The sequence below is a fragment of the Pseudonocardia humida genome, from assembly GCF_023898865.1.
Lineage (GTDB): Bacteria > Actinomycetota > Actinomycetes > Mycobacteriales > Pseudonocardiaceae > Pseudonocardia > Pseudonocardia humida.
Map to the genome: position 1 here is coordinate 1 of NZ_JAGSOV010000008.1, position 57,671 is coordinate 57,671.

Annotated in this window: 47 protein-coding genes (1 of these 47 running past the window's edge); 16 read left to right on the plus strand and 31 right to left on the minus strand. The window is 73.5% G+C overall.

The window, feature by feature from the left end:
- From KDL28_RS02160 to KDL28_RS02210, 11 genes are all read right to left on the minus strand, one after another.
- Nucleotides 1–737 (minus strand): thiolase family protein (locus KDL28_RS02160; protein ID WP_252435455.1); only part of this gene is annotated, 737 nt, incomplete at its 3' end.
- A gap of 113 nt (nt 738–850) precedes the next feature.
- Nucleotides 851–2,305: an MFS transporter gene (locus tag KDL28_RS02165; protein WP_252435456.1), complete on the minus strand. Its 1,455-nt coding sequence runs from the start codon at nt 2,303–2,305 to the stop codon at nt 851–853.
- 47 nt (nt 2,306–2,352) lie between these two features.
- The gene (locus KDL28_RS02170; protein WP_252435457.1) at nt 2,353–2,853 is read right to left on the minus strand and encodes a MarR family winged helix-turn-helix transcriptional regulator; all 501 of its coding nucleotides are present in this window, start codon (nt 2,851–2,853) and stop codon (nt 2,353–2,355) included.
- Between the two features lie 55 nt (nt 2,854–2,908).
- A complete protein-coding gene (locus tag KDL28_RS02175; RefSeq protein WP_252435459.1) occupies nt 2,909–3,628 on the minus strand; it encodes an alpha/beta fold hydrolase in 720 nt (239 codons plus the stop codon).
- On the minus strand, nt 3,625–5,730 hold the full coding sequence (locus KDL28_RS02180) for a phage holin family protein (protein WP_252435460.1): 2,106 nt from the start codon (nt 5,728–5,730) through the stop codon (nt 3,625–3,627). The genes KDL28_RS02175 and KDL28_RS02180 overlap by 4 nt, the downstream gene beginning before the upstream one ends.
- Complete coding sequence (locus tag KDL28_RS02185; RefSeq protein WP_372496861.1) at nt 5,727–6,350, minus strand: DedA family protein; 624 nt, start codon at nt 6,348–6,350, stop codon at nt 5,727–5,729. The genes KDL28_RS02180 and KDL28_RS02185 overlap by 4 nt, the downstream gene beginning before the upstream one ends.
- Nucleotides 6,344–7,156 carry an MBL fold metallo-hydrolase gene (locus KDL28_RS02190; protein ID WP_252435462.1) on the minus strand — a complete coding sequence of 271 codons (813 nt, stop codon included), beginning with the start codon at nt 7,154–7,156 and terminating at the stop codon, nt 6,344–6,346. The genes KDL28_RS02185 and KDL28_RS02190 overlap by 7 nt, the downstream gene beginning before the upstream one ends.
- Before the next feature lie 48 nt (nt 7,157–7,204).
- Nucleotides 7,205–7,585, minus strand: coding sequence for a hypothetical protein (locus KDL28_RS02195; protein ID WP_252435463.1), 381 nt, complete (start codon nt 7,583–7,585; stop codon nt 7,205–7,207).
- Between the two features lie 982 nt (nt 7,586–8,567).
- Nucleotides 8,568–9,872 carry an ATP-dependent 6-phosphofructokinase gene (locus KDL28_RS02200; protein WP_252435529.1) on the minus strand — a complete coding sequence of 435 codons (1,305 nt, stop codon included), beginning with the start codon at nt 9,870–9,872 and terminating at the stop codon, nt 8,568–8,570.
- 241 nt (nt 9,873–10,113) lie between these two features.
- Nucleotides 10,114–10,320 (minus strand): hypothetical protein, encoded by a 207-nt coding sequence (locus KDL28_RS42030; RefSeq protein WP_372496862.1) that lies wholly within the window; start codon nt 10,318–10,320, stop codon nt 10,114–10,116.
- Between the two features lie 169 nt (nt 10,321–10,489).
- Nucleotides 10,490–10,885, minus strand: a complete 396-nt coding sequence (locus tag KDL28_RS02210) for a TIGR03618 family F420-dependent PPOX class oxidoreductase (protein ID WP_252435464.1) — start codon at nt 10,883–10,885, stop codon at nt 10,490–10,492.
- 111 nt (nt 10,886–10,996) lie between these two features.
- Here KDL28_RS02210 and KDL28_RS02215 point away from each other — a divergent pair, with 111 nt between their 5' ends.
- The gene (locus KDL28_RS02215; protein ID WP_308215909.1) at nt 10,997–12,397 is read left to right on the plus strand and encodes an MFS transporter; all 1,401 of its coding nucleotides are present in this window, start codon (nt 10,997–10,999) and stop codon (nt 12,395–12,397) included.
- A gap of 7 nt (nt 12,398–12,404) precedes the next feature.
- Here KDL28_RS02215 and KDL28_RS02220 read toward each other — a convergent pair whose 3' ends face one another.
- Nucleotides 12,405–12,929: a PaaI family thioesterase gene (locus KDL28_RS02220; RefSeq protein ID WP_252435466.1), complete on the minus strand. Its 525-nt coding sequence runs from the start codon at nt 12,927–12,929 to the stop codon at nt 12,405–12,407.
- A complete protein-coding gene (locus KDL28_RS02225; RefSeq protein WP_252435467.1) occupies nt 12,926–14,329 on the minus strand; it encodes a DHA2 family efflux MFS transporter permease subunit in 1,404 nt (467 codons plus the stop codon). The genes KDL28_RS02220 and KDL28_RS02225 overlap by 4 nt, the downstream gene beginning before the upstream one ends.
- Nucleotides 14,330–14,385: 56 nt before the next feature.
- On the opposite strand from KDL28_RS02225, the gene KDL28_RS02230 reads away from it, so the two are divergent.
- On the plus strand, nt 14,386–14,856 hold the full coding sequence (locus tag KDL28_RS02230; protein ID WP_252435468.1) for a winged helix-turn-helix transcriptional regulator: 471 nt from the start codon (nt 14,386–14,388) through the stop codon (nt 14,854–14,856).
- 143 nt (nt 14,857–14,999) lie between these two features.
- On the opposite strand, the gene KDL28_RS02235 is transcribed toward KDL28_RS02230, so the two are convergent.
- Nucleotides 15,000–15,707 (minus strand): bleomycin resistance protein, encoded by a 708-nt coding sequence (locus KDL28_RS02235; protein ID WP_252435470.1) that lies wholly within the window; start codon nt 15,705–15,707, stop codon nt 15,000–15,002.
- Between the two features lie 44 nt (nt 15,708–15,751).
- On the opposite strand from KDL28_RS02235, the gene KDL28_RS02240 reads away from it, so the two are divergent.
- Nucleotides 15,752–16,531 carry a TetR/AcrR family transcriptional regulator gene (locus tag KDL28_RS02240; RefSeq protein ID WP_252435471.1) on the plus strand — a complete coding sequence of 260 codons (780 nt, stop codon included), beginning with the start codon at nt 15,752–15,754 and terminating at the stop codon, nt 16,529–16,531.
- A gap of 127 nt (nt 16,532–16,658) precedes the next feature.
- On the opposite strand, the gene KDL28_RS02245 is transcribed toward KDL28_RS02240, so the two are convergent.
- On the minus strand, nt 16,659–17,030 hold the full coding sequence (locus KDL28_RS02245) for a VOC family protein (protein WP_252435472.1): 372 nt from the start codon (nt 17,028–17,030) through the stop codon (nt 16,659–16,661).
- A gap of 32 nt (nt 17,031–17,062) precedes the next feature.
- A complete protein-coding gene (locus KDL28_RS02250; RefSeq protein WP_372496863.1) occupies nt 17,063–17,920 on the minus strand; it encodes an alpha/beta fold hydrolase in 858 nt (285 codons plus the stop codon).
- A gap of 203 nt (nt 17,921–18,123) precedes the next feature.
- Here KDL28_RS02250 and KDL28_RS02255 point away from each other — a divergent pair, with 203 nt between their 5' ends.
- Nucleotides 18,124–23,790: an ATP-binding protein gene (locus tag KDL28_RS02255; protein ID WP_308215910.1), complete on the plus strand. Its 5,667-nt coding sequence runs from the start codon at nt 18,124–18,126 to the stop codon at nt 23,788–23,790.
- Nucleotides 23,791–23,851: 61 nt separating this feature from the next.
- Here KDL28_RS02255 and KDL28_RS02260 read toward each other — a convergent pair whose 3' ends face one another.
- From KDL28_RS02260 to KDL28_RS02270, 3 genes are read right to left on the minus strand one after another with little or no spacing between them, the layout of a single operon-like run.
- The gene (locus KDL28_RS02260) at nt 23,852–24,481 is read right to left on the minus strand and encodes a RodZ family helix-turn-helix domain-containing protein (protein ID WP_252435474.1); all 630 of its coding nucleotides are present in this window, start codon (nt 24,479–24,481) and stop codon (nt 23,852–23,854) included.
- On the minus strand, nt 24,478–25,482 hold the full coding sequence (locus tag KDL28_RS02265; RefSeq protein ID WP_252435475.1) for a hypothetical protein: 1,005 nt from the start codon (nt 25,480–25,482) through the stop codon (nt 24,478–24,480). The genes KDL28_RS02260 and KDL28_RS02265 overlap by 4 nt, the downstream gene beginning before the upstream one ends.
- Before the next feature lie 30 nt (nt 25,483–25,512).
- A complete protein-coding gene (locus KDL28_RS02270) occupies nt 25,513–26,037 on the minus strand; it encodes a hypothetical protein (RefSeq protein WP_252435476.1) in 525 nt (174 codons plus the stop codon).
- A gap of 257 nt (nt 26,038–26,294) precedes the next feature.
- Between KDL28_RS02270 and KDL28_RS02275 the strand changes: the two genes are divergently transcribed.
- Together KDL28_RS02275 and KDL28_RS02280 are read left to right on the plus strand one after the other, a co-directional pair.
- On the plus strand, nt 26,295–27,017 hold the full coding sequence (locus KDL28_RS02275; RefSeq protein WP_252435477.1) for a response regulator: 723 nt from the start codon (nt 26,295–26,297) through the stop codon (nt 27,015–27,017).
- Nucleotides 27,014–27,382 carry a response regulator gene (locus tag KDL28_RS02280; RefSeq protein WP_252435478.1) on the plus strand — a complete coding sequence of 123 codons (369 nt, stop codon included), beginning with the start codon at nt 27,014–27,016 and terminating at the stop codon, nt 27,380–27,382. Before KDL28_RS02275 ends, KDL28_RS02280 begins: the two co-directional genes overlap by 4 nt.
- A 3-nt stretch (nt 27,383–27,385) precedes the next feature.
- Here KDL28_RS02280 and KDL28_RS02285 read toward each other — a convergent pair whose 3' ends face one another.
- A complete protein-coding gene (locus tag KDL28_RS02285) occupies nt 27,386–28,558 on the minus strand; it encodes a GAF domain-containing sensor histidine kinase (RefSeq protein ID WP_252435480.1) in 1,173 nt (390 codons plus the stop codon).
- Nucleotides 28,559–29,055: 497 nt separating this feature from the next.
- Between KDL28_RS02285 and KDL28_RS02290 the strand changes: the two genes are divergently transcribed.
- From KDL28_RS02290 to KDL28_RS02310, 5 genes are all read left to right on the plus strand, one after another.
- Nucleotides 29,056–29,661 carry a TetR/AcrR family transcriptional regulator gene (locus tag KDL28_RS02290; protein WP_252435481.1) on the plus strand — a complete coding sequence of 202 codons (606 nt, stop codon included), beginning with the start codon at nt 29,056–29,058 and terminating at the stop codon, nt 29,659–29,661.
- Between the two features lie 157 nt (nt 29,662–29,818).
- Complete coding sequence (locus KDL28_RS02295; protein WP_308215911.1) at nt 29,819–30,139, plus strand: MmoB/DmpM family protein; 321 nt, start codon at nt 29,819–29,821, stop codon at nt 30,137–30,139.
- 386 nt (nt 30,140–30,525) lie between these two features.
- Nucleotides 30,526–31,683: a DegT/DnrJ/EryC1/StrS family aminotransferase gene (locus tag KDL28_RS02300; RefSeq protein WP_252435484.1), complete on the plus strand. Its 1,158-nt coding sequence runs from the start codon at nt 30,526–30,528 to the stop codon at nt 31,681–31,683.
- A 109-nt stretch (nt 31,684–31,792) separates the two neighbouring features.
- Nucleotides 31,793–33,037, plus strand: coding sequence for a UDP-N-acetyl-D-mannosamine dehydrogenase (gene wecC / locus KDL28_RS02305; RefSeq protein ID WP_252435485.1), 1,245 nt, complete (start codon nt 31,793–31,795; stop codon nt 33,035–33,037).
- Nucleotides 33,034–35,166 (plus strand): bi-domain-containing oxidoreductase, encoded by a 2,133-nt coding sequence (locus KDL28_RS02310; RefSeq protein ID WP_252435487.1) that lies wholly within the window; start codon nt 33,034–33,036, stop codon nt 35,164–35,166. The genes wecC and KDL28_RS02310 overlap by 4 nt, the downstream gene beginning before the upstream one ends.
- A 165-nt stretch (nt 35,167–35,331) precedes the next feature.
- Here the strand turns inward: KDL28_RS02310 and KDL28_RS02315 are convergent, their stop codons facing one another.
- The 9 genes from KDL28_RS02315 to KDL28_RS02360 all read right to left on the minus strand — a co-directional run bounded on the left by KDL28_RS02315 (nt 35,332) and on the right by KDL28_RS02360 (nt 49,747).
- The gene (locus KDL28_RS02315) at nt 35,332–36,669 is read right to left on the minus strand and encodes a hypothetical protein (RefSeq protein WP_252435488.1); all 1,338 of its coding nucleotides are present in this window, start codon (nt 36,667–36,669) and stop codon (nt 35,332–35,334) included.
- 1 nt (nt 36,670) lies between these two features.
- The gene (locus tag KDL28_RS02320) at nt 36,671–38,785 is read right to left on the minus strand and encodes an acyltransferase family protein (RefSeq protein WP_256500646.1); all 2,115 of its coding nucleotides are present in this window, start codon (nt 38,783–38,785) and stop codon (nt 36,671–36,673) included.
- Nucleotides 38,785–39,981, minus strand: a complete 1,197-nt coding sequence (locus KDL28_RS02325; protein WP_252435490.1) for a glycosyltransferase family 4 protein — start codon at nt 39,979–39,981, stop codon at nt 38,785–38,787. The genes KDL28_RS02320 and KDL28_RS02325 overlap by 1 nt, the downstream gene beginning before the upstream one ends.
- Nucleotides 39,978–41,993, minus strand: coding sequence for a heparinase II/III domain-containing protein (locus tag KDL28_RS02330; protein ID WP_252435492.1), 2,016 nt, complete (start codon nt 41,991–41,993; stop codon nt 39,978–39,980). Before KDL28_RS02330 ends, KDL28_RS02325 begins: the two co-directional genes overlap by 4 nt.
- Nucleotides 41,990–43,201, minus strand: coding sequence for a glycosyltransferase family 4 protein (locus tag KDL28_RS02335; RefSeq protein ID WP_252435494.1), 1,212 nt, complete (start codon nt 43,199–43,201; stop codon nt 41,990–41,992). The genes KDL28_RS02330 and KDL28_RS02335 overlap by 4 nt, the downstream gene beginning before the upstream one ends.
- Nucleotides 43,198–44,454 (minus strand): polysaccharide biosynthesis protein, encoded by a 1,257-nt coding sequence (locus KDL28_RS02340; RefSeq protein ID WP_252435496.1) that lies wholly within the window; start codon nt 44,452–44,454, stop codon nt 43,198–43,200. Before KDL28_RS02340 ends, KDL28_RS02335 begins: the two co-directional genes overlap by 4 nt.
- A gap of 34 nt (nt 44,455–44,488) precedes the next feature.
- On the minus strand, nt 44,489–45,874 hold the full coding sequence (locus tag KDL28_RS41055; RefSeq protein ID WP_308215912.1) for a NeuD/PglB/VioB family sugar acetyltransferase: 1,386 nt from the start codon (nt 45,872–45,874) through the stop codon (nt 44,489–44,491).
- Nucleotides 45,867–47,780 (minus strand): polysaccharide biosynthesis protein, encoded by a 1,914-nt coding sequence (locus KDL28_RS02355; RefSeq protein WP_252435497.1) that lies wholly within the window; start codon nt 47,778–47,780, stop codon nt 45,867–45,869. The genes KDL28_RS41055 and KDL28_RS02355 overlap by 8 nt, the downstream gene beginning before the upstream one ends.
- A 377-nt stretch (nt 47,781–48,157) precedes the next feature.
- Nucleotides 48,158–49,747 carry a tyrosine-protein kinase domain-containing protein gene (locus KDL28_RS02360; protein WP_308215913.1) on the minus strand — a complete coding sequence of 530 codons (1,590 nt, stop codon included), beginning with the start codon at nt 49,745–49,747 and terminating at the stop codon, nt 48,158–48,160.
- A 69-nt stretch (nt 49,748–49,816) separates the two neighbouring features.
- On the opposite strand from KDL28_RS02360, the gene KDL28_RS02370 reads away from it, so the two are divergent.
- Complete coding sequence (locus tag KDL28_RS02370; protein ID WP_252435498.1) at nt 49,817–51,007, plus strand: DUF418 domain-containing protein; 1,191 nt, start codon at nt 49,817–49,819, stop codon at nt 51,005–51,007.
- A gap of 166 nt (nt 51,008–51,173) precedes the next feature.
- Complete coding sequence (locus tag KDL28_RS02375) at nt 51,174–52,364, plus strand: DUF418 domain-containing protein (RefSeq protein ID WP_252435500.1); 1,191 nt, start codon at nt 51,174–51,176, stop codon at nt 52,362–52,364.
- Nucleotides 52,365–52,405: 41 nt separating this feature from the next.
- Here the strand turns inward: KDL28_RS02375 and KDL28_RS02380 are convergent, their stop codons facing one another.
- Together KDL28_RS02380 and KDL28_RS02385 are read right to left on the minus strand one after the other, a co-directional pair.
- On the minus strand, nt 52,406–53,035 hold the full coding sequence (locus tag KDL28_RS02380; protein ID WP_252435502.1) for an alpha/beta hydrolase: 630 nt from the start codon (nt 53,033–53,035) through the stop codon (nt 52,406–52,408).
- Nucleotides 53,032–54,015 (minus strand): ring-cleaving dioxygenase, encoded by a 984-nt coding sequence (locus KDL28_RS02385; protein WP_252435503.1) that lies wholly within the window; start codon nt 54,013–54,015, stop codon nt 53,032–53,034. The genes KDL28_RS02380 and KDL28_RS02385 overlap by 4 nt, the downstream gene beginning before the upstream one ends.
- Nucleotides 54,016–54,151: 136 nt before the next feature.
- Between KDL28_RS02385 and KDL28_RS02390 the strand changes: the two genes are divergently transcribed.
- From KDL28_RS02390 to KDL28_RS02400, 3 genes are all read left to right on the plus strand, one after another.
- The gene (locus tag KDL28_RS02390; protein WP_252435505.1) at nt 54,152–55,162 is read left to right on the plus strand and encodes a LacI family DNA-binding transcriptional regulator; all 1,011 of its coding nucleotides are present in this window, start codon (nt 54,152–54,154) and stop codon (nt 55,160–55,162) included.
- A 92-nt stretch (nt 55,163–55,254) separates the two neighbouring features.
- The gene (locus tag KDL28_RS02395) at nt 55,255–56,889 is read left to right on the plus strand and encodes a glycoside hydrolase family 13 protein (protein WP_252435506.1); all 1,635 of its coding nucleotides are present in this window, start codon (nt 55,255–55,257) and stop codon (nt 56,887–56,889) included.
- A gap of 31 nt (nt 56,890–56,920) precedes the next feature.
- On the plus strand, nt 56,921–57,671 hold the 5' portion of the coding sequence (locus tag KDL28_RS02400; protein WP_252435507.1) for an ABC transporter substrate-binding protein. Its footprint extends 623 nt past the window's final position; only the first 751 of its 1,374 coding nucleotides appear in the window; its start codon is at nt 56,921–56,923; the stop codon falls past the right edge of the window.

Sequence of the window (57,671 nt, forward strand, 5' to 3'; positions counted from 1 at the left end):
GCCGAGCCGTCGGAGATCTGCGAGGAGTTGCCCGCGGTGATCACCCCACCCTCGGGCTTGAACACCGTCTTCAGGTTCGCCAGCGTCTCCACCGAGCTACCGGGCCGGATGCCCTCGTCCTTGCTGATCACCGTGCCGTCGTCCAGCGTCACCGGGGCGATCTGGGCGTCGAAGCGGCCCTCCTGCTGCGCGGCCGCGGCCTTCTCGTGCGAGCCCACCGAGAACTCGTCGACCTGGGTGCGGGAGAAGCCCCACTGCTCGGCGATCATCTCCGCCCCGACACCCTGGTTCGGGAGCACCCCGCCGTAACGGGCCAGGAACTTGTCGCCGAAGGGGTTGGCGCCGCCCCCGCCGATCGAGGAGCCCATCGGAACCCGCGACATCGACTCCACCCCGCCCGCGACGACGACGTCGTACTGGCCGGCGATCAGCCCGGCCGCGGCGAAGTGCACCGACTGCTGCGAGGAGCCGCACTGCCGGTCGACCGTCACCCCGGTGACCGTCTCCGGCCAGCCCGCGGCCAGTGCCGCCGTGCGGGCGATGTCCATCGTCTGCTCGCCGACCTGGGACACGCAGCCCCAGATGACGTCCTCGACCAGCGCCGGGTCGACGCCCGAGCGCTCGGCCACCGAGTTCAGCACGTGCGCGGACAGGTTGACCGGGTGCACCCCGGACAGACCGCCGTTGCGCTTGCCGACCGGTGTCCGGACGGCCTCCACGATCACTGCGTCGCGCATCTCGACCCCTTCGTCGCAATTCCGGTCAGTGCTGCCTGTCTTCGCACCCCGCTTCGCAGGATAAGCGGCGACCCGGCGGCCTCCCAGCGATCCGCCTCACATCCACGACCGCGTCACGCGACGTCCGCGGACCTGCGGCCGAGCACCACCACGGTGACGGCGAGCGCGGCGGCCACCGCGGCCGCCCCGACGACGAAGGCGATCCGGTAGCCCGCCCCCAGCGCCGCCGCGGCCGGCTCCCCCGCCGCGAGGTAGCCGTCGGTCACCGCGGCGGCCACCGCGGCCAGCACCGCCGTGCCGAGGGCGCCACCGATCTGCTGGCTGGTGTTGGCCAGCCCGGAGGCCAGGCCGGCGTCGGCGGGCGTGGCGTCCGACATCATCACCGTGGTCACCGCGGGCAGCGTCAGACCGGCGCCGATCCCCAGCACGGCCAGCGAGGGCAGCACGTCGAGCGCGTAGGCGCCGACCGGTGGCCGGGCCAGCAGCAGCAGGCCCGCCACGAGCAGCAGCTCGCCGACGACGAGCACGCGGAACGGGCCGGACCACCCGATGAGCCGCCCGGAGAAGGCCAGCGAGACGACGGCGATCACCAGCGGGATGGGCAGCATGGCCAGCCCCGCGGCAGCCGGCTCGTAGCCCAGCGAGTTCTGCAGGTACTGCGCGGCGATGAACTGGAAGCCCAGCATCCCGGCCACCATCAGCAGCTGCGCGGCGTTGCCGCCGGAGACGGCCCGCGAGGCGAAGATGCCCAGGCGCACCAGGGGCTCGCGCACCCGGCGCTGCCGCAGCACGAACCCGACCAGCAGCGCGACGGCCAGCAGTCCGGTGCCGGTCCGGACGAGGGGCCCGGACGTGTCGACGATCGTCAGCACCGCCAGCACCAGGCCCCCGGTGACCAGCACGCCGCCCAGCACGTCGGGGCGGCCGGCGGCCGGGCGGGGCCCGTCGGGTGCGACGGCCCAGCGGATGAGCAGCACGGCGACCAGCCCGATCGGCACGTTGACCCAGAAGATCCACGGCCAGCCCGCGGTCTCGGTCAGCACGCCGCCGAGCAGGACGCCGATCGAGGCGCCGGCCGCGCCGACGAAGGCGTAGACCCCCATCGCCCTGGCCCGCTCGGCCGGCTCGGGGAACAGCTCCACGACCATCCCGAGGACGACGGCGGAGGCCAGCGCGGCCGCGACGCCCTGGGCGAACCGGGCGCCGATCAGCGTGGCCGGGTCGGGGGCGAGCCCGCACAGGATCGAGGCCAGCACGAACAGCACCAGGCCGGTGAGCAGCACGCGCCGGCGGCCGAGGAGGTCGCCCAGCCGGCCGGCCAGCAGCAGCAGGCCGCCCACGGGCAGCAGGTAGGCGTTGACCGTCCAGGCCAGCGCGGAGGGCGAGAAGCCCAGGTCGGCCTGGATGGCCGGCAGCGCGATGCTGACGATCGTGCCGTCCAGGATGACCATCAGCAGCCCGAGGCAGAGCGCGCTGAGCGCCACCCACCGCGAGGGGCGCCGGGGCGGGGGCGCGGCGGGCTGCTCGTCGCTCGGGATGATCGATTGCGGAGAACCGGTTTCGGACACGACGGGACCGTAACATATGGTTCCGTTCGGGACGATCCTTATCTGGACTAGACCGAGCGGGACGACCTCCGGGTCCGCCGCGCACCCGCGGGAGCCGCCTGCGGCGCCTCCAGCGGGCCACCCCGCCCCACCAGCGCGACCAGCGCGTCCAGCAGCGCCTCGCGCTGCGGCTCGGGCAGCACGCCCAGGACCTCGCCGTAGACGCCGTCGATGATCGTGCGGGCCTTCTCCACCACCGCCCGGCCCTCGTCGGTGGTCTGCACGATGCGGGCGCGGCGGTCGGTCGGGGAGGGGCGGCGACGGGCGAGGCCCGCCTTCTCCAGGTGGTCCATCGTGACGACCATGGTCGTCTTGTCCAGCAGCGCGACCTCGGCCAGCTCGCCCTGCGTGAGCTCGCCCGTCATCGCCTTGGACAGCACGCAGTACCCCCGCGGCGTGATGCCCAGCTCGGCCAGTGCCGCGTTCATCCGCGACGTCAGGACCTGGCTGCCCTTGTCGAACAGGTAGCTCAGGTCGGCGCGGATCTCGGCGTCGGTGCGGTTGTCCACAGCCCCAGGGTAGGCGGTGTTCCGCTGCGGAACGGTCCCGAAGCCGATCGTCGGGCTATCGGCCGGTTCCGCGGCCCACCAGCTCGGCCGCGGTCAGCTCCGGCGCGGTGACCATGGCGTCGTGCCCGGTGGCGAGCTCGGAGTAGCCCCAGCCCTCGCGCCGCACGATGGCGTGCGCGCTGTGCACCGCCGGGTAGGCCGGCGCCGTGCAGCACACGTAGCGCACCGGCACGCCCGCGCCCAGCGGCGCTCGCAGCCCGAACGGCTCGGTGTAGGCGCGCAGCGGCTGCGGGGTGAGCCTGCGGATCAGCCAGGCCCGGTCGGCGGGGTCGTCGACGCCGAACGCCGCCGGCTCCGGCGGCGGGTAGGACAGCCCGCCCGACGTGCGCTCGGCCAGCGCGATCCGCCCGGCCACGGCGTCGGCGGGCAGACCGGCGAAGCCGGGTTCCCCCGCGTCGACGACCACGCCGTCGAGCAGCACGACCTCGCGCAGCCGCCCGGGGACCTCCTGCGCGACCCCGAGCGCGACCAGCGCGCCGAAGCTGTGCCCGACGAGCACGACGTCGGACAGCTCCTCGCACTCCAGGACCGCGACGACGTCGCGCACCAGCGTCGCCGGCCCGACGTGGGGGGTGAGCAGGTGGGCCCGCTCCCCGAAGCCGGTCAGCGTCGGGGTGAACACCTCGTGGCCGGCCGCGCGCAGCAGCGGAGCCACCCGCCGCCAGCACCACCCGCCGTGGCAGGCGCCGTGGACCAGCACGTACGGGCTGCTCATGCCGACGAGTCCACCCGCTGCGCGGGCGCGGGCTCGGCGTGGGGTCGGGGATGTCCCAAGTGGGTCAGCCAGCCGCGCAGCACCCGGTGCAGCGCCTCGGCGCCGACGACCTGGCCGGGCGCGGGCAGCTCGGCCGGGTACAGCAGGAAGCCCCGCGACTGCGGGCCGCCCAGCCCCCCGTGCGAGCCGACGTGCGGCTCGAAGGCGGACGCCTCCTCGGTCACCGGGTCGAGCCGGCTGTTGATCACGATGTCGGGGCAGTGGGCGAAGGAGTCGGTGCGCCGGATCAGGTCGGCGGCGTGCGGGCCGTAGTCGGTCAACGGGTCCTCGCCGATCACCACGTCGGTGGCCAGCCGGCGCAACCCGTCGCGGGCCAGCACCACCGGCCCGAACTCGGCGCTGCGCACCAGCAGGAACCCGACCCCGGCGTGGTCGACCAGCGAGGGCAGCAGCTCCGGGTACTCGAGCTCGATCGTCTCCAGCTCGACGCGGCCCTCGTGCTCGGTGAACGACACCATCGACACGTGCCCGGAGTCGACCACGACGACGCCGGGCGCGACCCTGGTCACGGCGCCGTGCGTGCCCTCGACGACCGGCGGGCGACCACCGGAGCCCTCCACCCGCGCGCGCAGCCTGCGCGCGATCGGGCCCGCGGAGTCGGTGGCCTCGGCCAGCACCGCGCCCACCTGCCAGCCCTCCGCCGCCTGCCGCGAGCTGCGGCGCACCGGCGGCGGCTCGCCCCCGCACAGCCTGCCCACGACGTGCTCGATCGGCTCGCCGAACCGGTCGGCGAACGCCCAGCCCTGGGTGAGGCCGTGGTCGGAGAGCGCGACGACGTGGTAGCGGCGCGGGGCGAGCTGGGCGGCGCGCTGCAACCGGCCGAACTGCTGGTCCATCGCGCGCAGCACCGCCAGCGCGTCGAAGCGCTCGATGCCGGAGTGGTGGCCGACCTCGTCGTAGCCGAGCAGGTCGGCGTAGACGACCGCGCGCCCGGCGAGCATGTCCTCCACGATCGCCGAGATCACGATGTCGCGGACGACCACGTTCGTCGCGGCCCGCGCGAAGGGGTAGAAGCCGCCGCGGGCGACCCGCGGGCGCACGTCGGCCCGCCACTGCCGCACCGACGCCGAGACCTCGCGGACGATGTCGACCAGCGCGGCGACGAACGTGCGCACCCCGTTGCCCGGGTTGGCGAAGTAGGCGTAGTAGCCGGCGCCGAGCCCGTCGCGGCTGCGCCGCCACCGCGATCCGCGCACCACGGGCACCGCGCTCATCGTCAGGCTGACGTGCTCGGCGTCGCCGGTGAACAGGTTGCCGCGGCTGGCGCCGTTCACCGCGAGCAGGCCGCGACCGTCGGAGTGCCTGCGCTCGATCTCGGCCGCGTCGCCGGGGTGGGCGCAGGCCATCACGTGGTCGCGGTCCTTCTCGTACCAGCGGAAGCCCAGGATGTCCTCGTTGTTCCCGTGCAGGATCCCGCAGACGCTGGCCCCGGTCTGCGAGCTCCAGTCGCAGTGCCACTCGGCCAGCCGGTGGCTGCCCCCGGCGAGCCAGCGGGCGAAGGTCGGCATGTCGCCGTCGCGGACGGCGCGGCGCACCGTGTCGACGCCGAGCCCGTCGACCTGCAGGAAGATGACCCCGGGCGGCTGCTCGGCGTCGTGCTCCGCCCGCGCGCGGGCGCGGCGCCCGGCCCGCCGGAAGAACAGCTCGTCCTCGTCGAGCGCCAGCACGCTGCTGGTGACCGCCCCGACCAGCGCCATCCCGACGGCCACCACCACGCCGGTGCGCAGGTTCGCGATCTCCACCCCGGGCACCGCGAGCGAGATGGCCAGCACACCCGCGCCGAGCAGCAGATAGGACCCGACGCCCAGGGTGAACAGCGCCACCGGCAGCGCCACCCGCAGCACCAGCGGCCACACCACGGCGCTGAGCACGCCGAACAGCAGCGCGAAGACCGGCGGCTGCCACCAGCCCGCCATCCGGAAGCCGGTCAGCAGGTCGTCGAGCAGCACCAGCGCGCCGGCCACGAGCGCCCAGACCAGCAGCACCCGCGCGACGACGCGCCCGCCGCGCAGCAACCGGCCGCCGGTGCCGTCGCCGGTCACCGCGGGCCCCCGGCCGGAAGCCGCTCGCGGCGGCGGCGCAGCAGCGTCGAGACCAGCGAGGAGACCGCGCCGACCAGCAGCACCACGACCGCGGCCAGCAGCGGGGCGATCAGCGGGTCGTCGAACAGTCCGCCGGTGGCCACGCCGAGCGCCGCGTAGACGACCGCCCACAGCAGGCAGGCGACGGCGGCCGCGGGGGTGAGCCGCGCCCACGGGTAGCGCAGCGCGCCCGCGGCCAGCAGCACCGGCACCCGGCCGGCCGGCAGCAGCCGCCCGACCACCACCAGCAGCCAGCCGCGCTCGGTGAACCGGTGACGGGCCGCCTCCAGGCGCTCGGGGTGCTGGCCCCGCGACACCCACCGCACCGCGGCGTCGCTGCCGATCCGGGCCACGCCGAAGGTGATCAGGTCGCCCACCAGCGCGCCCACCGCCGACAGCACGACGACCAGCGGCAGCGACAGCTCCCCGGAGGTGATCGCGACCGCGGCGGCGGCCCCGACGAGCGCGCCGGTGGGCACGATCGGGATGACCGAGCCGAGCAACACGCCGCCGAACAGCGCCGGGTACCCGATCGCGGACGTGCCCGACCAGCCGTCGGCCAGCACGGCCGGGCTCAGCACGGGCCGCCACCCTCCGGCACGGCGCCGGGCAGTGGGACCGGCTCACCCGGCTCGGTGACCAGCACCTCGGTCTGCGAACCGGCGGCCGCCACGGCCGCGGCGAACTCCCGCGGCGGGTCGACGAGCAGCCGGCGCATCCGCGCCCCGACGCGTCCCGGGGCGCGCACGAGCCCCGGGAGCGCCAACGTCCCCCAGTGCACCGGGACCGCCACCCGCGGCCGGATCCGGGCCACCGCCTCCGCGGCCCGCACGGGATCGAGGTGGCCCGGTCCGAGGGTCGGGCCCCACCCCCAGACCGGCAGCAGCGCCACGTCGAGCGCGGGGAGCCCGGCCATGCCGGGGAAGAGGTCGGTGTCGCCCGCCGCGTAGACCGCGCGGCCCGCGCCCTCCAGCAGGTGGCCCATGGCCCGCGCCTGCGGCCCGCGCGTCGACCGCGGACCCCAGCGGTGCCCGCTGTGCACGGCCTCGACGCCGGTGACGCGCAGGTCGCCGTGCTCGAGCACCTGCCCGGGGGCCAGCTCCTCGACCCGGGCGACCCCGCGCGAGCGCAGCCACTCCCCCGCCCCCCGCGGCGCCACGACCCGCGCGCGCAACCTGCGCAGCGAAGGCAGGTGCAGGTGGTCGCCGTGCAGGTGGGACAGCAGCACGAGGTCGGCGTCGGCCCAGTCGGCCGGCGCGGGCGGGCGGCACGTCCGGCGCAGCGGCCCGACGGCCCCGGTCAGCACGGGGTCGGTGAGCACGACCGTCCCGGCCAGCTCCACGCGGACGGTGGAGTGGCCGAGGAACCGCATCGCCAGGCCGGGCACCCCGGCAGTATCCCCCGCGCGGCCAGTACGACGATCAGCCGACCCGCCTCACCCGTCGTGCTCCACCCGGCCGCGCGCGACCCGCACGAACGTGGCCGCGGCGCCGTCCGCGGTCCGCTCCACCGGCCCACCCGGCTCCCACGCGTCCAGCAGCCAGGCCGCCGGTTCGGCGAACGGCGGCTCCCGACGCGGCAGCACGAGCCGCGCCGCCGCCCACCGCGGCGGCCGCTCCGCCGCCCCCGCCAGCGTGCGCACCATCTGCGGCAGGACCGTGCGCCGCACGGGCTCGCCCCCGCCGAGCACGGCGCACGCCTCGACCGACCCGTCCGCGCCGAGGCGCAATCTGTCGGCCCGCTCGGTGACGAACTCCCACAGCTCCGTCCGCTCGAGCTCCCGGCGCTCGTCCGGCACCTCCGGCGCCTCGGTCATACCCACCCCTGGTTCGTCGATGACGTGCCCCGACAGCGTCGCGGCCGGAGATCGACTCCGGTATTCCCGAACCGGGTGGCCCAACACCATCCCGCCGACCCGAGCAGCGGGGCGTCCGAACGCGACCCTCGCTACCCCCAGTCGAACGAAAGCCACTCTCTCGTCCGGCCAGACCAACGAGAGTCACTCTCGCCCAGTGCAGCGGGACGAAAGCCACTCTCATCCCACCAGGCTGAGCGAAAGGGACTCTCGTCCAACCAGATTTCGCTCCGCCGAGGCGGCGCCCAGCGCCGCGAGGCGAGCCCACGCGAAGCGGCGCGCAGCGCCACTCCCCTCCCGAAGCCCCTGCCGTCACGTCGGCGCGCACGGCAGAGCGCGACCGGCGCGGCCCCCGCACCCCCCGCTGCCAGCCGCCGCCCGTGGATGCCAACCGTGCGGGGGTCGCGGCGGACGTGCTTCGCTGGGCGTGACGACGGGACGGCAGGGGCCGGACCCCTGCTCGATCCGAGGTCGCCCGCCGCGCAGGCGCCGCCGGAGGCGCTCTTCACCCCCGATCTCGATCAGCCCGCTCGCCCGAGGCTGGGCGCGCCGCCCGGCAACGCTCCTGCCTACTGAAGGCGTCCGCGCGCGCCCGCTCCAGGAGAGGAGCTCGTCGGAGGCGGGGTGAAGAGCGCCTCCGGCGGGCCTCGGCTCCAGCAGGGGGCACTTCTCCGGGGGGACCCGCGACGGATCGGGGCGATCGGCGGGGTCCGGTGGGGTCCCTGGGCACCGCGCGCACCGTGTGGCCACGACGCACATGTCCTGACGTGTGCGCCGTGGCGAGTAGGTGCGCGCGGTGGAGAGTAGGTGTGCGCGGTGGAAAGTAGGTGTGCGCGGTGGAAAGTAGGTGTGCGCGGTGGAAAGTAGGTGTGCGCGGTGGAAAGTAGGTGTGCGCGGTGGAGAGTAGGTGCGCGCGGTGGCGAGTGGTGTGCGCCGTCGGGTGTCAGCCGAAGCGCACCGGCTGGCCCGTCGCCTCCAGCACCGCCAGCCACAGGTCGCCGTGCGGGTCGACCTGGTTGCGCCGGCTGACCGCCGTCTTCATCGGGATGTGCACGAACCGGCGCCGGTACCGCCCGACCACCATCTCCGTGCGCCCGGACATCGCCGCGTGCACCGCGGCCTGCGAGAGCCGCACGCAGTAGACGCTGTCGTAGGGGTTGGCCGGGACGCTGCGGATGGCGTAGCTCGGGTCGATGTAGCGGATGGAGGTGTCGATCCCGGCGCCGGCGAAGTGATCGGCGATGCGCCGGCGCAGGTACGGGCCGATGTCCTGCAGCCGGGTGTTGCCCGAGGCGTCGTGACCGGCGTGCGGGTCGCCGACGAGGTCCTGGCCTGCGCCCTCGGCGACCACCGCGACCGCGTGCCCGCGCTCCTCCACCCGCCGCCGCAGGTGCGCGAGCACGCCGTTCTCGCCGTCGAGGGCGAAGGGCACCTCGGGGATCAGCACGACGTCGGCCCCGCTGCGGGCCAGCGCGGCGTAGCTGGCGATGAAGCCGGAGTGCCTGCCCATCAGCTTGACCAGGCCGACGCCGTTCGCGGTGGACTTGGCCTCCACCTGCGCGGCCCGGATGGAGTCGCTGGCCAGGCCGAACGCGGTCTGGAAGCCGAAGCTCTGGTCGATGTAGGGGATGTCGTTGTCGATGGTCTTCGGCACGCCGACCACCGAGATCAGCAGGTTGCGCTCGGCGATCACGCGCGCCACCTCCATGGCGCCGCGCATGGAGCCGTCGCCGCCGACCACGAACAGGATGTTGACGTGCAGCCGCTCCAGGCAGTCGACGATCTCCTCGGGGTCCTGCGGGCCGCGGGAGGTGCCGAGCACGGTGCCGCCGTCGGTGGCGATGTCGCGCACCGACTGCGGCGTCAGCTCGACGACGTCGTGCCCGTAGGACGCGCAGAAGCCCTGGTAGCCGTTGCGGATGCCGACGACGCGGCGCACCCGGTAGTGGTGGGTCAGGCTGCGGACCAGCCCGGCGATCACGTCGTTGAGGCCGGGGCACAGCCCGCCGCAGGTGACGATGGCCGCGCGGGTCTTCGACGGGTCGAAGAAGATCTTCCGCCGGGGGCCGCACGGCTCCATGCCGGGCAGCTGGTCGGCCGCGACGCCGCGGGCGGCGACGCCGGCGACGGTGTCGTCGAGCAGGACGCGGTCGTTCTCGTGGGCGTAGTGCTCGCTGGTGCGGCGGGCGCCCAGCAGCGGCTCCATCGGGGAGGTGATGCGGGCGGGGCCGAGGGTCCGCACCCGCATGTCCGGGACGGGTTCGGGGCGGGGCAGTTCGACGACGTCGGCCGAGTAGCCGCCCGCGTCGGCGGTGTCCGCGGGGATCGGGTCGAAGGCGCTGGTCACGGCACTCCCAGGGGCAACGGGCTGCGATCCGGTCGGCGGGGCCCGCGCCGCGCCGGTGAGGCCGCGACCCGCTCGTCTGTACCGTTCCAGTGTGCCCCGGTCCGACGGCCGGACCAAGGGGGTTCGCCGAGGTCGCCGACGGTCAGCGCAGGCGCACGGACAGCGACCCCAGCCGGCGCACGCCGGGCATCGCCAGCCATCGCGGCTCGGCTCCGTCCAGGGCCATCCCCGGGAGCCGGTCGGTGATCGGCAGCGGGTAGGCGCACTCGCCGATCAGCTCGGCGGTCGGGCCCATGCCGTCGATCAGCTCGGCGGTGATCTCCTCGACCCGCGGGCGCAGCCCGTTCACCCGGCGCACCGTGAACGCCCGCGACACCAGCTTGCGCAGCCGGACGTGGTGGTGGTCATCGGGCGCTCCGTCCTGGCGGCTGCGTCGGGTACGCCGGGAACGGTGCCGGCCTTCAAGTCGGCTCCGGCGCGGTTTTCAGCCGGTCGCGCGCGGCCCACGATCCGCACCGTCAGCGCAGGCCCAGCGCGCGGTGCACGGCGATCTCGATGACGACGCGCTCCGGGTTGACCCGGGGCCGGCGGTAGCGCACGGCGTAGCGGGCGACGGCGTCGGCCACGGCGTCCGGGTCGTCGCGCACCACGGCCGAGCCCTCCAGCGTCGACCAGAGCCTGCCCTCGACCTGCGAGACCACCGCGACGCCGGTGGCGCGCACGTTGCGCACCTTCTGCGAGCCGCCGCCGCAGATCACTCGGGCCAGCCCCGCCTCGACGTCGAGCGTGACGCCGACGGGCACGGCGTGCGGGCTGCCGTCGCGACGCAGTGTGACCAGCGTCGCGAGCCGGCGGACGGTCCAGAAGTCGACGAACTCCGGCGAGGCCGTCCGGAGGTCCAGGGGGTGTGACACAGGTCGAGCCTATTCAACTTGCCAATGGCAACTATTCCGTGGTCACCTGAATCGGTGCCCGACCCCGCGTCCCCCGCTCCACCGGCCGAGCGAAGCCCTCGCCCTTCCCTGGTGATCCTCGTACTGGCCTCCTGCGGGCTGGCCGTGTCGCTGATGCAGACCCTGGTCGTGCCGCTGCTGCCGCAGTTCCCGCGGCTGCTGGACACCTCCCCGGCCACCGTGGCCTGGCTGGTGACCGCGACGCTGGTCGCCGGGGCGGTGTGCGCGCCGCTGCTGGGCAGGCTCGGCGACATGTACGGGCGGAAGCGGATGCTGGTGCTGGCGCTCGCGGTGGTCACCGCGGGCTCGGTGCTCGGGGCGGTGGCGCCCGGGGTCGAGGTGCTGATCGTGGCCCGGGTCCTGCAGGGCGCCTCGCTCGGCGTGGTGCCGCTGGGCATCAGCATCATGCGCGGCGTCCTGCCCGAGGGTCGCGTGGGCAGCGGGGTCGCCCTGATGAGCTCGTCGCTGGGCATCGGCGGCGCGATCGGTCTACCGATCACCGGCCTGGTCGCCGAGCACCTGGGCTGGCGGTGGCTGTTCGCCGGGGCCGCCGTGCTCTGCGCGGTGCTGCTGGCGCTGGTCCAGCGGATGGTGGCGGAGTCGCCGGAGCGCACGGGGGGCCGGTTCGACCTGCTCGGCGCGCTCGGGCTGGGCGCGGCGCTGGTCAGCCTGCTGCTGGCCATCTCGAAGGGCAGCGAGTGGGGCTGGTCCAGCCCCCGGGTGCTCGGCCTGCTGGCCGCGGCCGTGGTGCTGTTCGCCCTGTGGGGCCGGCTGGAGCTGCGCGTGCGCGCCCCGCTGGTCGACCTGCGGGTCTCGGCGCGCCCCGCGGTGCTGTGGACGAACGTGGCCTCGGTGCTCATCGGGTTCTCGATGTTCGCCGGCTTCCTGCTGACCACCCAGGTGCTGCAGGCGCCCACCTCCACCGGCTACGGCCAGGGCCTGTCGCTGATCGCGGCGGGCATGGTCCTGCTGCCCGTCGGCGCCGTGATGGTGGTCTTCTCGCCGATCTCGGCGCGGATCTCCGACCGGCGCGGCGCGCGCACCACGCTCCTCATCGGCGCGGTCATCCTGACCGCGGGAAACCTCTGGCAGGCGACGATCCCGCCGACCGTCCCGCTGATCATGGCGGCCACCACGGTCACCTCGATCGGCGCGGCACTGGCCTACTCGGCCATCCCGATGCTGATCATGGACGCGGTGCCGTCCTCGGAGACGGCCGCCGCGAACAGCCTCAACTCGCTGATGCGGATGCTGGGCACGTCCTCGTGCAGCGCGTTCACCGCCGCCGTCGCCTCCGGGATGATCATGCAGGTGGACGGGCACGCGGTGCCGACGGGCGGCGCGTACACGGTCGTGTACCTGGCCGCGGCCGGCGCCGGGCTGGCCGCGGTGCTGATCATGGCGGCCCTCCCGCGCCTGGTGCGCGGCCGCCGGTCCGCGGCGGTCGTCACGCCGGCCGCGGCCTCGGTCTGAGCCCCGCTCAGCGCCCGGGCCGGAAGACCATGCAGCTGCTGGTGGCGTGCGCGACCAGCCGGCCCTGGGAGTCCAGCAGCCGGGCCTCGGCCAGCGCGGTGCGCCCGCCCAGGTGCACCAGCAGACCCTCGCAGCGCACCCGACCGGAGCCGGCGTGCAACGCCCGGATGAACTTCACCGTGAGGTCCAGGCTGGTGTAGCGGGCGCCGGCGGGCAGCGCGCTGTGCACCGCGCAGCCGCACGCCGAGTCGAGCAGGGTGGCGTAGACGCCGCCGTGCACGGAGCCGATCGGGTTGAAGTGGTACTCGGCGGGCTCGAACGAGAACACCACCTGCCCCTCGTCCACCTCGTCCACGGCGAAGCCGAGGGTGCCCGCGATCGGCGGGCCGGGCACCTCGCCCGCGGCCATCATCCGCAGGAAGGTCAACCCGTCGACCTCGGCGGCGGCTGCGGCGGTGCGCATCGGGTCCTCCCAGGTGTGGGTCCGCTCGCGGGTGCCCGCGGTGGTCGGGTCGGGCTCGGTGACGGTCATGTGGGCTCCTCGGCGACGACGGGACGGGGTGCGGGAATGGTCAGAGCGGGGGCGCGGGTGCGGCCGACGGCCAGCCCGCAGCCGACGGTGAGCAGCGCGGTGGCCGTCATGACCCACCAGCCGGCCCGGAAGGTGCCCAGCTCGGCCGAGCCGGCCAGCGCGGAGAGCAGCACGGCGATGCCGAGCACGGCGCCGATCTGGCGGGCGCAGGTGCCCACGGCGCTGCCCGTGGCGAAGTGCGCGGCGGGCAGCCGGGCCACGCTCGCCGTGGCCAGCCCGGAGTACACGAGCCCGACCCCGGCACCGTTGAGCAGCGTGGCCGGCAGGAAGACCGCGAGGTAGGCGGGCTCGGGCCCGACCCGGGTGGCGAACAGCAGGCAGCCCAGGGCGAACAGCAGCGCGCCGGGCACGATCGACGCCCTGGCCCCGAACCGGTCGCTGATCCGCCCGCCCACCGTCGACCCGACCGCGGCCATGATCGGGCCCGGCGTCACCGCGACCCCGGCCAGCAGCGTCGGGTACGCCCACACGCCGGTCATGAACAGCACGTTCGACAGCAGCAGCGCGTAGAAGCCGCCGGAGAACACCAGGTAGCCGAGCACGGCCGCGGAGAACGACCGGACGGCGAACAGCTCGGGGGCGACCAGCGGGTTGGGCACGCGCCGGCCGCGCCACGCGAACAGCGCCACCAGCACCACCCCGCCGACCAGCGGCGCGAGCGTGGCGGACGCGACCCAGGAGCCGCCCTCGCCGCTCACGATGCCCAGCGACACCAGCGCGACGCCGGAGCCGAGCAGCAGCACGCTCAGCGCGTCGGGCAGACCGACCCCCTCGCCGCGCGACTCGGCGAGCACCCGCAGGGCGATCACCAGCGTCAGCGCCACGATCGGCAGGTTGACCAGGAACACCGCGCGCCAGCCGAAGACCTCCACCAGCAGGCCGCCCAGCGCCGGGCCGGTGGCCGCGGCGATGCCGCCCATGGCGCCCCAGGTGCCGATGGCGGCGCCGCGGCGCTCGGGTGGGAACGCCGGCAGCAGCAGCGCCAGCGACGCCGGCACCAGCATGGCCGCCGCCGCGGCCTGCAGTACGCGGGCCCCCACCAGCAGGGCCGCCGTCGGGGCGAAGGCGCACGCCGCGGACGCCACGGCGAACAGCGCGAGCCCGGTGACGAAGACGCGGCGGCGCCCGTACAGGTCGGCGGCGCGCCCGGCCGGGATGAGCAGCGCCGCGAACACCACGTTGTAGGCGCTGAAGACCCAGGACAGGTCGGCCAGGGAGGCCGAGTCGAAGGACCGGGAGATGGCCGGGAAGGCGATGTTGAGGATCGTGACGTCGAGGAACGCCAGGAACGTGGCCAGCGAGCAGACGGCGAGCACGGCGCCGGGCCGCTGGGTCCCCATGAGAAACGCAGCGTAGAGAGCTGGGTTGTTGTTAGCAACCCCGCTACGCTGGGTCCGTGGACTGGACCGAGTTCGACAGCAGCCGCTGCTCGGTGGCGCGCGCCGCGGGCGTGGTCGGGGACGCGTGGACCGTGCTGGTGCTGCGCGACCTGTTCAACGGCATCCGCCGCTTCGACGACCTCACCGAGCACCTGGGCATCGCCCGCAACGTGCTCACCCGCCGACTGTCCGCCCTGGTCGACGAGGGCATCGTCGTCCGCGTCCCCTACCGGGAACCGGGCAGCCGCGAGCGCCACGAGTACCGGCTCACCGCCGCCGGCCGCGACCTGCGCCCGGTCATCCTGGCCATGCTGGCCTGGGGCGACGTGCACCGCGCCGACGGCTTCGGGCCGCCGATGCGCGTCGAGCACGCCGAGTGCGGGGCGGGGGTGCACGTCGAACTGCGCTGCGACGAGGGCCACCTGGTGACGCCGACGACGCGGCTGCGCGCCGTCCCCGGCCCCGGCGCCCGCGTCGCCGCCGACTGACCCCGCACCCCTCCCCCACGCCCGTCGCCCCGCCCACCCCGCCCGCCTCGCCCACCTCTCGTGGTTCAGGAAAGCCACGATGCTGCCCGCAGAGGGCGGCATCGTGGCTCTCCTGAACCGGGCGGGCGGGGACGGCGACGGGGTCAGTCGCGCAGGCGGGCCGCCAGTTCGGCGGCGACGGCGAGGTCGTCGGCGAGGACGTCGCGCTCGGCGTCGGACAGCTCCATCCCCGCCACCTCCGCCAGCAGCGCCGCGGCTCCGTCGCGGTCGTCGGTGCGGACCAGCAGCTCGATCAGGAAGATCAGCGCGGGCACGCGCTCGGTGGCCGGGGCGTCGGCGTGCCGGGCGAGCCCGTTCTCCAGCACCCGCACGCCCGCCGCCTCGTCGCCGTGCGCGTCGGCCTGCCGGGCCGCGTTGGCCACGACCCTGGTCAGCCGTTCGCGCGCGGGCGCGCCGCCTTCGTCGTCGCCGTAGGCGCTGATCCGCAGCCAGTTGCCGCCCGGGTCGACCACCGAGAAGCCGGCCGAGGTGCCCTGCTTGGCGCGGGGCCGGGTCATCCGCGGGATGCCGGACAGCGGGACCCGGCCGAACAGCTCGCGCAGCCCGGCGGCGAACGCCCGGTGCAGGGCTCCGGTGTCCTCCACGAGCACGACGACGGTGCCCATCGAGTCGGCCGGGTCGAACCCCTCGACGGAGAAGAAGTGCAGCTCGATCCCGCCGCGCCGGACCGCGGCGAACGGGTTGGGGCGCTGCTGGCGGTAGGTCAGCTCGAACCCGAGCGCGTCGTAGAAGGGCAGGACGTCGTCGAGGTCGCGGCAGGGCAAACCGGGGATCACGGTCTCGGTGCGCACGAGAAACATCGTACACTGTTCGGAGTATCGATCGGAGGAGACCGATGGTGGAGTACGCCGGACGCGGCGACGCCGAGCGCACGATGGCGCTGCTCTGGGACGGCATCCCGACCCCGCGCCGGGGTCCACGCCCCCGCCTCGACCTCCCCCGCCTCGTCGACACCGCGATCGCCGAGGCCGACCGGGCCGGCCCCGACGCTCTGTCCATGCGCGCGCTCGCCCACGCACTCGGCATCGCCCCGGCTTCGCTGTACACCTACGTGCCCGGGAGGGCGGAGCTGCTGGAGCTGATGGTCGAGCGGGTCGTCGGCGCCCAACCCCTCCCCCGCCCCGACGCCGGCTGGCGCGCCGGCCTGCGCGACCTGGCCACCACCGACCTCGCCGCCTACCGCGCCCACCCCTGGCTCCTGCAGGTGGCCACCTCCCGCACGGTCTTCGGCCCGCACGTCATCGCCCGCTACGACGCCGCGCTGGCCCTCCTCGACGGCCACGGCATCCCTGCCGTCGAGATCACCGGCTGCGTGGCGGCCGTGGAGTCCTACACGCGCGGCGCCGCCTCCGCCGTGGTCGAGGCCGAACAGGCCCCCACCCGCACCGGCAGCACCGACGACGAGTGGTGGGAGCGCCGAGCACCCCTGCTGGACGAGCGCATGCGCGGCCGGTTCCCCCGACTGGACGCCCTGGACCGGGCCGGCGCGTTCGCGGTCTCCGGCACCGACCTGCCGTACACGCTGCAACGCGCCCTGGACCGCTTCACCTACGGTCTGGACCTGCTCCTCGACGCCCTCGGCGCCCGGATCACCCGCTCCCCACCACCCGACTGACCGCCTCACCCCCGCCGCCAGCTCAGGGCGTCCTCGCAGCATCCGGGTGGTCCTCGCAGGGTCCACGCACCCTGCGAGGACGCAGCCCACTCTGCGAGGACGCGCGGAGCCTGCGAGGCCGGACGGGTCAGAGCGTGCGCTGGTCGCGCCGGATGGGGTGGTCGGCGGGGACCTCGACCAGGACGATCCGGGTCCCGTCGGGGTCGGCGACCCACATCTCGTGCAGCCCCCACGGTTCCTGCCGCGGCTCGCGCACCACGTGCTCGGCCAGCTCGGCGTGCGCCGCGGCCAGGTCGCGCACCTGCAGCCACAGCGCCACCGCCGGGCCCGCGGGCTCGTCGGCGGCGCCGGAGAGCTCCAGGTGGCCGCCGCCGAGGAAGAAGACCGTGCCGCCGGGGAACTCGCGGGCCACCGCGAGCCCGAGGACGTCGCGGTAGAACGCGATGCTGCGCGCCATGTCCAACGGGTGGAGCAGTACGCGCGCGGCCAGGACCTCCATCGGACCCCTTCCTTCGGATCAGTGCCTGCGGGTCAGCCGGGGTGGGCGGCGAGGTGCTCGGCGATCAGCTCGGTGAGCTGGTCGGGGGCCTCGTCGGGGATCCAGTGGCTGACGCCGCGCAGCTCGACGAACCGGAACGGCGCCGCGACGTACCGGTCGGCCAGCTGCGCCGCGTCGCGGGTGATGGCGGTGTCGCCGTCGCTCCAGACGTAGAGCGTGGGCACCCGGATCCGCCCGGGCGTGCCGCGGGAGAACCGGATGGCCCGGTACCAGTTGAGGGCGGCGGTCAGGGCGCCGTCCTCGGCCATCGCGGCGGCGTCGCGCTCGGCCGCGGCCGCCGACTGGCCGCTGCGGCGCAGCGTCGCGACGAGCCGCGGGGAGAACGGCTTGCCGTCGGCTCCGAGGGCGCGTTCGGCGAGCCCGGGGACCTGGAAGGCCAGCATGTACCAGGAGGCCAGTGCCTGGCGGCCGCGACGCATGGCGCGCAGCATCGCCGCGGGCGGGGGCACCGACACCGCCGTCAGCGAGCGGAGCCTGCCGGGGTGCCGCCCGGCCAGCGCCCAGGCCACCGCGGCGCCCCAGTCGTGCCCGACGACGTGCGCCCGCCCGTCCGGGCCGACGACGTCGTCCAGCACGGCCAGGGCGTCGGCGACCAATTCGTCGATCGCGTACGCGCGCGCTCCGGCGGGTCGCGCGCCCGGCGAGTAGCCGCGCTGGTCGGGAGCGACGCACCGGAAGCCGCGCCCGGCCAGCCGCGACGCCACCCCCGCCCAGGACGACGCCCGTTGCGGGAAGCCGTGCAGCAGCAGCACCGGGTCGCCGTCGGCCGGGCCGTGCTCGACGACGTCGAAGGTCAGATCACCGCGGGTCACCGTGCGCACGGACCCCATCCTGCCCGTCCTCACCCGGATCGGCGTGATCACGCCCGACCGGGGGAACACCGTCGTCGCCCGGCCGCAGGTTGTGCGACCGGGTGGCCTCTAGTTCAGTGGTGGCCGCCCACGCGGCTACGGTCCTGCGGTCGAGGAACACCGGATCGGTGCAGAAGGACCGGATCGGGAGGCGCGCCACCAGCAATGGGAGTGATCAGGTCGTGACGGTGCAGTCATTCCAGCGCGTCGCCATCGTGAACCGCGGTGAGCCGGCGATGCGGCTGATCAACGCGGTGCGCGAGTGGAACGCCGAGATCGCCTCGCCGGGGTCGGCGCTGCGGGCCGCCGGTCGGCCCCCGCTGCGCACGATCGCCGTCTACACGGCGGTCGACCGGCATGCGATGTTCGTGCGGGAGGCCGACGAGGCCGTCCTGATCGGCCCGCAGGATCCGGAGCAGGCGTTCGCCGCCAGCCCCTACCTCGACCTCGCCGAGCTCGAGCGGGGGTTGAAGGCGGCCCGGGCCGAGGCGGTGTGGCCGGGCTGGGGGTTCGTCTCGGAGCGGGCCGACTTCGCGCGGCTGTGCCGCGACATCGGGGTCGTGTTCGTCGGGCCGTCGCCGGAGGTGATGGAGCGGCTCGGCGACAAGATCGCGGCCAAGGAGCTGGCCGAGCGGGTCGGCGTGCCGCTGGCCGCGTGGAGCGGCGGCGCGGTCGCCGACGTCGCGGCCGCCCGCGAGCACGCCGAGCGGATCGGCTACCCGCTGATGGTCAAGGCCACCGCCGGCGGTGGTGGTCGCGGCATCCGCCGGGTCGACTCCCCCGACCAGCTGGCCGAGGCGTTCGAGCGGGCCGGTTCGGAGGCGGCGAAGACCGCGGGCGACGCCACGGTGTTCCTGGAGCGGGCCATCCGCGGCGGGCGCCACGTCGAGGTGCAGGTCGTCGCCGACGCCGGGGGCGACGTGTGGACGCTGGGCGTGCGCGACTGCTCGGTGCAGCGGCGCAACCAGAAGGTGATCGAGGAGTCGGCGTCGACGGCGCTGGACGCCGAGCAGGAGGCGCTGCTGCGCGAGTCGGCGGCCGAGCTGGCCAAGGCCGCGGGCTACGTCAACGCGGGCACGGTCGAGTTCCTGTACGAGCCCAAGGAGCGGCTGCTGTCGTTCCTGGAGGTCAACACCCGGTTGCAGGTGGAGCACCCGGTCACCGAGGCCACCACCGGCGTCGACATCGTCAAGCTGCAGCTGCACGTGGCGATGGGCGGGCGGCTGGCCGACTCCGGTGCGGCCGGACCCGACGGCCGCGCCCCGCTCCCGCGCGGGCACGCCATCGAGGCCCGGCTGACCGCGGAGGACCCCGAGCAGGACTTCGCCCCGGCCCCCGGGCGCATCGAGCACCTGGCGCTGCCCAGCGGTCCCGGGGTGCGCGTGGACACCGGGGTGGCGACCGGCGACCTCATCCCGCCGCAGTTCGACTCGATGATCGCCAAGGTCATCGCGTGGGGCCGCGACCGCGCCGAGGCGCGCGCCCGGCTCTCCCGCGCGCTGCGCCAGACCGCCGCCGTGATCGACGGCGGCACCACCAACAAGGCGTTCCTGCTCGACCTGCTCGACCGCCCGGAGATCCTCTCCGGCGACACCGACACCACCTGGCTCGACACCATGATGGCCGCGGGCTACGCCCCGCCGCAGCGGCTCGACGTCGCGCTGCTGGCCACGGCCGTCGAGGCGCAGGACGCGCACGTCGCCCGCCAGCGCCAGCGGCTGTTCGCCTCGGCCGAGCGCGGGCGCCCGGAGGTCGGGCACGAGGCCTGGCACCAGGTCGACGTGCGCGCCGCCGGGGAGTCCTACCGGCTGCGGGTCGCGCAGACCCGCGGCGGGCGCTACCGCGTCGAGCTGGACGGCGTCGTCGTCGACGTCGACGCCGAGCGCACCGGCCACGTCGAGCGCAGGCTGACGGTGCAGACCGCGACGGCGCCGCAGTCGTTCGCGGTGCTGGCGGTGCCCCCGCACGGCAACTCGTCGGACTACCTGATCGAGGTCGACGGGGCCGTGCACCGGATCTCCGGCGGCGAGGCCGGGCTGGTCCGCGCACCGGCGCCGGCGATGGTGGTGGCGCTGCCGGTCGCCGAGGGCGACCAGGTCGCGGCCGGCGACGTCGTGGCGATCGTGGAGAGCATGAAGCTGGAGACGGCGCTGCGCGCGCCGGTCGCCGGCCGGGTGCGCGAGGTGCTGGTCGCGGCGAACACCCAGGTGGAGGGCGGCACCAAGCTGGTGCGCCTGGAGCCCGACACCGACTCGGCGGCCGGACCGGTTGGCCGGCGCGCCGACCTGTCCGGGCTGGCCAGCCCGCCGGCGACCGGCGAGGCCGCCGCCGACGTCGCCGCCGACGCGCTGACCTCGCTGCGCTACCTCGTGCTGGGCTACGACGTCGACGAGCGCGACGCCCGCCCGCTGCTCGCGGCGCTGCGGTCGGCCCGCGAGGCGCTGCCCGCCGACGACCCGGCCGTGCTGGCCGGGGAGACCGCGGTGCTGCGCATCTTCGCCGACCTGTGCGCCCTGTCGCGCAACCGGCGCGGCCCGGAGGACGAGACCCAGCAGGTCGACCCGGCCGGCGAGGAGGCCCGCAACCCGCAGGAGTTCCTCTACGCCTACCTGCGCTCCCGCGACGCCGACGCCGAGGGGCTGCCGGAGTCGTTCCGGGAGAAGCTGCGCCGGGCGCTGGCCCACTACGGCGTGCCCGACCTGGACCCCTCCGACCAGCTCAGCAGCGCGCTGTACCGGATGTTCCTGGCGCACCGGCGGGCGTCGTCGCAGGTGCCGGTGGTGCTGGAGCTGCTGCAGTGGCGGCTCACCAACCCCGAGTCGCTGCCGCCCGCGGCCCGCGAGGCCTACCAGGGCATGCTCGACCGGCTGGTCACCGCCACCCAGCTGCGCCACCCGGTGGTGGGCTCACTGGCCCGGCGGGTGCGCTACACCTGCTTCGACGCGCCGCTGATCGCCGCGGAGCGAGCGCGGGGCCAGGCCCGCGTGCGCGAGGAGCTCGACCGGCTCTCCTCCGACCCGGCCGAGCGCTCGGCGCAGATCGACCGGATCGTCGCCGCGGCCGAGCCGATCCTGGGCGTGTTCGGCGACCGGCACCACGCCGCGATGCTGGAGGTGATGACCCGGCGCTACTACCGGGTCCGGCTGCTGGCCGACGCCTCGGTGCAGGACCGCGGCGGCCGCCCCCTGCTGACCGCGACCTACCCGCACGACGGCCGCGACACGGTGGTGCTGGCCACCACGGTGCACACCGCGCCGGACGCGCCGCCGTGGGGCGACCCGATGGCCGTGCAGGGCGACCTGCGGCGGATCATCTCGCAGCTGCCCGAGGGCCGGGTCGCGGTGCTCGACCTGTACGTCATCGCCGGCGAGGCGCCCGACGCCGACGACGAGCGCTCGGCGGACAAGATCCGGGCGATGCTCGGCCCGCTGCCCGAGCGGCTGGTCCGCGTCGCGGTCGCCGTGCGCCGTCCCGGCGGCGACGAGCGCTCGGCGTGGTTCACGTTCGTCCCGGCCGGTTCGGTGTCGGGCTCGGGCGCCTCGGCGAACGACCGCCGCCCGGTCGAGGACCGGACGCTGCGCGGCCTGCACCCGATGGTCGCCGACCGGCTGGGGCTGTGGCGGCTGAAGGGGTTCGAGCTGACCCGCCTGCCCTCCCCCGTCGACGTGCACCTGTTCCGGGCGGTGGGCCGCCAGGTGCCGACCGACCGCAGGCTGATCGTGCTGTCCGACGTGCGCGACCTGACCGTCCTGCGCGGCGACGACGGCCGCATCCGCGCCCTGCCCCAGCTGGAGCACGTGCTGGACTCGTGCCTGGAGGCCGTGCGGTCGGCCCGCGCGGCCGATCGCGCCGACGCCGCCCTGGAGTGGAACCGGGTGCTGCTCTACGTGTGGCCGGTCGTCGACGTCTCGCTCGACGAGTTGGACTCGGTGGTGCGGGTGCTGGCCCCGCGGACGCTGGGGCTGGGCCTGGAGCAGGTGCTGGTGCAGTTCCGCCACGCGGGCGACGGCGAGGAGCCCGGGCAGTACATGCTGCGGATGTCGCGCCCGCCGGGCGCCGGGCTGACCGTGCGCGTCACCGAGCCGCCGACGCACCCGCTGCGCGAGCTGGACGGCTACGCGCAGAAGGTGATCCGGGCCCGCCGCCGCGGCGCCGTCTACCCGTACGAGCTGGTGCCGATGCTGCTGCGCAACCCCGACCGGGGCGGGCGCCAGGGCGCGTTCACCGAGTACGACCTGGACGACACCGGCGCCCCGGTGGTGGTCCAGCGGGCGCCGGGCGGCAACACGGCCAACATCGTGCTGGGCACCATCGAGACGGCGACCGAGCGGTACCCGGAGGGCATGACCAGGGTCGTGCTCATCGGCGACCCGACCAAGGCCCTCGGCGCGCTGGCCGAGCCGGAGTGCCGCCGGGTGCTGGCCGCGATCGAGCTGGCTCGCCGCCTCGATGCGCCGATCGAGTGGTTCGCGGTGTCGGCCGGGGCGAAGATCGCCATGGACTCCGGGACCGAGAACATGGACTGGATCTCCCGGGTGCTGCGCGGGGTCATCGAGTTCACCCAGGACGGCGGCGAGATGAACATCGTCGTCACCGGCATCAACGTGGGCGCCCAGCCGTACTGGAACGCCGAGGCGACCATGCTGATGCACACCAAGGGCATCCTGGTGATGACGCCCGACAGCGCCATGGTGCTCACCGGCAAGCAGTCGCTGGACTACTCCGGCGGGGTGAGCGCCGAGGACAACTTCGGCATCGGCGGCTACGACCGGATCATGGGTCCGAACGGGCAGGCGCAGTACTGGGCGCCCGACCTGTCCGCCGCGGTCGACGTGCTCCTGGCGCACTACGAGCACACCTACCGCGCCCCCGGCGAGCGGTTCCCGCGCCCGGCGCGGAGCGCCGACCCGGTGCAGCGCGACGTCTCCGACTCCCCGCACAGCGGGCCCGGCTGCGACTTCACCACGGTCGGCGAGGTGTTCACGGCCAACCCGGGGCGCAAGAAGCCGTTCGACATCCGCTCCGTGCTGGCCGCGGTGGCCGACGCCGACCACCCGACGCTGGAGCGCTGGGTCGACATGATCGACGCCGAGGGCGTGGTCGTGCTCGACGCCCACCTGGGCGGCCAGCCGGTCGCCCTGCTGGGCATCGAGTCGCGCCCGCTGCCCCGCCGCGGCCCGGTCCCGGTGGACGGCCCGACCACGTTCACCGCGGGCACGCTGTTCCCCAAGTCGTCGAAGAAGACGGCCCGGGCGATCAACGCGGCCAGCGGCAACCGCCCGCTGGTGGTCCTGGCCAACCTGTCGGGTTTCGACGGCTCCCCGGAGTCGCTGCGCCAGCTGCAGCTGGAGTACGGCGCCGAGATCGGCCGGGCGGTGGTCAACTTCGACGGCCCGATCGTGTTCTGCGTGGTCAGCCGCTACCACGGCGGCGCGTTCGTGGTGTTCTCCGGCACGCTGAACGACAACATGGAGATCGCTGCGGTCGAGGGCTCCTACGCCTCGGTGCTCGGCGGCGCCCCCGCCGCCGCGGTGGTGTTCGCCGGCGAGGTCAACAAGCGCACCGCGGCCGACCCCCGCATCGCCGACCTGGAGGCCCGCATCGCCGAGGCCTCCCGGGCGGGTGAGGCGGCGGAGAGCGCCCGGTTGACGGGTGAGCTGGCCGTCCTGCGCCCCGGGGTGCGGGCGGAGAAGCTCGGCGAGATGGCCGACGAGTTCGACGCCGCGCACAGCGTCCAGCGGGCCCAGCGGGTGGGCTCGGTCGACCGGATCGTCCCGCCGACCGAGCTGCGCCCGTACCTGATCGACGCGGTGCGGCGCGGCATGGCCAAGGCTGGCAGCACCCGCTGACGACCCGGCGCCCGGTCGAGGTGCCCTGCCAGCCCGCGGGCTGAGTCGTCCACGCGACGGCTCAGCCCTGCGTCCACCGCACGGTGTGGCTTCCGAGCTGCAGGCCGCCGGTGGCGAACCGGGTGGTGACGGTCCCGTCGGGAGCGGCGACGAAGGTCCCCAGATCGATGCCCTCCGGCAGCAGGGTGACCCGCACGCTGCTGCCCGGGGCGAAGTCGTGGCCGGTCGCGGTCTGCTGCTGGCCGGTCGGGATGACCGGGCGGGCGATGGTCCCGTACGGACGGCCCACCGCGGGATCCGCGCTGTCGGCCGGGGTCGGCACGGCCGTTGCCGGGGTGACCGCAGGACCCGCCGATGTCGTCGGCGGCTCCGTCGTCGGCAGCACGGTGGTCGGCGGCACGGTGGTCGGCAGCACGGTGGTCGGCAGCACGGTGGTCGGTGGCTCCGATGCCGGCGGCTCCGTCGACGGCGGGACCGTCGACGGCGGGACCGTCGTCGACGGGACCGCGGTCGGTCGGGGCGTCGTCGACGGCAGTGGTGCGCTCGTGGTGGGAGCGTGGTCGGGAGGCCCTGGCGGGACGGCCGCGGCGGCGACCGCCGGTGATCCGGCCGCGACCGCCAGGGCCACGAGCAGCGGCGCCGCGGTCTGCAGCGCCGCTGCTGCGCGCCCCAGTGGTCGACGGTTCGTCATCGTGGTTCTCGCGCGGTCTCGCGGCGACGCCGCCGGAGCAGCACCACGACGACCACGATCAGCAGCGCCACCAGCAGGATCAGGGCACCGACCAGGAGTACGACGCCGTCGCCGTCGTCCTGCACCGCGACCGGAGCGGCGAGGCCGGGAGCGGCCGGGAACTGGATGCGGGCGTCGACGCTCTCCTCCAGCAGCCCGCTGCGCAGCGTGAGGGCCGCGTCCCACGGACCGTCGGGCAGTTGGCGGTCCATCGCGATGGTCACCGTCGTCGACCGTCCGGGGGCCACGGTGCTGCCCACCTGCACGGGGAAGGGGCCCGCGGTCAGCGCGCCGGGCCCGCCGGACAGCGCCAGTGCCCCGGACATGTCCAGGGCCCGGCCGCCGGTGTTGTGCAGCTGCGCCGTCACCACCGGCCGGCCGTCGGGATCACGTCCCGCGGTGAGCGAATCGACGGTGAAGTCGGAGGCGGGCGCGTTCCCGTCACCTACCGAGAGGTACATCCGGATGCCGACCCGGTTGACCAGGACGACGCCCGCGTCCCCGGGGGCCCTGACCTCGGCCCACGCCGCCCCGTACCGCTCACCGGGGGCGGCGTCGGCGGGCACCGAGACGGTGACGGTGGCTTCGGCCTCGGCGCCGGGGGCGAGGTCGAGGGTGCTGCTGCTCAGCGTGGTCCACGTCGACAGCTCGTTGGCGGTGCGCCCGTCGGCGCCGAGGAACGAGCCGTCCTCGATGACGGCGGCCGCCGGGTAGATCGCGATGCTCATCGGTTCGCGTGTGGTGTTGGAGACCATGATGCGGCGGTTGACGACCGCACCCGGCGCCAAGTGGTCCACGATGTACTGCCGTGCCCGGGGGTCGTCGCGGGCGACGGTGGGTACGTCGAGCAGCCGCACGCCCACGCTGCCCGGGTCGGGCGCGGGCGGTGCCGCGCTCGCCGGGCCGGCGGCCGCGGCGATCGCCGCGACCACCAGCACCGGGATGAGAGCGAAGCTACGCACGGGGGATCTCCATCATGATCGTCACAGCGCTCATACGACGGAGTGGGTCAGCGTGGCGGTGTACACCCCTGCCTGGGCCCCGGCCGGTACCTGAACCGTGACGGTGGGACTCCAGGTGGCGGTGTTCGCGCCGGAGACCCCGGTGGCGGTCTGCACCGGCATGACGCCGATGGGGCCGTTGGCGTCCTGGGCCGTGACCGTCGACGTGCCGGTTTCCGTGGCCGCGGGGGTGGCGTAGGTCACCGCGGAGGCGGACACGGCGACGGCGGGTGCCGCCGGGGTGAAGGCGGTGGAGATGACGGACGCGACCCATCCGGCCACACCGCCGCGGCCGTCGGTCACCGCGACGTTCCCGAGGGCGGCGCCGATGGCCTGCGTGCCAGGGCTCGCCGCCGCCGTGCCCAGCGGGACGGACTCGGCCGGTGCGGTGATCGCGAGTGCGCCGCCGGTGATCGTGAAGGTGGCGTCGGTGTCGGCGGCGAGCGCCGGACCTGCTCCGAGCACCAGGAGCGCCGCGCTGGCCACGATCGGGGTGATGATCAGATTCTTGCGCATGGTGTGCTCTCTCTCCGTAGCTGGGCCCATGCACTGCGTGGGCACACCACAGAGAAGCATCGATACGACACGCATCGTTGCTAATTGAGGGGAAGCAGAGTTTCCCGACCGGAGGCCACACGATCGATGCCGGCAACCAGCCGATGAGGCAGTCCCCCACGGGGCCGCCGCGACCGCGTCCGTCAGAAACGCACGTTGTGGTGAACGGCGGCGCGATCGTGCCGGCCCGGCGCCGCGGCTCCCGCACACTGCGGAGCATGACGGCACCGGCGAGGGTGCTGATCGTCGAGGACGACGTCGAGATCAGCTACCTGATCGAGTTGGCACTGGCCGACGCCCACCTGGACGTCCGCACGGTCGGCCACGGCGACCAGGCGCTGAGCGAGGTCCACGACTGGGCGCCCGACGTGGTGCTGCTCGATCTGAGCATCCCCGGTCCGGACGGGTTGGAGGTGTGCCGCAGGCTGCGGCAGTTCTCCGACGCCTACGTCCTCATGCTGACCGGTCGCGCCGACGAGGTCGACAAGGTGATCGGTCTGTCGATCGGCGCCGACGACTACCTGACCAAGCCGTTCTCCCCGCGCGAGCTCGCCGCCCGCGTGCAGGCCATGCTGCGCCGCCCCCACGAGCTGCCGCAGGCCGGGCAACGACGGGGCCGGGGCCAGCAGCCCGACGGGCACCCGAGCGGCTCGCTGGAGATCGACGTCGCTGCCCGCGAGGTACGGGTCCGCGGGACTCTCATCGCCCTCACGAAGATCGAGTTCGATCTGCTGGCCGCGCTGGCCGAGGACGAGCGGCAGGTCCGCACCCGCGATCAGCTCCGGGAGCGGGTGTGGGGCGGTGCGTGGCTGGCCGACGAGCACGCCGTCGACGTCCACATGTCCAATCTGCGGCGCAAGCTCGCCGCGGCCGGGGAGGGGCAGACGATCACCACCGTGCGCGGCGTCGGGTACCGGATCACACCGCTCGGCGGACCATGAGGGTCCTCGTCGTCGACGACGACGAGGACAACGTGGAGGTGCTGGTCATGTGCCTGACCGCGTTCCTGGACTGGGACGTCCGGGCCGTCACCGACGGCCGGGAGGCGCTGGAGATCTGCTGGTCCACCGAGTTCGACGTGGTGGTGCTGGACGTCGAGATGCCGCTGATGGACGGCCCGCACGTGCTGGCCGCGCTGCGGGCCGACCCGCGCACCACGTCCCTGCCGGTGGTCTTCCTGACCGCCAACGCCGAGCCCGCGCTCGGCGACCGGCTGCAGGCTCTCGGCGCGCTGGCCGTTCTGGCCAAGCCCTTCGACACGTGGCTCATCGGCGAGCAGCTGGCCGAGTTCCTCGGCGGACGCTGAGCCTCACCACCACGGCCTGTCGCTGTCCGGCCCGGTGGTGGGCAGGGACACCTCGAAGACGCTCCCGCCCCCCTCGGCCGGCCGAGCGCCCAGGTGGCCGCCGTGCGCGGCGACGATGCCGCCGGCGATCGCCAGACCCAGCCCCGCCCGCCCGTTCCGCCGCTGCCCGGGCACCTCGAACTGGACGAACGGCTCGAAGATCTCGTCCAGCTGGCCCTGCGGGATGCCCGGGCCGTGATCACGGACCGAGCATTCCGCCCAGGCTCCGTCGGTCCCGCAGTGCACCGTGACCGTTCCCTGCGGTGGCGACACGTTCACCGCGTTGACCAGCAGGTTCGTCAACACTTGGACCAGCCGGTCGGCGTCGCCCCGCAGCGGGGCCGGATCGTCGCAGGAGACCTCGACCTGCACGGACGCGCGGTCGGCGACATCCCGGACCGCGAGCACCGCCTGATCGACGACCTCGGGCAGGGTCAGGGTGGCCAGCCGTAGATGCAGCTTGCCGCGCTGCATAAGGTGCAGGTCGACGACGTCCTCGGCCAGCCGCACCATGCGGCCGGCGTTCTTCGCCGCGATGCCCACCAGCTTTGCCACCATCGGTGTCAGCTCGCCGAACCGCCCCGACTCGATCAGCTCGAGCGACCCGCGGATGGAGGTCAGCGGGGTCCGCAGCTCGTGGCTCACGACCGAGACGAAGTCCCGGCGGGCACGCTCGGCGTCCCGCTCCCACTGGCTGGACCGCGGGACGGCGTACTCGAGCTCCACCCAGGCGGCCAGGTCGCGGAGCGACCGGCGCTGCCTGCTGTCCAGCCGTCGCGGGACGCGGTCCGCCACGCACAGCGCACCGACCAGGTACCCGGAAGGTGCAGCGATCGGCTGGCCGGCGTAGAACCTGACGAACGGCTCACCGACGACGGTCGGGAAATGCGCGAACCGCTCGTCGAGGGTCGCGTCGAACACCTCCAGGAGCTTCCCGGCGGCCAGCACGTGCGAGCTGAACGACTTGTTCCGCGGCAACTCCCGCGCCGGGGCCCCGACGGCGGACTTCGTCCACTGCCGGTCGACCTCGACCAGAGTGATCATGGCGATCGGCACGTCCAACAGGTCGCGGGCGACTCGGGTGATCCGGTCGAAGCGGTCCTCCGGGGGGGTGTTCAGCAGACGCAGGGCGCGCACCGACGCCACCCGTTGGCCTTCCCTGGCCCCGCCGCCTTCCGGCGGATCGACCACGCGCCGCACGGGGCTCAGGACGCACCCGGCGTTCCCGGCCGAACCACGAGCCGATCCGATCCAGTCATCTGCGCACCTCGAGCAGGATCCGTCCGGCGACGTTCCTCGCGGACACCGGACCGGGGACGGCCCGGTTCGCTCGCCTTCGTGTGGGTGGCCGCATCCGGCCTGACATCACCAGCGTCAGCCCCTTCACCGATCCTGTCAAGCGGTGCTACACAGCGCGACAACTGGTGCTAGCGCTGCCCGGTCCGACCGGCGTCGCAGGCACGGCGGCCGAGCCCAGCAGGGTTTGCCCTGCCGCGTGCGAGCGAGTCAGCGCCTGCGCTCAGCGCCGACCGCCCCGGGCCGCTCCCATGGCCGTAGCGGTACCTTCTGCGGCAGGCGCACTTCCCGACACGTCGGCGTGGACCGTGCCCGCGCCTGCCGGCCAGGAAGGCGCGATGACGACGGGCACGGATCCGGAGCGGTCGCGCGGGCGCCCACGCAGCCCGGAGTCCCATCGTGCGATCCTGGCGGCCACCCGCGAGGTCCTGGACGAGGTGGGCTACGTCCGGCTGACGGTGGAGGGCGTGGCGACGCGGGCAGGCGTCGGGAAGTCGACGGTGTACCGCTGGTGGCCCTCCAAGAGCGCCCTCGTCCTGGAGGCCGTCGGTTCGGCGCTCGCCGCACCGCCCCGACCGACCGGGGACGTCCGGGCGGACATCCGCGCCGTCCTGGCGAACATCGTCGAGGACCTGCGCGGCCCGCTGGCGGTGACGCTGCTGGCACTGGGCAGTGACGCGCTGCACGACGCGCCGGCCGCCGCCGAGCCGGTGGACCTCCTGCAGGCCGACCGCGGCGCGGTCCAGGACATGATCGAGGACGCGGGCCGGCGGGGCGATCTGCCCGCTGACGTCGACGCCGACCTGCTGCTGGACGTCTGCGTGGGCACGCTGCTGTACAGGTTGCTGTGCCGGCGCCCGACCGAGGACGTGGTCGACCGGCTCGTCGACCTGGTCGTCGAGGGCAGGATCCCGCGCACCGGGCCGGAGACCGAGCCGACCTGACCGCCCACGCGGCGGACCTCGATCGGGTGGACCTCGATCGGGTGGACCCGCCGCGCTGACGCGGCTCACGACCTTACTGTCGGAGGTGAGCCGCAGGCCCGGCCAGGTACCCGCAACGAGGTACCGCCTGGCCGGAGGGCTCGGAATCGGGGGTCTCGTGTCGCATCATGTCGCAGACCCGGCTCCCCGGAGGACCGGTGACGACGTCAGCATCGTCCTGCGGGCCGGCGGCGGCCGGGTCGACCTGGTGATAGCCGCGATCCGCGACGACAACCCCGACGTCGAACTGCACGTGGTCGACCACGGCGACCTCGTCGACGTGTCGGCCTGCCGCCGGTTGCTGCTCACCGTGAGGTCCCTGCGCTGGCAGACCGGCTGGGACCTCGGGGCGCACGACGTGTGGGCCATGATCGTGTCGTTCCGCGGCACGATGACCGCCACCGCCGACCGCGTGATGGTGACCTCCGGCGGCAGGTAGGCCCGACCGTCGGGCGCAGCGGCATCCGAGGCCGTTGACCGTAGCTAATCGAAACGATACGTTTCGTATAATTAGTGGACGGTCCGTCGCCCCAGCCCCCGGCGCTCACCAGTGCCGGCCGGCGCACCGGAGACACGGTCTCCCGGGCGAGCCGCACCGGCTGACCCCACACCATCTCCGGTCCGGCGCCGGCACACCCGCCCGACGCCGCCGGTCCGTCCAGCAGAGGAGCACCCGGTGTCGACAACCCCGAGCGAGCAGGCCGCCATGTCGCTTCGGCGTGCCCGGGACACCCTCCGGACACTCCGGGGCGCACCGTGACCAGCCCTGTCCTGCGAACGTCCACGCTCGCCGTCGACGGCGGGGCACCGATCCGGGATCGTCCGTTGCCGGCATGGCCGCACTTCGACGACGACGAGCGCGCCGCCGCGGACGCGGTGCTGGGCTCGGGCCGGGTGAACTACTGGACAGGCGAGCAGGGGCACCACTTCGAGCGCGACTTCGCGGCGTGGGTGGGGGTCCCGCACGCCGTCGCCGTCAGCAACGGCACCGTCGCGCTGGAGATCGCGCTCCGCGCCATCGGGGTCGGCCCCGGTGACGAGGTCGTCGTGCCGTCGGCGACGTTCATCGCCACCGCCGCCGCGGTGGCGACCTGCGGGGCGATCCCGGTGGTGGTCGACGTCGACCGGGGCACCCGGTGCCTCACCGCCGGGACGGTCGAACCGGCACTCACCGCCCGGACCGTCGCGATCGTCGTCGTGCACCTCGGCGGGTTCCCCGCCGACATGGCACCGATCCTGCACCTCGCGCGCGAGCGCGGGCTGACCGTCGTCGAGGACTGCGCGCAGGCGCACGGCGCGCGTCGCGGGGGCCGGATGGTCGGCACCCACGGCACCGTCGCCGCCTGGTCGTTCTGCCAGGACAAGATCATGAGCACCGCCGGCGAGGGCGGCGCGATCACCACAGCCGACCCGGACGTGTGGCGGCGCTGCTGGGAGTACAAGGACCACGGCAAGAACCACGACGCGGTCACCGACCAGACGCACCCACCCGGGTTCCGGTGGCTGCACGACAGCTTCGGCACCAACGCCCGGATGACCGAGGTCCAGGCCGCCGTGGGGCGCCGCCAGCTGGGCAAGGTCGACGGCTGGGTCGCCCTCCGCAGGGCGCACGCCGCCCGCCTGACCGACGGGCTGCGCGACCTGGACGCGCTCCGGCTGCCGGCGACCCCGCCCGCCGTGGAACCGGCCTTCTACCGCTACCACGTCGAACTGCGGTCCGAGCGGCTCGCGCCGGGGTGGGACCGCGACCGGGTCGTCGCCGCGCTCGTCGCCGAGGGCGTCCCGGCGACCCAGGGCGGGTGCTCGGAGATCCAGCGCGAGCGGGCGTTCCGGACGGTGCGGACACCACCCCGGGTCCTCCCGAACGCCGCCGCGCTGTCCCGCACGACCTTGACGCTCCCGGTGCACCACCGGATGTCGGACTCCGACGTCGACGACGTGGTCGCCGCCGTCCGCAAGGTGCTCCAGGAGGCCGCCGGATGAGCGGCCCGAACATCACGACCGACCACGGCACCCGGCCAGAGGCGATCACGAGGGCACCGCTGATCGCCGCGACGTCGATCCGACCGACTGACACCCCTTGGAGTACGACATGTTCGGACACGGAATCGTCGTCATCGGTCTCGGCTACATAGGCCTACCGACGTGTGCAGCCATCGCCGGACGCGGGGTATCGGTCACCGGGGTCGACGTCAACGCCTGCACCGTCGCCGAGATCAACGCAGGTCGATCGCCGGTGTTCGAGCCGGACCTCGGGGTGGCCGTGGCCGGTGCCGTGGCCCGAGGCCTGCTGACCGCCACCACCGAGGTGCCTGCCGCCGATGCCTTCCTCATCGCGGTACCGACACCGTTCACCGATGACCACCAGCCCGACCTGTCCCACGTTCACGCTGCCACTGCATCGATCGCGCCGCAGCTGCGCGGGGGCGAGGTGGTCATCCTCGAATCGACCTCACCGCCCGGGACGACGCTGCAGATCAGCCGGTGGCTCTCCGAGGCGCGCCCCGACCTCACCTTCCCGCACCAGCCGGGCGTGCCCGACGTGCACGTCGCGCACTGCCCCGAGCGGGTGCTCCCGGGCCGCATCATGATCGAGATGGTGACCAACGACCGGCTGGTGGGCGGCCTCACCCCGGCGTGCAGCGCCCGGGCCGCGGCCGTCTACCGCATCTTCTGCGAGGGCGAGATCCTGCTGACCGACGCCGCCAGCGCCGAGATGGCCAAGCTGACCGAGAACTCCTTCCGCGACGTCAACATCGCCTTCGCCAACGAGCTCGCAGCGGTGTGCGAGGAGGTGGAGGTCGACGTGTGGGAGGTCATCCGGCTGGCGAACCACCATCCACGGGTCGACATCCTGAGTCCCGGCCCCGGCGTCGGCGGGCACTGCATCGCCGTCGATCCGTGGTTCATCGTGTCCGCCGCACCGCACCGGACCCGACTGATCCGTACTGCGCGCGAGGTCAACGACGCCCGCCCCGGTTCGGTGGTCGACGCCATCGCCACCGCGGTCGACAACATGGTCGACCCGGTGGTCGCCTGCCTGGGGCTGGCCTTCAAGGCCAACGTCGACGACCTGCGGGGCAGCCCGGCGGTGGACATCACCGGACGGGTCGCCCGGCGGCTGCCCGGAGCGTCCGTGCTGGCGGTCGAGCCCCACGTCGGCAAGCTTCCCCCCATGCTGGACGACATCGCGAACCTCGCCTTGGAGAGCGCCGCCGACGCCGTGGCGAAGGCCGACGTCGTCGTCCTGCTCGTGGACCACAACCAGTTCCGCGCCATCACCCCGGCTGAACTCGACGGCAAGCAGATCGTCGACACCCGGGGCTTCTTCCGGTGAAGCAGGTCGTCCAGTCGGTCGGGGACGGCAACCTGCGGGTCGTCGAGGTGCCCAGCCCCACACCCGCCCCGACCGACGTCCTGGTCGCGACCCGGCGTTCGCTGCTGTCCTCCGGTACCGAGCGCGCCGTGCGGGAGCTCGCGTCGGCCGGCCTCCTCCGGAAGGCGAAGGCCCGGCCCGACCTGGTCAGAGCCGTGCTCAAGAAGGCGAGGACCGACGGGATCAGCAACACCGTGCAGGCCGTGCGGACCCGCCTGGACGACGACATGCCGCTCGGTTACAGCGCGGCCGGCGTCGTCGTCATCGCGGGTGGTGCGGTCCCGGGGACGCTCGTTCCGGGGAGCCGGGTGGCGACCGCCTCGGCCGGGCACGCCGAGATCCAACTGGTGCCGGGCCTGCTCGCCGTGCCGATCCCGGACGGCGTCAGCGACCAGGCCGCCGCCTTCGGCGCCGTGGCCGCCGTCGCGTTGCAGGGCCTGCGGCAGGCCGACGTCGCACCGGGCGGAACGATCGTCGTCGTCGGGCTCGGCCTGGTCGGCCAACTGACGGTCCGGATGGCCGTCGCCTCCGGACTGGATGTCGTCGGCGTGGACCTGCGCGGATGGACCACCGAGTTGGTCACCGCAGCCGGTGGGCTGGGCCTGGTGGAGTCCGGTGAGGACACCACCGAGACCATCCGCGCGCGCACCCGCGGCCGTGGAGCCGACGCCGTGCTGATCACGGCGTCGACGCCGTCCTCCGACCCCGTCATGTCCTCGTGCGCCCGATTGCGCGACCGCGGCCGGATCGTCGTCGTCGGGGACGTCGGTCTCGACCTCGCCCGTACCCCGTTCTACGAGAAGGAGATCGAACTCCGGTTCGCGCGGTCCTACGGTCCCGGCCGCTACGAACGCTCCTACGAGGAGTTCGCGGTCGACTACCCGGTCGGTCACGTCCGCTGGACCGAGGGCCGCAACATCGAGGCCTTCCTCGATCTGGTCGGCCGCGGCCGGGTGACCGTCGACGACCTGGTCACGCACGTGTTCCCGGTGGACGAGGCGGAGAAGGCCTACGCCACCGTCGGCAGCGACCCCAGGGCGCTGGCCGTCCAGTTCTGCTACGACCTCGATCCCGCGGCCCGATCCGAGCGCATCGTCCTGGGGGCCCGCAGCGGTCCCGGTGGCCTCGGTGCCGGCATCATCGGAGCGGGCAACTTCGCCAAGGCCACCTTCCTCCCCGCGCTGGGGCGAGCGGGCTGGACCGAGCTCGCGGCCGTGACCTCCTCCGGCGGGCTCACCGCGCGCCACCTCGCAGAGCACCACGGCATCGGGATCGTCTGCCCCGACGTCGACGACCTGCTGACGATCGACGACGTGGGCACCGTGTTCGTCCTGAGCCGCCACGACAGCCACGCGCAGTTCGTGTCGAAGGCGCTCCGCGCCGGCCGGAACGTCTTCGTCGAGAAACCGCTGGCCCTGACCCACCACGAACTGGACGAGGTCGTCGACGCTCTCGGAGCGGGCGAGGGTCAGCTGTGGGTCGGGTTCAACCGCAGACACTCCGAGGCAGTGCACAGGACCGCGGCCGCGCTCCCCGCCGACGGCGGCCCCCTGGTCGCCACCTACCGGGTGTCGGCGGGCCGGCTCCCCGCCGCGCACTGGTACAAGGACCGGCGCCAGGGCGGGCGCCTGCTCGGCGAGGTCTGCCACTTCGTCGACGTCATCTCCTGGATCGTCGGTGCCGCCCCGGTGCGGGTCACCGCGATGGGCAGCGGCGGCGCCGAGGCGCTGCTGCAGGAGAACCTCGTCCTCACCCTCGCCTACGGCGACGGCTCGCTCGCCACGGTCAGCTACGCCGAGCACGGCCACCCGTCGACGGCCAAGGAGCGGCTGGAGATCCTCGGTCGAGGACACTCGATCACGATCGACGACTACAAGCGGCTCACCGTCGACGGCAAGGACGTGAAGATGAGGAACCCGGACAAGGGCCACGTCCGCAACCTCGAGCGCTTCCACGCCGTCGTCCGCGGCGAGGCCGACGGCACCGCCGATCTGCGCATGTCCATCGCCACGACGGCGACGATGCTCGATGCGGCGTCATCACTCATGGCGGAACCGACGACGACGCCGCCCCACCTGCAGCGTCCGTGATTCTCGTGGGCGATCTCGGGCCGTTCGACGCGGCCCGGCGCTCGCCGTCCGCGTCCTGCGGCCGATCGTACCCGTTCGAAAGCCGCGACTGAGTCCGGCGAGGCTCTCGCGAAGATCGTCGGTGGTCGTCGGATCCCGACGATGCGCACTTCGACGAGGTACGGATCAGCGTGCGCCACTTCTCGCCTGCTCCGACGTGGCTGGGCTTCCCGGCTCGACATTCAGCGTCGTGCCCGCGCTCCGCGCAATCAGCACCATGATCATCACAGCGCCGATGTGGAGTACCAGCGTCCGCAGGAAACCGTCGCTGCCGCCCTTGGCCAACTGGATGCAGTCCGCCGCGAAAAACGGTGCGAGCATGGTCCAGTACAGCCGCGGTCGACTCATCATCCAAAATGACAGCCGAGTCAAGAGGATTCCGAGGAGGAGCAGGGCGGCCAGACCACCGAATAATCCGAAAGAATGGAAGAACTCGGCGAAGATCGAGGGCGGCACACCTGTTCCGTCTACCCACTTGGACAGGAAGTACTGCCTTGAGAACTGGGTGGCCGCACCTTCCGGCTTAGCCGGCCACACCGACCGTGGGACAAGATTGGCCAGCGACCCGACAGCGAGTTCGGGATTGAGGGCGAACGGCTCCTGCTTCGCCGCGGCCACACCCGTCGTGCGAATGGTGTCAAGACCACCGCGGACGAACGGGCCGACCAAGGAATTTATCGTGACGGTTCCGGTGGCGGGATCGGACCATTCGACCTCCTGGCCGTAGGTGAGGCCCGTCCGGACCTCCAGGCCATATATCGTGCTGAGCGGCACCACTGCCAGCACCGTGACCAGAACACCGGCCTTCAGCCGTCGCGACCAGCCGTTGACCCGAACATGCGCGCAGATGACAGCGACAGCGAGCACGATCACCTGGAACCGTGACCCGGTCAGCAGGGTCGACGCGGCATAGACAAGCCCACAGGCCCAGGTGAGCATCCTCTGACGGGTGGTCTTGTCAGCATGCAGAGCGCCGTAGATGCACGCGACCGCACTGACGATCAGCAGTATGCGCAGCGGACCAGTACCGGCCAACAACTCACGTCGATCAGCGAGGGTGTACAACAGAGCAACCGGGCCGCCGGCCGATGCCGCAAGCACCAGATAGCCGAGAACACCTACGGCGAGACCGCCGAACAGCGCAACGTCCAGCTTGGTTCCAGGAGTCCTGAGACTGATCTCTGAAACCCTGCCGGGCGGACAGGCGAGGATCACCCCGAACGCCGTCACCAGCAGCGCAAGGGTCGTCACGGATGCCGCCAGGTACGGGTCCGATGCGATCTCCGACCACGGCTGGGCCCAGCCGATCACCCACAGCACAGGAACCACTCCGGTAGCGACCGCCAAGTATCCGACGAAGAGGCCGATCGGCAAGATCGATGGCGCTGAACTCGCCCGGAGAAGGGTTATCCGGACGATCAACATAGCCGTTGTGGCGACGAACAGGATGAGAAGGGCGATCATGTCAGGGATTACCTCCCAAGGCGATCTCGAACTCCCCCGCGAGCGCATGGCTCTGGCGGGTCGAGATGTGCAGGCCGTCGCGGTAGATCCAGACCCCATCGCGAACCGAACGACAACTGGAGTCAGGACAGAGCACGGCACGAAGATCCATTTCCTGCACACCCGCGCTCGCCGCTGCATCATGCTCGGCGGTGCGCGCACGAGCCTGGGTTTCATCGACGTCCTGAAGCGGAACTTCGACTCCGCAGTCACTGACGCTGTCGCGCAGCGTCGGCAACGCACACTGGGATGGTGACCACCAGCGCTGCTGGTCTCCGCCGAGGTGTGGAATGACGTTGACCATGAGGACGGCATGGCCCGCGCTCTTCAGCGCTGTGAGCGTACGCTCCAGACCAGCCGCCCAGAGACGCTGCTTCGCGCTGGGCTCGGACGCCCCCTCACCGGTCAGAGGATCACGAAGAGTGACCTCCGGATCGTTGATGGCCTCGTTCGCGGCGGCTATGACGATCGACGCTCCAGCCTGCTCGGTCAACCATCGAGTGGATTGCTCCTGAAAGATCCGACAATCGTCATCAGGTCGCCCGGCCCGCTCGAACACGAGATCGATCAGCGGGCAACCGGACATCGTGGCGAGCACGACGGTCCGATCCAGGGCACGCCCTGCGTCGATCACCGCCTCCGCATACTGGCCCGCATTCGAGTCCCCGACCAGAAAGACCCTCGGCCCACCAGGACGCCCTTCGAAGGTACATCTCGTCAGATTTCGGGCAGGAACGGGCGTCGAACTGTGGCAGCCCTCTCGATAACCGGTCGGTACGGGTCTCACCTGTTCGGCCATGGCCGCGATCGCGGGGTTGCCCCAGCTTCTCGTCGCCTCCGCGTACACCACTCCGAACAGCAGGATGGGGACGACGATGCTCACGACAGCAAGTCGCACAGTCGCCCATGCGCTCAGCCCACCGCCCCGCCGGATCGGTTGCTCGAAGTAGGTGTAGGAAGCCCACGCCAGCGGCAATGCGATCACCGCTGCCGCTACCGTGACCCCGGAATCACTCGGCCAGACCAGGTGCGCAAAGACGATCAACGGCCAGTGCCAGAGGTACCAGCTGTAGGAGACGTCGCCGATCGCCTGCAGCGGCCGGCGAGCCAGGAGGCGACCGAGTGCGCCCCCTTCCGTCCGCCCGCCGACGATCACCAACGCCGTACCGACGACCGGCACGACGGCCACGGATCCGGGGAACACGGCCGTGTCGGGTATCAGGGTCGCTGCGGCGAGGAGCAGAGCCGCGCCCGTCCAGCCCACTGCGGCACCAGCAGCGCGGGAGAGGGGTGTCCCGCGGTCCGCCCACAGAGCGACCAGGCCGCCGATCCCGAACTCCCAGGCACGGCTGGGCGCGGAGTAGAACGCCGCCGTCGACGGCTTGTCGATGAACGGCAGGCCGTGGCCGTAGGACAGCCAGAGCGAGATCGCGAAGGATGCGGCGACCACCGCGGCCATGACGAGGGTGGCTCCTCCGACGCCCCGCCGCTGCTTCCGGCGTCCCCACCAGTAACCCACCGCGAGCAGCACCGGGAACACCAGGTAGAACTGCTCCTCGACCGCCAGTGACCAGGTGTGCAGCAGGGGGATCGTCTCGGCGGCGTTGTCGAAGTAGTCACCGGTGACGAGGTACAGGGCCACGTTGGCCAGCCACATGCTGGCACCGACCCCCGCCACTGCGGTGTCCTGCTGCGAGCCGAACGGCGACTGCAGCACCATCGACAGCAGGGCGGTCACGGTCAGGACGAGGGCGAGCGCGGGGAGCAACCGCCTGATCCGCCGCGCGTAGAACCGCCGGAACCGGATGCGGCCGTGCGCCGCCAGCTCGCGGAGGAGCAACATCGTGATGACGAAGCCGGAGATGACGAAGAAGACGTCGACCCCGACGAACCCGCCCTGGACCGGCAGCCCCGCGTGGTAGGCCACCACGAGCAGGACGGCGACCGCCCGGAGCCCCTGGATGTCGCCGAGCCGTCGGCTCGGCGGGCCCGGCGACGGAGACGGCGACGGCCCGACGGATCCGTCCGCGGAACGACCCCCGGAGGAGCCGGCAGCCGCCCTTCGCGCAGTCGGCATCACTGCGCACCGACGTCGGGGACCAGGGTGTCGAGCATCGCGTTCAACCGCTTGGCCATGACCTGCCGCGACTGGTTCTCCCGGATGTGTCGTCGCCCGTTGCAGCCCCAACGGGACAGCTGGTCCGCGCCGGCCTCCGCCATCCGGGAGATGCCGGCGGCCAGGCCCGACGGCGACACGGCGATGCCCCCGCCGGAGTCGGTCACCAACGCCGCGACGTCTCCCGGGGTGTTGGTGATGACCGGCTTGCCCGCCGCCATGTAGTCGAAGAGCTTGTTGGGGCTGACTCCGTAGTGGAAGAGCGGCACGTCGGCCAGGCAGTGGACGCCGATGTCGGCCGCATGCAGCAGCCGGGGCATCTCGGCCTTGGGGAGCGGGTCGAGGAACCGGACATTGGTCAGGCCCTCGGTCACCGCGCGTTCGACCAGGGCGGCTCGGGAGACGCCGTCGCCGACGAGGACGATGCCGATGTCGTCACCGATCACGGCCGCGGCGTCCAGCAGCAGACCGAGGCCGTTGGCCGGGCCGTGCGCCCCCGCGTAGACGAAGGTCAGCCGGTCGAACCCGTATCGGGCGCGAGCATCGTCACGGGTGACCTCGGTGTCGAAGTACTCCGGATCCGCGGCGTTGGGGATCACCGTGATCTTCTCGACCGGGACCCCCGCCTGTTCCAACGAGCGGGCGACGCCGTCCGCCAGGACCACGATCCGGTCGGCCCTGCGGTACAGCCACGACTCCAGCGCGGCCAGCGCACGACAGATCGGCGAGCTCGCGGACAGCTGGCCCATCTCGACGAGGACCTTCGGCCACAGGTCTCGGATCTCGAGCACCAGCGGTGCCCGGGAGGCGGCCGCGATGACCGCGCCTGCCGCGGCGGCGAGCAGGTGCGGCGACGAGGCGTAGACGACCGCCGGTCGCCGCCGGACGTCGAGCAGGGATGCGACCACGGCCATCACCGCGTAGCTCATCCAGTTGCCGATCCGGGCGACGCCGTTGCTCCGGTACGGCGTCACGGGAACGAAGCGGAAGCCTGGCCGGTCCCGCTGCGTCCGGTGGGTCGACAGGTTCGTGCGCGACGCGACGATCAGGTGATCCCACCCCGGGAGAGCGCCGAACAGCTCGGTGTGCCGGGTCCCTCCCGGTTCTCCGACCGGTACCGCGAAGTGGTTGAGGACCAGAACTCGACGGCGGGTCATGCGGCGCCCGTCCCGGCGGTGTGGATGCGGGTCCGTCCCCCGACCCTGACGACCATGCTGGCGCCGCCGGGCCGGAACTCCATCCCCATCTCGATGCCCGCGACCGTGACCTGGTCCCCGTCAACGGTTGCGTCGTGGGCGGTGCTCCACCGCCGCGCCACGCCCCACACCGTGGCCGCGGTCCCGCTGACCGACCGTTCCAACCAGGTGGCCGGTTCCCGTTGGCCGTAGGTCGTGCTGTGCCAACCGGCGAAGGGCTGCTCCTGCCCCTCCACCGCCGAGCCGCCCTGCAGGCCGCGGACGACGAGCCCCGGGCAGTGGGCGAGGTGGAGCTCGTTCCGCACGATCTCGGTACCCGGTGCGAGTGCGACCGTGAGCAGCGCATCCTGTCCGTCCTCGCGCCAGTCCACGACCGTCAGGCCGTCCGCGGTGACGACCACGGCACGGGCGATCCGCCCGGCCCCCTCCGATCGGGCGTACGCGTCGTGCACGGCCCACACGACGACCGCTCCCCTGGTCCGGACCGGCACTCCGCAGTGCACGGTCGCCGACGTGAGCCATCGGAACGCCCGGTGCGGCACGAACATCTCCTCGCCCCGGGTGCGCAGACCGTTGTGGGCCCGACTGGTGCGGAAGGCGTTGCGCACGTCGAGCCGACCGTTGTAGGTGCCCGTGCCCGGGTCGACCAGCACCCATCGGTCGCCGAAGCGGGCGCTGACGTGGGTGAGGTCGGCGTGTTGGTGCGACGGCCCGGTACCGCCCTTCAGCCACACGTCCCAATCGCCGACGGTGGCCCGGGCGATGCCGCCGCTCACAACCACGGCTGCTTCGGGGGGTCGTGCGGCGGAGGTCGTGGCTCCCACGTCCCCGATCGGGGGGGCGTACCACGCCACCTCGTCGAACTCCGACCACCACCGCGGGTCGGCGGACCGCCCGCTGAGGACGAGTCCCAGTGCCGTGGAGCCGGCGAGGTCGAGGGCATCACCCGAGGACGCGAGTACCCGGCCCTCGTCCCAGTCGCCCCACTGCGGGATCGGGCCGTCGAGCGCACCCATCCGCCGCAGATGCCGTGCGGCCCCTCCCATCGCCGTCACCACGGCCGGCGAACCGTCCCCCAGCAGGTGCTTGACCGTCAGCATCTCCAGCACGAAGCGGTGGTAGGACACCGAGTCCTCGATCATCGAGCCGTCCGGACGCATGTGGCGGTCGAGCTGAGCGGCGAAGGCCCGCTCCGCGATCCTGGAGAGCCGGCTCCGGGCGCTGCCGCCGGTGAACCTCTGGATGGCCAACAACCCGAGGGCATCACCGAGGAGGTGGTTGTTGCGCATGCTGCTGACCGTGTACGGGAAGTCGACGAGCAGGTGCCGGCGTGCTCGGGCGACGTCGAGCGCCATCGAATCGCGCACGTCCTGCGGGAGGACGTCCGCGCACAGGGCGTGGACCTGCATCCAGGCCACGGCCCGGAGCGCGATCTCCAGGTTCGAGTACCAATGGACGCCGTGTTCGGTCGGGGTGGCCCGGAACCACAGGCGCAGCCGTCGGGCCAGCTCGCCCTCCCACTGCTCCCCCGGTTGCAGGAAGGCGGCGCGGGCGAGCACGACGATGTCCCGGTGCCGGCCGAGCTCCCAGGCCCACTTCACGTCGCCGAGGCGCTTCTCGGTCCGGATGTCGATCTGCCACCAGAACGGGGACGGCCATCTCGCGCCGTGGTCACCGACCAGGTTCCAGTCCTCGGCCGCCCGCACCGGGATCCGCTGCCCGAAGACCCGGTGCCCGAGCTCGACGATCTGTCGGGCGTCCGCGATGCAACGCCCGGCCGCTGCCGGCGCCACCCGACCGCTCGGCCGGAAGCCGGGAACCAGGCGCAGGACCGCCGGGCGCGCGGAGCGGGTGGCGGCCCGCAGCGCGAGCCCGTGGGCACCCGAGCGCTTACCGAGCTCGTAGAACGCGCGCACCGGGGCCAGGACACCCAGCGCCGCGAGATCCGCCCTGATCGACGCTGTTCGGCTCATGCGGCCGTGCTGCGCGGATCGTGCAGTCGGTCGAGTGCGCGGAACACCGCACCGAACTCGGCCTCCCACGTCAACTCGCGGTCGCCGAGCTCCCGGCACCGGCCGGCGAGATCATCGAGGTCGTCCTCGGCGGCACGGGCGACGAGCGACTCGGCGATGCCCTCGGCAGTGACCGGCGTCAGCCAACCGACCTTGTTGTCCACGACGAATCTCCGGTTCTCGGGGAGGTCGCCGGCGAGCACCGGTCGGCCGGTGGTGACGCATTCGAGGATCTTGTTGGACAACGAGTCGTTGCCCGCGTCCGTCGGCTCGTAGAGCGCGACGCCGAGGTGACCGGCCAGGTAGGCCTGCGACACCCGGGAACCGTCCAGCCGACCGTGGAACCGCACCTGGTGGGTGACCTGCAGGCGGGTCGCCAGCTCGACGAGCGATTCCGCGTAGTCCGGTCGGCCGGCGCCGTGGACGTCCAGCTCGACGCGAGTGCCGCGATCGCGGGCGATGCGCACGGCGTGGATGAGCTGTTCCAGGCCACGGCCTTCGAACAGCGTCCCGACCGTGACGACGCGGAGCACCCCGGCCCGGTGCGCAGGCGGCGCGGTGTACGCGCTGCGCCAGCCGGCCAGCGGCGCGTTCCGCACCACGATGACCTCGCCGAACCCGTGGTCGGACGTCAGCAGCGTGGCATGGCCGGGCGTGACGACCAGCGTCACGTCCGCCCGCCGGGCACCGGCCCTCAGCAGCAGCGGCTCGACCCTGCGGAACAGCGCGAACAGCGAACCCGTCGCCGACACGCTGGCCGGCCGCTCGTTGACGTCCAGCACCAGGCGGGAGCCGTGCCGAGCCTGGTGCAACAGCCCCAGCACCAGCAGCGGGACTCCGGTGACGTGGACGACGTCGCCGTCGCGCCGCCACACCTCGCGCACGAGTCGCCCGAAGGCGGGAAGGTACGAGCGGAGGAGGTTGGACAGCTGGCTGGGGACCGTGGGCGCAGTCGACGGCGTGCGCAGCGGGACCTGATGCACGCTCACACCGTCCGTGAGGCGGGTGCCGGCGGAGTCGCGCTTCCCGGTCCGCCCCACCCCCTGCAGGGACAAGAAGGTCACGGGCCCGCGGTCGCGGTAGGCGACGGCGGCCTTGCGCGTGCGAGTCGCGTACCGGTAGGGCGCCATGGACAGGACCAGATAGCGGGTCTGCCGATCGGGCGTCATCGGGCGACCTCCCCGGACCGGAGCAGCTTCGAGCTCATGACCACGCCGGCGATCACTCGCGTGAGGGTCCCGGCCAGCAGCCCGTACGCGACGGCCAGCAGGATGTCGCCGCCGACCACGACCGTCACCACGACCTGCACGAGCAGGCCGACCGCTCCGACGGCTCCGAGCCCGAAGAGCCACCGCGGCGGCGCGACGGCACCGAGGTAGGCGCTGGGCAGCACGTAGAACAGGCGCAGTCCACCGATCGCGCCGAGCACCGTCAGAAGCGCCCAGGGGGCTCGCACCTGGAACAGGACGTCCGCCAGGTAACGCGACGCCGGAACCGCCACCGCCGTCATCGCGAGGGATGTCATCGCAGCGCCCACCGCCCACCGCCGCGCCGTGGAACGCGTGATCGTCGCCCGGCGGGACGCGATCGCGGGCAGCGCCACGAAACCCAGGATCGAACCGACGGACAGGATCGGGTAGAGCGCCAGCAGCTTGAGCTGCCCGTACTGGCCGACGTCCGCGAGGCTCCTGCTGAGCTCGGCGGCGAGCGCCAGGTCCGCCCAGTCGCCGGCCGCCAGCGTCAGCATCGACAGGCTGTACCCGACGCCCAGGCGCCGCATGGTGCGGTGTGCCGCATCGTCGATCGGCCAGGGAGCGGCCAGGCGGGTCGACCACATGACGCATCCGACGGCGACGACCAGCGCACACATGCAGAACGTGAGCGCCGCGCCGGTGCCGGACAGGAGACCGGCTGCGCCGATGAAGGCCACGCCGGCGAGAAGCCGATGGCCCTGCTGCGCCAGCGCTCCGAGTCCCGGCCGGTTGCTCGCCCGCATCACGCCCGAGACGAGGCTGCTCAGCGCGATCGCGGCGCTGCCCACCACGAGGGTCCACGCGATCGGCCAGGCCACACCCAGACGGAGGACGAGGTACCCCGCGCCGGCCGCTGCGACGACCACGCAGAGCAGAACCAGCCGCCACTGGCGACGGTCCAGCCGCGGCGCGATGCCGCCGCGTGCTGCGGTCTCCCTCGTGAGCGCCTGGTCGTAGCCGAGCAGCGCGAGGACCACGACGACCGGGACGCCCTGCCGCACGAGGTTGTACTGCCCGAACTCCGCGGTGTCGAGGTGGCGCGCGAGCAGCAGCTCCCCGATGAAGAGCAGACCGACCGAGCCGCCGTAGACGAGACCGATGAGGCCGGTGGCGCGGGCGAGCGTCCGCCCGCCACGCCCGCCGGAGCGCAGGTCGGCGGATCCCGTCACGACGGCACGCCGCATGTCGGGCCGGGCACCCGGCTCATCGCCGCGCCACGACGGCACGGCGCGCTGGAACGCCCACCACCGTCGAACCCGTGGACGTCGGGTGGGTGACCACGGCACCGGCGCCCACCACGGCGGAGTCGCCGACCCGCAGGCCCTGCAGGACCGTGGCAGAGGCTCCGATCAAGGCACCGGTCCCCACGACGACCGAACCCGACACGCACGCCTGGGGGTTCAGCCGGCTGAAGTCGTGCAGGACGGTGTCGTGGCCCACCGTCGCGTTCTGGTCGATGTGGACGTGGGCGCCCACGGTGATGTTGGTGCTCAGCCGTGCGCCGGTGGCGACGACGACACCGATGTCGATCGACACCAGCGGACCGATCGTCGCATCGGGATGGATCAACGCCGGGTAGGTCACCGGGGCATGCGCGAGCCGGTCGACCACGGCCCTGCGCGCAGCGCCGGAACCGATCGCGACCACGGCGTGAAACGGGTCCGGACGCGCGGCGAGCAGGTCCACCGTGCCGATGATCCGTCCCCCCAGTGCGGTCACGGCGGCCCGATCGGCCGGCGACGGATCGTCGTCGACGAATCCTTCGACCACCCAGTCACCGCCGGCGGCATTGATCGCCTGGACAGTGCAGAGCACCTCCCGGCCGAAGCCCCCGCAGCCCACGATGATCAGGGGCCGCCGTGGGTCGGGCAGCTGCGGAACGGGCTCCCCCGTGAACTCCGACATCGTCACGACACCGGGTCCGCTGATGCCGCTCCGGCGCAGCACCGACCCGATCGTGCGCAGCAGGATCCGGATGTCCAGCGAGAAGGAGCACCGCTCGACGTATTCGACGTCCAGCTCGAACTTCCGCTCCCAGCTCAGGCCGTTGCGGCCGGAGACCTGGGCCAGGCCGGTCAGTCCCGGAGGCACCTCGTGCCGGCGGGCCTGCTGCGGGGTGTACCGGTCCAGGTACTGCATCAGCAGCGGCCGGGGGCCCACCAGCGACATCTCCCCCCGCACGACGTTCCAGAGCGTCGGCAGCTCGTCGAGGCTGGTGCTGCGCAACACCCGACCCAGGGCCGTCATCCGGGACGCGTCGTCGATGCGTCCCCGTGCCGCGTCCGCCGGGAGCATCGTGCGGAACTTCACCAGGACGAACGGGCGCCCATGCAGTCCCGGCCTGAGCTGGCGGAACACCACGGGCCGACCGAGCCGGACGGCGATCGCGGCGGCGGTCACGACCTGGAGAGGGGACGACAACACCAGCGCCACGACGGCGAGCACCAGGTCGAGCAGCCGCTTGGCCTGCCGATAGGTCACCATGTGGGTCGCCTCCGGTCGGCATCTGGGGGCAGCCTCGGCGAGACGTGCCACTCGATACGATACGAATCGTATCGACAGACGACAGGACACGTCCACGTCACGCACGCCGCAGCGCCAGCAGCGGGGCCAGCATCGCGGTCTCGCCGGTCCACGACGAGTCGGGGAACTGCGGCAGCTCGACCATCGCCCGCTCGGCACCGACCCGGTCGCCGTGCTGCCGCACGAAGGTGATCCCCAGCGTGGGCACGGTGACGTGGGAGACCGCCCGGTGCACCTGGCAGGTGCTGGACTCCTCGTCGCCGAACAGCTCCTCGTGCAGCTTCTCGCCCCTGCGGAGTCCGGTGTAGACGATCTGCACCGTCCGGCCGGCGATCTCCATCAACTGGCGGGCGACGTCCTCGATCCGCACGGCCTTGCCCATGTCGAGCACGAGCACCTCACCCGGAGCCCCGATGGCCGCGGCGTGCACGACCAGCTGGACCGCCTCCGGGATCGTCATGAAGAACCGGGTCACCTCGGGGTGGGTGACCGTGATCGGGCCGCCGTGGGCGAGCTGCTCGGTGAAGGTGCCGAGCATCGAGCCCCGGCTGCCCAGAACGTTCCCGAACCGGACCGACAGGTAGGTCCCCGTCGCCCGGCAGGCGGCGTCGGCGACCAGTCGTTCGCCGATCCGCTTGGACCGCCCGAGCACGCTGATCGGGTTCGCCGCCTTGTCGGTGGAGATGTTGACGAACTTCTCGGCCCGGCAGGCGCGGGCGGCGTCGAGCACGTTCTGGGTGCCGATCACGTTGGTCTTCCACGCCTCGGTCGGGTACTGCTCGAGCAGCGGCAGGTGCTTGAGCGCGGCGGCGTGGAAGATCACTTCCGGCCGGCGCGCGACGAACAGCGCGGTGAGCACGGCCGCATCGCGGATGTCGGCCAGGATCACGTCCGGGGAGTCGAGCAGGGCGCTGCCGTGGATCGACAGCTGGATGGCGTGCAGCGCCGACTCGTCCCGGTCGAGCATCATCAGCTCGGCGGGCCCGAACCGGTGGATCTGCCGGCACAGCTCGGACCCGATCGAGCCGCCCGCCCCGGTGACGAGGACCCGCCGTCCGGTCAGGTACCCGGCGATCGCGGCCACGTCGACCTCGACGGGCTGGCGGCCCAGCAGGTCGGTGATGTCGAGATCGCGCAGCTGGGCCAGGCCGATCTCCGAACCCAGGAGCTCGGCCATCGGCGGCAGCACCTTGACGCCGAGGCCCGCCGTCGTCGCGGCGCGGTTGACCCGGTGCACCGCCGTCGCGTCGAGCACCGACGAGGCGACGACGAGCAGGTCCGCCCCGGTCGCCGCGGCGACCTCGGCGATGTCGTCACGGGTGCCGCGCACCCGGACTCCGTAGACCCGGCGGCGGCGCAGGTCGGGATCGTCGTCGAGCAGCGCGACCGGCAGGTACTCGCGGCCGCGGTCGGCGATCATCGACCGGACGAGTTGCTGCCCCTCGAGACCGGCGCCGAGGACGATCACCCGGTGCGTGGGCGGACCGTCCGACCGGACGCTGCGGTCCCGCCACCGCCGCACGACCACCCGGGCCCCGACGGACAGCAGCAGCGCGATCAGGGCGCCCGCCGCGGGCACCGAACGCGGCACCGGGGGCAGGCTCGGGAGCAGCACGACGACGAAGGCGACGATGCCGACCAGGGCGACGGCCGCGGTCACGCTGATCGCGTCCTCGACGCTGCCGGTCGAGTACCGGCCCCGGTAGAGCCGCAGTGGCACCGCGACGATCACCTGCACCACCAGCGCGACGACCAGGACCTGGGCCAGTCCTCGCGTGTCGATGGCCGTCACGTCCCCGTCGTAACGGAGCCAGACGCCGGTGGACAGGCCGATCACCCACGCGGCGCTGTCCCAGGCCAGCAGGGCGAGGCGCCGGGCGCGTCGCGGGAGGCGGCGCACGCCGGCCCGGTCAGGGCTCCCGGCGGTGCGTACCGCCGCGCCGGGCGACCCCTGCTCCACGTACGTTTCCACTCGGCCTCCGTCGGGGTGCGTTGAAGACCGGGCGAGCACCTCGCGGGCACTGCGGTGAATGACGTCACGGAATCGCGCGGCAATTGTGTGCGGCAGCGCGGATCTCCCCGACATCGCTCACGTGCCGCGCCTCGAACACCACGCCGACCTGCAAGAACATTTCATTCGGTCCACACCAATGTATCGCCGCCGTCCTCGGCGGGCGATGACACAACGGGTACGTTCGGTCGGAGCCGCGTGGAATTGAGCGGAACTTGAGGAACGGCCGGATCGAGCTGCGGAGCCTGCCGGAACCAGACCGGAAACAGAGGTGCGGCGACGATCGGCGGCAGGCCGGGACCACGGGGTCGGTGACGCCGTGCAGCGGCCCGGCCCGATCAGCCCGTCCCGGGCCACCCGTCGGAGTGACGGCCCCCGTGTCGTGTCACATCCGAGGGTGCCCGAGCGGCGTCGGTCGCTTCGTGGTGGGCGAGCACCGGAGGCTCGGCGCGGTAGTACGAGTTGTACCCGGCGTACGCGCGGGGGCCGCGGGTGGGCACCATCGTGAACAGGGTGCCCAGCACCGGCACCGACACGGCGGCCAGCGCCTGCACGGCCCGGCCGACCTGCTCCCGGTTGGCCCGCTTGTACCGGCAGACCAGGATCACTCCGTCGGCCGATGGCGCGACCGCGGCGGCGTCGGTGACCGGGAGCAACGGAGGGGTGTCCAGCAGCACCACGTCGTACTGCGTGCGCAACTCCGCCAGCAGCTCGGTCATCTGCCGCGAGCCGAGCAGCTCGCTCGGATTGGGTGGCAGCGAACCGCTGGCGAGCACGTCGAACTTGCCGCCCGACCACGGCTGGATCACCTGATCGGGGCGCAGCCTGCCGGACAGGATGTCGGTCAGCCCGACGGTCCCGTCCAGGCCGAGGAGCTCGGCGACCTTGGGCCGGCGCAGGTCGGCGTCCACCAGCAGCACCCGGGCGCGCGTCGCGGCCATGGCTATCGCCAGGTTGCACAGGGAGGTCGTCTTCCCCTCCTCGGGGAGCGAACTGGTCACCACGATGACCTTGTGGGGGTTGTCCAGGTCGATGAACTGCAGGTTGGTGCGCAGCTGCCGGAACGCCTCGGCACGCGGCGACTGGGGATCGTCGTCGTGCACGGTCAGCGGCCGCTTCGGGGTGTTCGCCTGGTACGCGATCGTCCCGAGGTTCGGTGCCCGGGTCACCGCGTGCAGCAGCTCCAGGGACTTGATCGAGCTGTCGGTGGCGTTCCGCAGGAGCGCCAGGCCCACCCCGGCGGCCAGCCCGACCAGCAGGCCGAGCAGGAGGCTGGCCGGCAGGCCGGTCGACGACGGTGCCGTCGGGACCTCGGCCGGTTCGACGACCCTGACCAGCACGGGCGCCAGCGCATCGGGAGTGGCCGGGCGCTCGAGCTCGGCGACCAGGTCGGTGAACACGCGACCGACCGAGTTGGCGACGGTCGCGACACCCTCGGGCGAGCCGCCGGTGACGGCGACGTCGATCAGCACGGAGTCGGCCGCGTTCGACGCCGTGATGCGACCCGCCAGTGCGGCGGGCGACTCGGTGAGGCCGAGCTGCCGGACCACCGCCCGGCTCACCCGCATGCTGTTGACCAGCTCCACGTAGGACGACACCCGCTGCTGCGACAGCAAGCTGCCCTGGTAGGCGGCGTTGGCGGTGTCGGCGGACTGCGCCGAGACGTAGAGCGAGATGCGCGCGGTGTACTCGACCGGTCGCAGGGTCCAGGCGACTCCCGCCCCGAGGGTCACCAGCACCGTGGTGAGCACGAGGATCATCCATCGTTCCCGGAGAACCCGCGCGTAATCCTGAATGGCCACATTTCCCCCGTCGCCTACGCATGGCCGCATTAGGACCATTCGGCGTAACTGACTACGCCTAACAGGGTAGGGGCGACGAGGCCCTGGAGCCAACCGGCGCGCACCTCGGGATGAACCGCCGCCCATCCTTCGACCGACGGCGTATCGATCCGACGGTGGACGCCCAGCGCACCGCCGGCCCCTACCGTCAGGGATATGACCGCCGTCACAGATCCCGGTGCCACGTCCATCGCCGCCCGCGCCCTCGCGCCCGACCTGGCCCGCGGCGGCATGCTGCTGCTCATCGCGCTGGCCAACGTCCACCTGTTCACCTACGGGCACCCGCTCGGTCCCCGCGGCTACCCGCGCGACGTCGGGGGTGTCGACAGCGTGGTCGCCCTGCTGCAGATGACGCTGGTCGACGGCCGGGCGTACCCGCTGTTCGGGCTGCTGTTCGGCTACGGGATCGTGCAGCTGACCCGGCGGCGCACGGCGGTGGGCCGGTCGGTGGACGCCGTGGTCGGGCTGGTCCGCAGGCGGGGCGCCTGGATGCTGCTCATCGGCGCCGTGCACGGCGTGCTGCTGTGGTCGGGTGACATCGTCGGGGCCTACGGGCTGCTCGCGGTGCTGCTGGCCGGACTGCTCGTGCGGGGGTCGGACCGGGCGCTGGCGCGGGTGGCCGTCGCCGGCACCACGGTCACGACGCTGTTCTACGCGGGCTCCGGGCTGTCCATGCCGGGCGATCCGCAGGCGTTCATGGCCTCGATGGCGATCGCCGACCCGCTGGCGGCGCTGGGCGCGCGCGCGTTCGAGTGGGGGACGATCGGGGTGCTGCTGCAGGCCTTCGGCGTCTTCGGGGCCGTGGCGGCCGGAGCCTGGGCGGCCCGGCGCCGGCTGCTCGACGAGCCGGAGCGGCACCGCCCGCTGCTGACCCGCGTGGCCGTCGTGGGGCTGGCCGCGGCCGTGCTGGGCGGGCTGCCCATGGCCCTGATGGCGGCCCAGCTCTGGACCTCACCCCCGCTGTGGGCAGTGCTGGCCGCGGGCTCGCTGCACGCGCTCGGCGGCTACGTGGGCGGGTTCGGGTACGCGGCCCTGTTCGGGCTGCTGGCGATCCGGGTGGTCGAGCGCGGCACCGGCCCGGTGACCGACGCGCTGCGGGCCTGCGGGCAGCGCTCGCTGAGCTGCTACCTCGCCCAGTCGGTGGCGTTCGTGGCGCTGCTGCCGGCGTGGACGCTCGGGCTCGGGGAGGGAGCGCACCTGTGGCAGACCGCCCTGGTCGGCGCCGGGGCCTGGCTGGTGATCCTGGTGGTGGCCGCGGCGTCGGCCCGCGCCGGGTTCCGCGGCCCGGCCGAGGTGCTGCTGCGCCGGCTGACCTACGGCCCCCGACGCGTCCCGGTCGCCCACTGACCCCCCGACCCCGGTTCAGGAAAAGCCACGATGCCGCCCTCTGCGGGCAGCATCGTGGCTTTCCTGAACTCCGGCCGGCGACAGCTGCGACGGACGCCCAACGGACGATGCCCCATCGTCCGACCGATTGATCCCCGGGGCGCGGCCGCTCCCTAGTGTCGTGGGCATGACCCTCCCCCCGGACCCGGGCGCCACCCCCACCGGTGCCCGCGCACTCGCCCCGGACCTGGCCCGGGGCGGCATGCTGCTGCTCATCGCCCTGGCCAACGTGCACGCCTACACGTACGGCCACTCGCTCGGCCCGCGCGGCTACCCCGCCGACCCGGGCGGGATCGACGCGATCGTGGCGCTGCTGCAGATGCTGCTGGTCGACGGGCGGGCCTACCCGATGTTCGGGTTGCTGTTCGGCTACGGGATCGTGCAGCTCGCCCGCCGGCGCACGAACGGCCCCGACGGCACCGGCGCGGCGGTGGGCCTGGTGCGCCGACGCGGGACCTGGATGGTGGCCATCGGGGCGGCGCACGGGCTGTTGCTGTGGTCCGGCGACATCGTCGCCGCCTACGGGCTGGTCGCGCTGCTCACCGCCGGGCTGCTGCTCCGCGGCTCGGACCGGGCCCTGGTCCGCGTGGTGGTCGCCGGCACGGCGTTCGTGGGGCTGTTCTACGCCTTCAGCGGCCTGCCCCTGCCCGGCGACCCGCAGGCGTTCCTGCCGTCGATGGCGATCGTGGACCCGGCGGCGGCCGCGGCCGTGCGCGGCGTCGAGTGGCTGGGGGTCGGGGTGGTGCTGCAGGTCCCCGGCACGGTGGGAGCGGTGGCCGCGGGGGCCTGGGCGGCTCGGCGCCGGCTGCTCGACGAGCCCGGGCGGCACCGGGCGCTGCTGGTCCGGGTGGCCGTGGTGGGGATGGCCGCCGCGGTGCTGGGCGGCCTGCCGCTGGCCCTGGTGGCCGCCGGGTACTGGACGTCGCCGCCACTGGCCGGCCTGCTGGCGGCCGGGGCTTTGCACGCGGTCGGCGGCTACGCGGGCGGGTTCGGGTACGCGGCGGTGTTCGGGCTGCTCGCGGTCCGGATCGCGCGACGCGGCGCCGGTCCGGTGGCCGGCGCGCTGCGCGCCTGTGGGCAGCGCTCGCTGTCGTGCTACCTGGCGCAGTCGGTGGCGTTCGTGGCCCTGCTGCCCGCCTGGACGCTGGGTCTCGGCGCGCGGGCCCACCTCTGGCAGGTGGCACTGCTCGGCGCCGGGGCCTGGCTGGTGATCCTTGTCGTCGCGGCGGTGTCGGCCCGCGCGGGGGTGCGCGGCCCGGCCGAGGTGCTGCTGCGCCGGCTGACCTACGGCCCCCGACGTGTCCCGGTCGCCCACTGAACTCCGGCCGGGAGCGCGCGCCGGGCACCGCCGCGGGTCGGCTACGTGCGCGCGATAGTGCGCAGCCATTCGGCCATCCGCGGGAGCAGGCGCGCGTCGATGCCGTGCCCGCCGTCGTGCGGCAGCTCGGTGACCTCGGCGCCGCGGTCCCGCAGCTGGCCGACCAGGGTGGTGGTCTGGTCGAGGGTGGCCATCGGGTCGCGCCTGCCGTTGGAGACCAGCACCCGCCGCCCGCCCAGGTCGGCAGGGGGCGGCCCGTCCCGGTAGGGCACCATCGCGGCCAGCAGGACCGCGGCGGTCAGCGAGTCCGAGTGGCCGAACAGCAGCGCCGAGGCGATGTTGGCGCCGTTGGAGAAGCCGACCGCGGCCCAGGTGCCCGCGGCCACGCCGTAGCGGGCCTCGGCGGCGGCCAGGAACGCGGCCAGCTCGTCGACCCTGGCCCGCAGGTCGTCCTCGTCGAAGACGCCCTCGCGCAGCCGCCGGAAGAACCGCGGCATGCCGTTCTCCAGCACCGTCCCGCGCACCGAGAGCACCGGGGCGTCGGGGGCCAGGTGCTCGCGCAGGGGCAGCAGGTCGTGCTCGTCGCCGCCGGTGCCGTGCAGGAGCAGCAGCGGCGTCGGGCCGGGGCCGGGCAACCAGACGTGCGGCCGGTCGAGCGGATCGGTGCTCACGACGTCGCCGGGGCGGAGCCGTCGGGGGCGTCGGGCAGGCGCAGGGTCGGCAGCGCCGCGGCGATCTGCGCGCGGTCGGGCTCCAGCCACGGCGGCAGCTTCAGCGCCCGGCCCAGTGCGAGCAGCGGCTCGTCGACGGCGAAGCCGGGCTGGTCGGTGGCGATCTCGAACAGCACGCCGCCGGGCTCGCGGAAGTAGATGGAGGTGAAGTACTGCCGGTCGAGGACCTCGGTGACCTGCACCCCGGCCTCGAGCAGCTGCCGGCGCCAGCGCAGCTGGGTCGGCGCGTCCGGGGCCCGGAACGCCACGTGGTGCACGGTCCCGCCGGCCTGCAGGCCCTGCCGGCGGGTCTCGGCGGCCAGGTCGACGATCGCGCCGGCGGTGCCGTTCGCCCCGTCGTCCATCGCGTACCGGGCGCGGTCGCCGCGCTCGCCGTCGAGCCGCATCCCGAGCAGCTCGGAGAGCATCCGCTGGGTCGGTTCGAGCTGCCGCTCGGACAGCGTCACCGAGTGCAGCCCGCGCACCGCGTGCTCGGCGGGCACCCCGGCGGCGCCGTCCCAGCCGGAGCGCGCGTCGCCCGGCGCGGCCACCAGGTCGATCACCAGGCCGTGCGGGTCGCGCAGGGTCAGCACCTCGGTGCCGTCGCGGTCGACCGGGGCGTCGGCGTCGACGCCGAACCCGGACAGCCGCCGCTGCCACCAGCCGATCGACTCCGGCGGCACGCCGAAGGCGGTGCTCGTGGTGAGCCCGGCGCCGTTGCGGCCCGGCGGAACGCCCTTCCACGGGAAGAACGTCAGGATCGTCGAGGGCGAGCCCGCGGCGTCGCCGTAGTAGAGGTGGTAGGTGTCCGGGGAGTCGAAGTTGACCGTCTGCTTGACCAGCCGCAGCCCCAGCACCCGGGCGTAGAAGTCGACGTTCTCCTGCGGATCGGCGGCGATCGCGGTGACGTGGTGCAGCCCGCTGGGCGCGATGTCGGTCATGGTGGTACCCAATCTAGTTGTTGCATCAACTATTCCGGAGGGTCCGTCCGGACGATCGAACCACCGACCGGACGTCCCGGTGCGATAGCCGCAAGCCACTGCATCGGAACGCAAGAATTTGCGTTAGTCTTGCGCCGTGACTCGACGGCTGGCAGTGGTGGCGCAGAAGGTCGGCGTGAGCGAGGCGACGGTCAGCCGGGTGCTCAACGGCAAGCCCGGGGTCTCCGAAGCGACCAGGGAAGCGGTGCTCACCGCCCTCGACGTCCTCGGCTACGAGCGGCCCACCCGGCTGCGCGGCGAGCGCGCCCGGCTGGTCGGGCTGGTGCTGCCCGAGCTGCAGAACCCCATCTTCCCCGCCTTCGGCGAGGTCGTCGGGGGCGCGCTCGCCCAGCAGGGGCTCACCGCGCTGCTGTGCACCAGTTCGGCGGGTGGGGTCAGCGAGGCCGCCTACGTCGACCTGCTGCTCCAGCAGCAGGTCTCCGGCGCGATCTTCGCCGGCGGGCTCTACACCGAGGCCGACGCCTCGCACGAGCACTACACGCTGCTGCGCACCCGCAAGCTGCCCACCGTGCTGGTCAACGCCGCGGTCGGCGGGCTGGCGTTCCCGCAGGTCAGCTGCGACGACGAGGTGGCGGTGGAGCAGGCGTTCGGGCACCTGCGCGCGCTCGGGCACCGCCGGATCGGGCTGCTTCTCGGCCCCGCCGACCACGTGCCGTCCCGACGCAAGCTTGCGTCGTTCCGGACAGCGAGCGCCCGCGCGGGCGGCCCGGCCGAGCCCGAGCTCGTGGAGCACGCGATGTTCTCGTTGGAGAGCGGCCAGGCCGCGATGCTGCGCCTGCTCGACCGCGACGTCACCGGCGTGGTCTGCGCCAGCGACCCGCTGGCGCTGGGCGCGATCCGGGCGGTGCGCCGCCGCGGGATGAGCGTCCCGCGCGACGTCTCGGTCATCGGCTACGACGACTCGGCCCTGATGACCTGCGTGGACCCCGCGCTCACCACCGTGCGCCAGCCGATCGAGGCGATGGGGCGGGCCGCGGTCGACCTGCTCGTGCACCAGATCGGGGGCAGCCGGGTGGGTACCGCCGAGCTGCTCTACGAACCCGAGCTCGTGGTGCGCGCCTCCACCGCGCAGGTCCGTTCTGACTAATTCCCAACCAGGTTCTGTCGAAATCTTGCGTTAGTCTGTTAGGCACCCGTACCGTCCCCGGCCACACGACGGAGTGACCGGAGCGGGGGGCCATGGGCGAGCGCGAGTGGTGGCGCGACGCGGTGATCTACGAGGTCTACCCGCGCAGCTTCGCCGACGGGAACGGCGACGGCGTCGGCGACCTCACCGGCGTGCGGGCCCGCCTGGGCCACCTCGCCGAGCTGGGCGTGGACGCCATCTGGTTCACCCCCTGGTACGCCTCGCCGATGGCCGACGGCGGCTACGACGTCGCCGACTACCGCCGCATCGACCCCGCGTTCGGCACCCTGGCCGACGCCGAGGCGCTCATCGCCGACGCCCGCGCGCTGGGCATCCGCACGATCGTCGACATCGTCCCCAACCACGTCTCCGACCAGCACCCGTGGTTCCAGGCCGCGCTGGCCGCCGACCCCGGCTCGCCGGAGCGCGCGCGGTTCTGGTTCCACCCGGGGCGCGGCCCGAACGGCGACGAGGTGCCCACCGGCTGGGTCTCGGAGTTCGGCGGCGACCCGTGGACCCGCACCAAGAACGCCGACGGCACCCCCGGCCAGTGGTACCTGCACCTGTTCAGCAAGGCCCAGCCCGACCTCAACTGGTCGCACCCGGACGTGCGCGCCGAGCACGAGTCGGTGCTGCGGTTCTGGTTCGACCGGGGGGTCGCCGGGGTGCGCATCGACTCGGCGGTGCTGCCGGTGAAGGACCCGGAGCTGCCCGAGGTGCCGGCCGCGGCCGGCCCCGGCGGGCACCCCTACGTCGACCGCGACGAGCTGCACGACATCTACCGGTCCTGGCGGGCCATCGCCGACGGCTACCCCGACGAACGGCTGCTGGTCGGCGAGGTGTGGCTGCCCGACGCGGCCCGGTTCGCCCGCTACCTGCGCCCCGACGAGCTGCACACGGCGTTCAACTTCGACACCCTGGCCCGCCCGTGGGACGCCGCCCAGCTGCGCGCCTCGATCGACACCACGCTGGCCGCGCACGCGCCGGTGGGCGCCCCGGCGACCTGGGTGCTGTCCAACCACGACGTCACCCGGCCGGTCACCCGCTACGGGCGCGCCGACACCGGGTTCGCGTTCGCCACCAAGCGCGCCGGCACGCCGACCGACCCCGCCTTGGGCACCCACCGGGCCCGGGCCGCGGCGCTGCTCACCGCCGCGCTGCCCGGCTCGCTGTACGTCTACCAGGGCGACGAGCTGGGGCTGCCGGAGTTCGAGCAGCTCGACGACGAGCTGCGCACCGACCCGATGTTCCTGCGCTCCGGCGGCGTCGACCCGGGCCGCGACGGCTGCCGGGTGCCGCTGCCGTGGTCGGGCGCCGCGCCGCCGTTCGGCTTCTCCCCCGACGGCCGGGCGACCTGGCTGCCGCAGCCGCCCGAGTGGGCCGCGCTCACCGTCGAGGCGCAGGCCGCCGACCCCGGTTCGATGCTCGCGCTCTACCGGGCGGCGCTGCGCATCCGGCGCGCCGAGCTGCCCGGCCGCCCGATGCGCTGGCTGCCGTCGGGCCGGGACGTGCTCGCCTTCGCCCGCGGCGACGCGTTCGCCTGCCTGGTCAACCTCGGTCCCGAGCCGGTGCCGCTGCCGGTCGGCGAGGTCCTGCTGGCCAGCGGCGCGCTGACCGACGCCCGATTGCCGACCGACACCGCGGCCTGGCTGCGGACACCGCTCGACGCACCACCGCCCGTGCAGTAGCGCCACCAGTAGAGAGGGCACGGAAACGACGATGAGGTCCATCCGCAAACCCGCAGCGGCGGTGGCCGCCGCGCTGGTGCTCGCCGGCATGACGGCGTGCAGCGGCGGCGGCGAGCCGACCACCACGCCCGAGGGCAAGACCGCGATCACCGTGGTCAGCCTCAAGCCGGGCAGCGAGCAGGCCGCGTTCGACGCGTTCGAGGAGCAGGTCCGCCAGTTCGAGGCGGCCAACCCGACGATCGACGTCACGACGCAGGAGTACGAGTGGACGGGCCCGACGTTCACCGCCCAGCTCGCCGGCGGCACCCTGCCGACGGTGTTCACGGTGCCGTTCACCGACGGCGCCGGGCTCGTCGAGCGCGGGCAGCTCGCCGACATCACCGAGCACGTCCAGGCGCTGGGCTACGTGGACAAGTTCAACGAGGCGGTGCTGGCCACCGGGAAGAGCGCCGACGGGCGCATCTTCGCGCTGCCGACCGAGGCCTACGGCGTCGGCCTGCAGTACAACCGCACGCTGTTCCAGCAGGCCGGCCTGGACCCGGACGAGCCGCCGACCACCTGGGACGAGGTCCGCAGCTACGCCGAGCAGATCGCCGAGCGCACCGGGCAGGCCGGCTACGCCGAGATGACCCAGGACAACACCGGCGGCTGGATGCTGACCACGCTGACCTACGCCCTCGGCGGGCGGATGCAGTCCGTCACCGGCGACCAGGTGCAGGCCACCGTGGACAACCCCGGCGCGAAGGCCGCCCTGCAGCGTCTCAAGCAGATGCGCTGGGAGG

Excerpts from the sequence above, each read along its gene's own strand:
- KDL28_RS02270 (WP_252435476.1), bottom strand. The coding sequence starts at position 26,037 with ATGCGCAAGAATCTGATCATCACCCCGATCGTGGCCAGCGCGGCGCTC.
- KDL28_RS02370 (WP_252435498.1), top strand. The coding sequence starts at position 49,817 with ATGACCGCCGTCACAGATCCCGGTGCCACGTCCATCGCCGCCCGCGCC.
- KDL28_RS02320 (WP_256500646.1), bottom strand. The coding sequence starts at position 38,785 with ATGCCGACTGCGCGAAGGGCGGCTGCCGGCTCCTCCGGGGGTCGTTCC.
- KDL28_RS02360 (WP_308215913.1), bottom strand. The coding sequence starts at position 49,747 with ATGGGCGGCGGTTCATCCCGAGGTGCGCGCCGGTTGGCTCCAGGGCCT.
- KDL28_RS02260 (WP_252435474.1), bottom strand. The coding sequence starts at position 24,481 with ATGACGAACCGTCGACCACTGGGGCGCGCAGCAGCGGCGCTGCAGACC.
- KDL28_RS02195 (WP_252435463.1), bottom strand. The coding sequence starts at position 7,585 with ATGACCGAGGCGCCGGAGGTGCCGGACGAGCGCCGGGAGCTCGAGCGG.
- KDL28_RS02220 (WP_252435466.1), bottom strand. The coding sequence starts at position 12,929 with ATGACCGTCACCGAGCCCGACCCGACCACCGCGGGCACCCGCGAGCGG.
- KDL28_RS02280 (WP_252435478.1), top strand. The coding sequence starts at position 27,014 with ATGAGGGTCCTCGTCGTCGACGACGACGAGGACAACGTGGAGGTGCTG.
- KDL28_RS02175 (WP_252435459.1), bottom strand. The coding sequence starts at position 3,628 with ATGAGCAGCCCGTACGTGCTGGTCCACGGCGCCTGCCACGGCGGGTGG.
- KDL28_RS02335 (WP_252435494.1), bottom strand. The coding sequence starts at position 43,201 with ATGACGCCCGATCGGCAGACCCGCTATCTGGTCCTGTCCATGGCGCCC.
- KDL28_RS02385 (WP_252435503.1), bottom strand. The coding sequence starts at position 54,015 with ATGACCGACATCGCGCCCAGCGGGCTGCACCACGTCACCGCGATCGCC.
- KDL28_RS02250 (WP_372496863.1), bottom strand. The coding sequence starts at position 17,920 with ATGGGGTCCGTGCGCACGGTGACCCGCGGTGATCTGACCTTCGACGTC.
- KDL28_RS02315 (WP_252435488.1), bottom strand. The coding sequence starts at position 36,669 with ATGATCGCCCTTCTCATCCTGTTCGTCGCCACAACGGCTATGTTGATC.
- KDL28_RS02395 (WP_252435506.1), top strand. The coding sequence starts at position 55,255 with ATGGGCGAGCGCGAGTGGTGGCGCGACGCGGTGATCTACGAGGTCTAC.
- KDL28_RS02325 (WP_252435490.1), bottom strand. The coding sequence starts at position 39,981 with ATGACCCGCCGTCGAGTTCTGGTCCTCAACCACTTCGCGGTACCGGTC.
- KDL28_RS02240 (WP_252435471.1), top strand. The coding sequence starts at position 15,752 with ATGGTGGAGTACGCCGGACGCGGCGACGCCGAGCGCACGATGGCGCTG.
- KDL28_RS02290 (WP_252435481.1), top strand. The coding sequence starts at position 29,056 with ATGACGACGGGCACGGATCCGGAGCGGTCGCGCGGGCGCCCACGCAGC.
- KDL28_RS02375 (WP_252435500.1), top strand. The coding sequence starts at position 51,174 with ATGACCCTCCCCCCGGACCCGGGCGCCACCCCCACCGGTGCCCGCGCA.
- KDL28_RS02275 (WP_252435477.1), top strand. The coding sequence starts at position 26,295 with ATGACGGCACCGGCGAGGGTGCTGATCGTCGAGGACGACGTCGAGATC.
- KDL28_RS02245 (WP_252435472.1), bottom strand. The coding sequence starts at position 17,030 with ATGGAGGTCCTGGCCGCGCGCGTACTGCTCCACCCGTTGGACATGGCG.
- KDL28_RS02330 (WP_252435492.1), bottom strand. The coding sequence starts at position 41,993 with ATGAGCCGAACAGCGTCGATCAGGGCGGATCTCGCGGCGCTGGGTGTC.
- KDL28_RS02200 (WP_252435529.1), bottom strand. The coding sequence starts at position 9,872 with ATGCGGGTGCGGACCCTCGGCCCCGCCCGCATCACCTCCCCGATGGAG.
- KDL28_RS02225 (WP_252435467.1), bottom strand. The coding sequence starts at position 14,329 with ATGGGGACCCAGCGGCCCGGCGCCGTGCTCGCCGTCTGCTCGCTGGCC.
- wecC (WP_252435485.1), top strand. The coding sequence starts at position 31,793 with ATGTTCGGACACGGAATCGTCGTCATCGGTCTCGGCTACATAGGCCTA.